This is a genomic window from Paractinoplanes abujensis (genome assembly GCF_014204895.1).
In the GTDB taxonomy this organism is placed as follows: domain Bacteria; phylum Actinomycetota; class Actinomycetes; order Mycobacteriales; family Micromonosporaceae; genus Actinoplanes; species Actinoplanes abujensis.
The window spans coordinates 114,609-172,279 of the sequence record NZ_JACHMF010000001.1 but is presented as its reverse complement, the minus strand read 5'-3'; the positions used below and the strand labels follow the sequence as shown (position 1 = coordinate 172,279).

At 71.6% G+C, this 57,671-nt stretch carries 8 protein-coding genes (2 of these 8 cut by a window edge); 3 read left to right on the top strand and 5 right to left on the bottom strand.

What is annotated here, in order from left to right; genetic code table 11:
* The 3 genes in view from BKA14_RS00575 to BKA14_RS00565 are tightly spaced (at most 7 nt apart) and all read right to left on the bottom strand, a layout consistent with a single transcriptional unit that may run on beyond the window.
* On the bottom strand, positions 1-6,499 hold the 5' end (the start) of the coding sequence (locus tag BKA14_RS00575; protein ID WP_184948993.1) for a type I polyketide synthase. It extends 15,917 nt beyond the left edge of the window; 6,499 of the gene's 22,416 nt are visible here — the first part of the coding sequence; its start codon is at positions 6,497-6,499; its stop codon lies beyond the left edge, outside the window.
* On the bottom strand, positions 6,499-37,794 hold the full coding sequence (locus tag BKA14_RS00570; RefSeq protein ID WP_184948992.1) for a type I polyketide synthase: 31,296 nt from the start codon (positions 37,792-37,794) through the stop codon (positions 6,499-6,501). The genes BKA14_RS00575 and BKA14_RS00570 overlap by 1 nt, the downstream gene beginning before the upstream one ends.
* 7 nt (positions 37,795-37,801) lie before the next feature.
* Positions 37,802-38,749, bottom strand: a complete 948-nt coding sequence (locus tag BKA14_RS00565; protein ID WP_184948991.1) for a proline iminopeptidase-family hydrolase — start codon at positions 38,747-38,749, stop codon at positions 37,802-37,804.
* A 1,182-nt stretch (positions 38,750-39,931) separates the two neighbouring features.
* Here BKA14_RS00565 and BKA14_RS44835 point away from each other — a divergent pair.
* The 3 genes from BKA14_RS44835 (at position 39,932) to BKA14_RS00550 (ending at position 45,539) form a co-directional block, all read left to right on the top strand.
* Positions 39,932-42,823, top strand: coding sequence for a helix-turn-helix transcriptional regulator (locus BKA14_RS44835; protein ID WP_203722925.1), 2,892 nt, complete (start codon positions 39,932-39,934; stop codon positions 42,821-42,823).
* A gap of 100 nt (positions 42,824-42,923) precedes the next feature.
* Positions 42,924-44,255: a KamA family radical SAM protein gene (locus tag BKA14_RS00555; RefSeq protein WP_184948989.1), complete on the top strand. Its 1,332-nt coding sequence runs from the start codon at positions 42,924-42,926 to the stop codon at positions 44,253-44,255.
* A 15-nt stretch (positions 44,256-44,270) separates the two neighbouring features.
* Positions 44,271-45,539, top strand: a complete 1,269-nt coding sequence (locus tag BKA14_RS00550) for a pyridoxal phosphate-dependent aminotransferase (RefSeq protein WP_239093669.1) — start codon at positions 44,271-44,273, stop codon at positions 45,537-45,539.
* A gap of 31 nt (positions 45,540-45,570) precedes the next feature.
* Here the strand turns inward: BKA14_RS00550 and BKA14_RS43045 are convergent, their stop codons facing one another.
* Both BKA14_RS43045 and BKA14_RS00505 read right to left on the bottom strand, forming a co-directional pair.
* Positions 45,571-56,112 (bottom strand): type I polyketide synthase, encoded by a 10,542-nt coding sequence (locus tag BKA14_RS43045; protein WP_203722933.1) that lies wholly within the window; start codon positions 56,110-56,112, stop codon positions 45,571-45,573.
* A 29-nt stretch (positions 56,113-56,141) separates the two neighbouring features.
* Positions 56,142-57,671, bottom strand: partial view of an amino acid adenylation domain-containing protein gene (locus tag BKA14_RS00505; RefSeq protein ID WP_311776096.1) — the 3' portion only. The gene runs 12 nt beyond the window's last position; the window shows 1,530 of its 1,542 coding nt (coding positions 13-1,542); the start codon falls outside the window, past its right edge; its stop codon occupies positions 56,142-56,144.

Genomic DNA, 57,671 nt, shown 5'->3' with positions numbered 1-57,671 from the left:
CGGAAAGACGAGAACGCACCGCCTCAACCGACTCCGCGACCGACAACATCCCGCCCCGGCCCGCCAAAGCACCCAAAGCCTTACTGCGCAACGCGACAACCTTCGCCGCATCCTCCAGCGACAAGATCCCGGCCACCGCAGCCGCCGCGATCTCACCCTGCGAATGACCCACCACCGCGTCCGGTCGCACACCGGCCGCCTGCCACACCGCGGCCAGCGACACCATCACCGCCCACAACGCGGGCTGCACGACACTCGCGGCCTCGAACCCGTGCCGACCCGCCAGGACGTCGTCGAGGTCCCAATCCACGTACGGGGCCAAAGCACGACCGCACTCCGCGAGCCGGACCGCGAACACCGGCGACGACTCCGCCAGCTCCCGGCCCATCCCGACCCACTGACTGCCCTGACCGGGGAACACGAACACCGTCCGGCCGATCCCGCCGGGAGCGACCAGGCCGGTGACCACATCGGGTGCGGGCCGGTCGGTCGCCAGCGAGGCCAGCCCTGGCAGTGAATCCTCGCCCAGCACGACCGCCCGGTGGTCGAACACCGTCCGGGTGGTGGCCAACGACCAGGCCACATCAGCGGGATTGAGGTCGGGCCGGCCGAGCAGGTGCTCGCGCAGCCGACCCGCCTGACCCGCCAACGCCGCCGCGCTACGCCCGGACACCAACCACACGGGCAGGCTCGGCGCCAGCACCGGCAAGCCTTCGGGCTCGTCCGCCGGCATCGGTTCCGCGACCGGCGCCTCCTCGATGATCACGTGGGCATTCGTGCCGCTGATGCCGAACGCCGAGACCCCAGCTCGGCGCGTCCGTTCACCGGCCGACCAGTCGCGGGCCTGCTGCAACAGCCGAACGGTGCCCGCAGACCAGTCGACGTGTGACGACGGCGTCTCGGCGTACAGGGTCTGCGGCAGCTTGCCATGACCTAGAGCGAGGACCATTTTGATCACACCGGCGATACCCGCGGCCTGCTGCGCGTGCCCGATGTTCGACTTGATCGACCCGACCCACAACGGCTCGCCCGCAGGCCGGTCCTCGCCATAGGTGGCCAGCAGCGCGCCGGCCTCGATCGGGTCACCCAGCTCGGTCCCGGTCCCGTGCGCCTCGACCACGTCGACATCGGCCGCGGAGAGGCGGGCGTTGGCGAGGGCGGCGCGGATCACCCGCTGCTGCGACGGACCGTTCGGCGCCGACAGGCCATTCGACGCACCGTCCTGGTTGACCGCGCTGCCCCGGATCACCCCCAGCACCGGATGCCCATTGCGGCGGGCGTCGGAGAGCCGCTCCAGCATCACCATGCCGGCCCCCTCAGCGATGCCCATGCCGTCCGAACCCTCCGCGAACGCCTTGCACCGGCCGTCGGAAGCCAGCACCCGCATCCGGGAGAACCCCACAAACTCCATCGGGTCGGCCATCACCATCACGCCACCGGCCAGCGCCATCGAGCACTCACCACCACGCAACGCCGTCACCGCTTGGTGAAGAGCCACCAGCGACGACGAGCACGCCGTATCCACCGACACCGCCGGGCCGACCAGACCCAGCACGTACGAGATCCGGCCCGACAGAACGCTCAGCGCGTTACCGGTGATCAGGTGCGCCTCGGCTTCCGGGTCGCCGCTGGCCACCGCGATGTAACCGGAGGTCGCGGCCCCGACGAAGACGCCGGTCATCGAGCCCTTCAGCGAGGCCGGGTCGATGCCCGCCCGTTCGATGGCCTCCCACGAGGTTTCCAGCAGGAGCCGCTGCTGCGGATCCATCGCCAACGCCTCACGCGGACTGATCCCGAAGAAATCAGCATCGAACTCGGCCACCCCGGTGACGAAGCCGCCCTCGGTGACATACGTCGAACCCTCAGCGTCCGGGTCCGGATCGAACAGCGCTTCGGTGTCCCAGCCGCGATCAACGGGGAAACCAGAAATCGCGTCACCACCATCAGCCAGCAGGTCCCACAACTCCTCCGGGCTGCGCACACCACCCGGATAACGACAGGCCATACCCACAATCGCGATGGGTTCGGTCGGTGCCTGCACCACCACCGAGGTCACCTGCCGGGCATCCGAACCCAGCAGCCGAGTAATGATCTCCTCAGCCAGCGCTTTCGGGCTCGGATGGTCGAACACCACCGTCGAGGGCAATCGGACCCCGGCCGCGGTGTTGAGCCGGTTCCGCAACTCGACCGCGGTCAGCGAATCGAAGCCGACATCACGAAACGCCCGCTCGGCCGGGATCTCCTCCGCCGACTCCAGACCCAGCACCGCCGTCGCGTGCGACCGGACCAGGTCGATCACCGTCCGCAGACGCTCCGCGACCGGCATGGCGGCCAACAGCGACGCGTACTCACCGCGACCGGCCGCCTCAGCGACGGCGGCCCGCTCAGCCTCCTCGACCGCTTCCGGAATCGTGTCGAGCAGGGGCCGCGGGCGGGCGGCCCGGAACACCGGGGCGAAGCGGTCCCACTCCACATCGGCGACCGCGATGAACGTCTCGTCCTCGGCCAGGATCTCACCCAACGCCGTCAGCGCCTTGGTGGTCTCCAGGAAGTTCATACCCTGCCGACGCAGCCGGCTCGGCGTCACCGCCCCCGCGCCCTGCTCCATCGCCGCGTCGACCGCAGCCCAATCGCGGGTGTCCCACACACCCCACGCAATCGACGTCGCCGGCAAACCCCGAGCCCGCCGCTGCTCAGCGAACCCGTCCAAGAACGCGTTCCCCGCCGCATACGCGCCGTGATCGTTACTGCCCCAGGTGGCCGAGATCGACGAGAACAACACGAACTCGTCCAAATCGAGACCGCTGGTGGCCTGATCCAGATGCACCGCTCCCAGGGCTTTCGCGCCCAAGGCGGCGGCCAAGCCTTCACGTTCGGTGTTCTCCACCCACGCCAGGTACGGCAGGTTCGCCGAATGCAGGACCGTCGACAAGCCGGGGCCGGTGTTCTCGATCCAGCCCACCATGCCGGCGACCTGCTCGGGTGAACCCAGGTCACAGCTCAACACCTCGACCCCGGAACCGCCCGTCGCGACCGAGGCAGCCAACGTGGCGACACCCGGCGCGGACGGACCCGACCGCGATGTCAGGACCACCCGCTGCGCACCCCGACCGGCCAGCCATTCGCCGACACTGACACCGATCGAACCGGTGCCACCGGTCAGCAGGACCGTGCCCCGCGGCGTCCACGACCTCACCGGGCCCCGCGCCTGCGCATGCACCAACCGCCGAACAAACACACCATCAGGGCGCAACGCAGCCTGATCCTCGACCCTCTGCGCCAGCACCGACACCAAACCATCACCAGCACGGGCGTCGAACTCCACCGGCAGATCGATCAGCCCACCCCACAACCCCGGACGTTCCAGACCCACCGCCCGGCCCAGACCCCACACCGCCGTCTGCGCCGGACTGCTCGTCACCTCACCAGCACCGGTCTGCACCGCGCCCCGCGTCAGCACCCACACCGGCACCTCGACACCGGACTGCTGCACCGCTCTCACCAGGTCCACGGTGGCCGCGGTGCCGCGCGGCACCCACGGGAACTCGGCATCCGGGGTCTCGTCCAACGCCAGCAGCGACACCACACCCACGGCGCCGGCCAGGACAGAATCCAGGCCGTCAACACCGGTGGTGACGACCTCGGCGCCACGACGGGTCAGCGCTTCGGCGATCGCCGGGGCGGACGGGTCGTCCCCGACCAGCAACCACGTGCCGTGAAGCGGACCGGCGGGCATGTCGGCCGGCTGCCAGGTGATGCGGTAGCGCCAGTCGTTCACCGCCCAGGCGGCCCGCGCGGTCACCTGTCGTATTTCCGGCCAGAACCGCCGACGTTGGAAGGCGTACGTGGGCAGGGGAACTGTCTCTCCGCGGCCGAGCACAGCGGCCCACTGCACGGGCACGCCGCTCACGAACGCCTCGGCGAACGACGTCACCAGGCGCTGGGCACCGCCGTCGTCGCGGCGCAGCGTGCCGATCGTGATCTGATCCTCGATCACCGGGACCAGCACCGGATGGGGAGACGCCTCCACGAACACCCCATGACCGGAGCCGGCCAGCACCCGGACCGCCCGGTCGAACTCCACCGGCTCCCGCAACGACGCGTACCAGTAGCCGGCATCCATGTCCGGACCGGACAACCACTCACCCGTCAACGCCGACACCATCGGAATGTCCGCCGCGCCCGGCGCGATCCCGTCCAGCACCGCCAGGATCTCCGCGCGCAACTCCTCCACCTGCGGGCCGTGCGACGCATAATCCACCGGAATCAACCGGGTCCGCACCACATCACCGCAGGCGTCCTGCAGCTCGCGCAGTGCTGACGGCTCACCGGAAACCACGGTCGCGGACGGGCCGTTGATCGCGGCGATCGACAGCCGGTCACCGAAGTCCGCGATCCGGTCCTGCACCGCGCCGACCGGCTCGGCGATGGACAGCATCCCGCCCCGGCCCGCCAAAGCACCCAAAGCTTTGCTCCGCAGCGCGACCACACGCGCCGCGTCGTCCAGCGACAGAATCCCGGCCACCGCAGCCGCCGCGATCTCACCCTGCGAATGACCAACGACAGCGTCGGGCTGCACACCGGCGGCTCGCCACACCGCGGCCAGCGACACCATCACCGCCCACAACGCCGGCTGCACCACGTCAGCGGCCTCGAACCCGTGCCGACCCGCCAGGACGTCGTCGAGCTCCCACTCCACGTACGGAGCCAAAGCCGCCGCACACTCCGCCAGGCGGGCCGCGAACACCGGCGACGCCCCCGCCAGCTCCCGGCCCATCCCGACCCACTGACTGCCCTGACCCGGGAACACGAACACCGTCCGGCCGATCCCGCCGGGAGCCACCTGACCACTCACCACACCCGGAGCGGGCTGCCCAGTCGCCACCGAGGCCAGACCGGCCACCAGGTCCCCGCCCAGCACGACCGCGCGGTGCTCGAACACCGACCGGGTGGTAGCCAGCGACCAAGCCACGTCAGCGGCGTTCAGGTCCGGCCGAGCGATCATGTGCTCCCGCAGCCGCCCCGCCTGATCCGCCAGGGCCGCCGCGCTGTGACCCGACACCAGCCACGCCGGAACACCTGGCACCACCGGCTCGACCACCGCCACCGGCACCTCAGCCGCGGCCGGCGCCTCCTCGAGGATCACGTGCACGTTGGTGCCGCTCACCCCGAACGCCGACACACCAGCCCGGCGCGGCCGATCCCCGGCCGGCCAGTCCCGCGCTTGCTGCAACAGCTCGACGTGGCCGGCCGTCCAGTCGATGTGCGCGGAGGGGCTCTCGGCGTGCAGGGTCCGCGGGAGGTGCTCGTGCCGCAGTGCCAGCACCATCTTGATGATCCCGGCCACGCCGGCGGCGCACTGCAGGTGTCCGATGTTCGACTTGACCGAGCCCAGCCACAGGGGCCGGCCCTCCGGGCGGTCCTGTCCGTACGTGGCGAGCAGCGCGCCCGCTTCGATCGGGTCGCCCAGCGCGGTCCCGGTGCCGTGCGCCTCGACCACGTCGATCTCACCGGTGGTCAGCTGTGCGTTGGCCAGGGCGGCGCGGATCACCCGGCGTTGCGACGGGCCGTTGGGCGCGGACAGGCCGTTGGAGGCGCCGTCCTGGTTGACCGCGCTGCCGCGGACCACGGCCAGCACCTGATGGCCGTTACGGCGCGCGTCGGACAGCCGCTCCAGGAGGAGCACGCCGGCGCCCTCGCCCCAGCCGATGCCGTCGGCGCCGTCCGCGAACGCCTTCGAGCGTCCGCTGGCCGCCATGCCGCCCTGCTCGGCGAACTCCATGAACGCGCCCGGCGACGTCATCACGGCTACCCCACCGGCCAGCGCCATCGTGCACTCACCGCCGCGCAGCGCGGTCACCGCCTGGTGCAGAGCCACGAGCGAGGACGAACACGCCGTGTCGACGGTGACCGCCGGACCCGTCAGACCCAGCACGTACGAGATCCGGCCGGAGATGACCGAGGAGACCGTGCCGGTCAGGCGGTAGCCGTCCAGGGTCTTGTCGTCCGGCGGCAGGACGCTCTCGTAGCCCGAGCCGCTGGCGCCGATGAAGACACCCGTCGCCGAGCCGTGCAGGGAGGACGGGGCCAGACCGGCCCGCTCGATGGCCTCCCACGCCGTTTCCAGCAGCAGCCGCTGCTGGGGGTCCATGGCCAGCGCCTCACGCGGGTTGATGCCGAAGAACACGGCGTCGAAGTCCGTGGCGTCGTAGACGAAACCGCCCTCCCGGACGTACGACTGGTTGGATCCGCCGAATTCCTCCTCGAACGCCTCCCAGCCACGGTCGGCCGGGAACGGCGAGATCACGTCGCGGCCCGCGGTCAGCAGCTCCCAGAACTGTTCGGGGCCACGTACGTCACCCGGGTAGCGGCAGCCCATGCCGACGATGGCGATCGGCTCGCGCGCGCCGGACTCCAGCTTGCGGACCCGTTCACGAGCCTCGTAGTGGTCGGCCGCAAGCTTCTTCAGGGTCTCGAGCAGCTTCTTGTCGTCAGCCATCACGCGCCTCCGAGTTCCTTGTTGATGAAGTCGAGCACCTCGTCGGCGGAGGCATCGACGAGCTGCCCGGCCACGGTTTCCCGGCCGGACTCGCTGGGGGCGGTGGCATCGTCCGATCCACCGCTGCGCAACCAGCGGGACAGCATGGTCTGCATGCGTTCGGTGATGTCCGGGCGCGCATCACCGACGTCCTGCATCGACTCCAAGGCCACGGCCAACTGGTCCAGGACGTCCAGGACGGATCCTTGCGGCAGAGCGCCGACGGTCTTTCCGACCAGTTCCTCGCGGATGAACTCGCCCAGAGCGGCCGCGTTCGGGTAGTCGAACACCAGTGACGACGGCAGCCGCACCCCGACCGCGGCCGACAGGCGGTTGCGCAGCTCCACCGCACCGACCGAGTCGAAGCCCAGGTCCTTGAACGCCCGCTGCGGAAGCACCGCCTCGGCCGAGTCGTGACCCAGCACCGCCGCCGCATGCGCCCGTACGGTCTCCGTCAGCACCTGCCGCTGCTCGGCCGGCGGCATACCCCGCAACCGGGTCACCAGCTCGGACCCGGCGGGATCCTCCACCGGCCGCTGCTCGGCCTCGAGGATCGCGCGGACCTCAGGCAACGCCGACAGCAACGGGCTCGGCCGCCGCAACGTGTACGTCGGCACAAACGAGGCCCAGTCGAACCCGGCCACCGCGACCGTTCCCTCGCCGGCGTCCAGAATTTGACCGAGGGCGCGCATGCCCCGCTCGGCGTCGATGCCCTCCATTCCGAACTCCGACAGTCGCTGCCCGCCACTACCGGCGGCCATACCCACACCGCTCCACAGGCCCCAGGCGATCGATGTCGCCACCCGGCCGTGCGCCCGGCGGTTCTCGCACAGCGCGTCCAGATAGGCGTTCGCCGCCCCGTACGCACTCAACCCCCCACTACCCCAAGTACCAGCACCCGACGAGAACAGAACGAACGCGTCCAGCTGACGATCAGCCGTGAGCTCATCGAGCAGCGCCGCACCACCGGCCTTACCCGCCAGCACATACGCCAAGTCCTCCGCGGTCACCTGCTCCACCGGCCGCTGCAAACCCACACCGGCCGCGTGGAACACCGACGACAACTCCGGACCGATCCGCTCCAGCAAACCTGTGACAGAGGCGCGGTCGGCGATGTCGCACGCCACTACCTCCACCGCGGCTCCGGCCGCCGCGATCGACGCCGCCACCTCGGCCACCCCACCGGCGGCCGGACCCGACCGGCTCGTCAACACCACCCGCCCGGCGCCACGCTCGACCACCCAACCAGCGGTGATCGCACCCACCCCGCCCGTGCCCCCGGTCACCAGCACCGATCCTCGAGGTGTCCACGAGCGTCCCGTCACCGGCCGAGGCGCACGCTCCAGCCGCCGGCCCATGATTCCGGCCGGGCGGATCGCGACCTGATCCTCACCGTTACCGGCCAGCACCGACACCAACCGGGACGCCGCCCGCGCGTCCAGCACCGCAGGCAAATCGATCAGGCCGCCCCACCGATCGGCCAGCTCCAGGCCGGCCACCAGGCCGAGACCCCACACCTGGGCTTGGGCCAGGCTGCGCACCGGGTCACCGGGGCCGGTGCCGACCGCACCCCGGGTCAGCACCCACAGCGGCGCGGAGATGCCTGCCCGCACCAGATCCACGGTGGCCGGTAGCCCGGCCGGCACCACCGGGTAGGCCGGATGCGGGCTTTCCGTCAGGGCCAGGACCGATACGACACCGGTGACACCGGTGGTGTCGATCGAGGCGATCCCCGACAGGTCAGGAACCTCGATGACCTCGGCACCGCGCTCGGCCAGCACCGAACCGATGCCCTCGGTGTCGTCACCGACCACCAGCCACCGGCCGGTCAGCACCGCCTCCGTGTCGGCGACCGCAGCCCAGGTGACCCGATAACGCCAATCAGCCACCGACGCATCCCCACGCTCCCGGCGGCGCCAATCAGCCAGCGCATCCACCCCGATCTCGGACGGATCCACACCCAGCAACTGCGCCAACGCGCCCGCGTCACCCTGCTCCACCGCAGCCCAGAAACCCGCCTCCACCGACGAACCCGACCACGCCTGCACCACCCGCTCAACCGGCCGCGGCCAGAAATACCGCCGCTGGAACGCATACGTCGGCAGCGCAACCTTCTCGCCACCGCCCAGCACAGCCCGCCAGTCGACTACCACCCCGGCCACGAACGCCTCAGCCAACGAGGCCAGCAGCCGCTGGGCGCCACCCTCGTCCCGCCGCAGGCTGCCCACCGTGATCTGGTCCTCGATCACCGGGACCAGCACCGGATGCGGGGACACCTCCACGAACACCCCGTGCCCGGAGCCGGCCAGCACCCGCACGGCGCGGTCGAACTCCACCGGCTCGCGCAACGACGCGTACCAGTAGCCGGCATCCATCTCGGGACCGGACAACCATTCACCCGTCAACGCCGACACCATCGGAATGTCCGCCGCGCGCGGGGTGATGCCGTTGAGAGCGGCCAAGATCTCGGCGCGCAGCTCCTCGACCTGTGGGCCGTGCGACGCGTAATCCACCGGGATGAGCCGGGTGCGCACCGCATCACCGCAGGCGTCTTGCAGCTCGCGCAGCGCCTCGGTTTCGCCCGAGACCACCGTCGACGACGGGCCGTTGACCGCCGCCACCGCCAACCGATCACCAAAACCGGAAAGACGAGAACGCACCGCCTCAACCGGCTCCGCGACCGACAACATCCCGCCCCGGCCCGCCAAAGCACCCAAAGCCTTACTGCGCAACGCGACAACCTTCGCCGCATCCTCCAGCGACAAGATGCCCGCCACCGCAGCCGCGGCGATCTCACCTTGCGAATGACCCACCACCGCGTCCGGCTGGACACCGGCCGCCTGCCACACCGCGGCCAGCGACACCATCACCGCCCACAACGCAGGCTGCACCACATCAGCGGCCTCAAAACCGTGCCGACCCGCCAGAACGTCGTCGAGCTCCCAATCCACGTACGGAGCCAAAGCACGACCGCACTCCGCCAGCCGGGCCGCGAACACCGGCGACGCCCCCGCCAACTCCCGGCCCATCCCGACCCACTGACTGCCCTGACCCGGGAACACGAACACCGTCCGGCCCGCACCCGCCGGCACCTCACCGGTGATCACCCCGGCCGCCGGCCGGCCCGTAGCCACCGACAGCAGACCCAGCACCGGATCCGCACCCAGCACGACCGCCCGATGGTCGAACACCGACCGAGTCGTGGCCAACGACCAAGCCACACCAGCGGCATCCAAATCCGGCCGGGCGAGCACGTGCTCGCGCAAACGACCCGCCTGACCCGCCAACGCGGCCGCAGTGCGGCCCGACAACATCCACACGGGCAGGCTCGGCGCCAGCACCGGCAAGCCTTCGGGCTCGTCCGCCGGCATCGGTTCCGCGGCCGGCGCTTCCTCGATGATCACGTGGGCGTTGGTGCCGCTGATGCCGAAGGCCGAGACCCCAGCGCGGCGCGTCCGGTCACCGGCCGACCAGTCGCGGGCCTGCTGCACCAGCCGAACATTGCCCGCACTCCAGTCGACGTGCGACGACGGCGTCTCGGCGTACAAAGTCTGCGGGATCCGGCCGTGCCGCAACGCCAGCACCATCTTGATCACACCAGCCACACCCGCGGCCTGCTGCGCATGCCCGATGTTCGACTTGATCGACCCGATCCACAACGGCGCATCCCCGGCCGGACGTTCCTGACCATACGTCGCCAAGAGTGCTTGCGCCTCGATCGGATCGCCCAGCGACGTGCCGGTGCCGTGCGCCTCCACCACATCAACGTCAGCCGCCGACAACTGGGCATTCGCCAGGGCGGCCCGGATCACCCGCTGCTGAGAAGGACCGTTGGGGGCGGACAATCCGTTGGAGGCACCGTCCTGGTTGACCGCGCTCCCCCGGATCACCGCCAGCACCTCGTGACCGTTGCGGCGAGCATCCGACAGGCGTTCCAGCATCACCATGCCGGCCCCCTCGGCCATGCCCATGCCGTCCGCGCCATCACCGAACGCCTTGCATCGGCCGTCCGACGACAACGCCCGCATCCGGGAGAAGCCGACGAACTCCATGGGGTCGGCCATCACCATCACGCCGCCGGCCAGCGCCATCGAACACTCACCGGACCGCAGCGCCTGGGCTGCCTGATGCAACGCCACCAGCGACGACGAACACGCCGTGTCCACCGAGATCGCCGGGCCGACCAGACCCAGCGCGTACGAGATCCGGCCGGACAGAACGCTCAGCGCGTTACCGGTGATCAGGTGCGCCTCGGCGTCCGGGTCGGCGGCGGCCGCGTCGAGATAACTGGAGGTGGCCGCGCCGACGAACACGCCGACCCCGGCGCCCTTCAGCGAGGCCGGGTCGATGCCGGTCCGCTCGATGGCCTCCCACGAGGTCTCCAGCAACAACCGCTGCTGCGGATCCATCGCCAACGCCTCACGCGGACTGATCCCGAAGAAGTCGGCGTCGAACTCGGCCGCCCCGGTGACGAAGCCACCCTCGGTCACATACGTCGAGCCCTCGGCGTCGGGGTCCGGGTCGAACAACCCTTCGGCGTCCCAGCCCCGGTCGGTGGGGAACCCGGAGATCGCGTCGCCCCCGTCGGCCAGTAGATTCCACAGCTCTTCCGGGCTGCGCACGCCGCCGGGGTAGCGGCAGGCCATGCCCACGATCGCGATGGGTTCGGACGGCGCCGCCACGGACACGGTCACCGCGGGCTCGGCGGATCCGGCACCGAACAGGTCGGTGAGGATCTGCTCGGCCAGGGCCGCGGGGCTCGGGTGGTCGAACACCGCGGTGGACGGCAACCGGACGCCGGCCGCCGTGTTCAGTCGCTTGCGTAGCTCAACCGCGGTCAGCGAATCGAACCCGACATCACGAAACGCCCGCTCGGCCGGGATCTCCTCCGCCGACTCGAAGCCCAGCACCGCAGTCGCGTGCGACCGGACCAGGTCGATCACCGTGCGCAGACGCTCCGCGACCGGCATGGCGGCCAGCTGTGACGCATACCCGCCGCGTTCGGTCGTCGCAGTCGCCGGGGCCGGCTCGGCTTCCTCCCGCGCCTCGGGAATCGTGTCCAGCAGCGGCCGCGGCCGAGCGGCCCGGAACACCGGCGCGAACCGATCCCACTCCACATCAGCGACCGCGATGAACGTCTCGTCCTCGGCCAGAATCTCACCCAACGCCGCCAGAGCACGGTCGGTCCGCAGGAAATTCATCCCCTGCTTCCGCAACCGGCTCGGCGTCACCGCCCCCGCACCCTGCTCCATCGCCGCATCGACCGCAGCCCAATCGCGGGTGTCCCACACACCCCACGCAATCGACGTCGCCGGCAAACCCCGAGCCCGCCGCTGCTCAGCGAACCCGTCCAGGAACGCATTACCCGCCGCATACGCGCCGTGATCATTACTGCCCCACGTAGCCGAGATCGACGAGAACAACACGAACTCGTCCAGATCCAAACCCATCGTGGCCTGATCCAGATGTACGGCGCCCAGGGCCTTCGCCCCCAGCGCGGCGGCCAAGCCTTCACGTTCGGTGTTCTCCACCCACGCCAAATACGGCAGATTCGCCGAATGCAACACCGTCGACAAGCCCGGACCCGAGTCCTCGATCCAGTCGACCATGCCCGCGACCTGCTCCGGCGAACCCAGGTCACAGCTCAACACCTCGACCCCGGAACCGCCCGTCGCGACCGAGGCAGCCAACGTGGCGACACCCGGCGCGGACGGACCCGACCGCGACGTCAGGACCACCCGCTGCGCACCCCGACCGGCCAGCCATTCGCCGACACTGACACCGATCGAACCGGTGCCACCGGTCAGCAGGACCGTGCCCCGCGGCGTCCAGTCGCTTGCCGGTACGACGTGGGACGCCCGGATCAGCCGGCGGACGAACACGCCCCCGGGGCGCAGCGCGGCCTGATCCTCGACGTTCTGCGCCAGCACCGACACGAGACCGTCACCGGCGTGAACATGGAAAGTGGCGGGCAGGTCGATCAGACCGCCCCACAGCCCCGGACGTTCCAGACCCACCGCCCGGCCCAGACCCCACACCGCGGTCTGCGCCGGACTGGTGATCCGGTCATCCGCACCGGTCTGGACCGCGCTCCGGGTCAGCAGCCATACCGGCACTTCGACACCGGACTGCTGCACCGCTTTCACCAGGTCCACGGTGGCGGCGGTGCCGCGCGGCACCCACGGGAACTCGGCGTCCGGGGTCTCGTCCAAAGCGAGCAACGACACCACACCGGCCGCGCCGGCCAGGACCGCGGCAGTCACGTCCGCCGCACCGGCCACCCGAACCACCTCGGCGCCGTGCCCCGTCAACGCCTCCACGATCGACACCGCATCGCGGTCCTGGCCGACGACGATCCACGTGCCGCCCAGCGGGCCGGTGGAGATGCCGGCCGGCTGCCAGGTGATGCGGTACCGCCAGTCGTCCAGCGACGTGCTCGCAACTTCCGGCAGCTCGGGCCAGAACCGGCGCCGCTGGAACGCATACGTCGGCAGCGCGACCGTTTCCCCGCCACCCAGAATCAGCGACCAGTCGACGCTCACACCGGCCACGAACGCCTCGGCGAACGAGGTCAGCAGACGCTGGGCACCGCCGTCGTCACGGCGCAGCGTGCCGATCGTGATCTGGTCCTCGATCACCGGGATCAGCACCGGATGCGGGGACGCCTCCACGAACACCCCATGGCCGGAGCCGGCCAACACGTGGACGGCACGGTCGAACTCGACCGGCTCGCGCAGTGACGCGTACCAGTAGGCGGCGTCCATCTCGGGACCGGCGAGCCATTCGCCGGTCAGCGCCGACACCATGGGGATGTCCGCCTCACCCGGCGTGATGCCGTCCAGCACCGCCAGGATCTCCGCGCGCAGTTCTTCCACCTGCGGGCCGTGCGACGCATAGTCCACCGGGATCAACCGGGTACGCACCGCATCACCACAGGCGTCCTGCAGCTCTCGCAGCGCTGACGGCTCACCGGACACCACGGTCGCGGATGGGCCGTTGACCGCCGCCACCGACAGTCGGTCACCGAAGCTCGCGATCCGTTCCCGCACCGCGCCGACCGGTTCGGCGACCGACATCATCCCGCCTCGGCCCGCCAGAGCGGACAAAGCCCTGCTGCGCAACGTGACCACACGCGCCGCGTCGTCCAGCGACAGGATCCCGGCCACCGCAGCGGCCGCGATCTCACCCTGTGAATGACCGACAACCGCGTCCGGCTGCACACCGGCGGCCTGCCAGACCGCGGCCAATGACACCATCACGGCCCACAACGCGGGCTGCACGACGCTCGCGGCCTCGAACCCGTGCCGACCGGCCAGGACGTCGTCGAGTTCCCATTCCACGTACGGAGCCAAAGCCGCCGCACATTCGGCCAGGCGGGCCGCGAACACCGGAGACGAATCCGCCAACTCCCGGCCCATCCCGACCCACTGACTGCCCTGGCCAGGGAACACGAACACCGTCCGGCCGATCCCGCCGGGTGCGACCTGACCGCTCACCACACCCGGAGCGGGCTGGCCCGTCGCGATCGACGCCAGGCCCGCCGGCAGATCCTCACCCAGCACGACGGCGCGGTGCTCGAACACCGACCGGGTAGTAGCCAGCGACCAAGCCACGTCAGCCGCGTTCAGGTCCGGCCGAGCGATGATGTGCTCGCGCAGCCGACCTGCCTGACCGGCCAGGGCGGCCGCGCTATGACCCGAGACCAGCCACGCCGGGAGGCCCGGCAGCACCGGCTCGACCACCGCAACCGGCGCGGTGACTGCGGCCGGCGCTTCCTCCAGGATCACGTGGACGTTGGTGCCGCTCACCCCGAACGCCGACACACCAGCCCGGCGCGGCTGACCGGTGTCGGGCCAGTCCCGGGCCTCTTGCAGAAGTTTGACGTTGCCCGCCGACCAGTCCACGTGTGACGACGGAGTGTCCGCATGCAGCGTTTGTGGCAGATGACCGTGCTGCAGTGCCAACACCATCTTGATCACACCAGCGACACCGGCGGCGGTCTGCAAATGACCGATGTTCGACTTGACCGAACCCAGCCACAGGGGCCGGTCCTCGGGACGGTCCTGCCCGTACGTGGCCAGCAGCGCACCGGCCTCGATCGGATCACCCAGCGAGGTGCCCGTCCCATGGGCCTCCACGGCATCGACGTCAGCGGCAGTCAACTGCGCATTCGCCAGCGCGGCACGGATCACCCGGCGTTGCGACGGACCGTTCGGCGCGGACAGGCCATTCGACGCGCCGTCCTGGTTGACCGCACTACCCCGGATCACCGCCAGCACCTGATGACCGTTGCGCTGGGCGTCGGAGAGCCGTTCCAGGAGAAGCACGCCGGCGCCTTCACCCCAGCCGATCCCGTCGGCCGAGTCCGAGAACGCCTTGCAGCGGCCGCTGGACGCCATGCCGCCTTGCTCGGCGAATTCCATGAACGCGCCGGGCGACGTCATCACGGCTACACCACCCGCGAGGGCCATCGTGCACTCACCGCCGCGCAGTGCCGACACGGCCTGGTGCAACGCGACCAGCGATGACGAACACGCCGTGTCGACAGTCAGGGCCGGGCCGGTCAACCCCAGCACGTACGAGATCCGGCCCGACGCCACCGACGACACCGAACCCGTCAACCGGTAGCCGTCGAGGGTCTTGTCCTCGACCGGCAGACTCGCCTCATAACCGGAGTGACTCGCACCGATGAACACGCCGGTCGCCGAACCGTGCAGCGCTGACGGGGCCAGGCCCGCGCGTTCGATGGCCTCCCACGCGGTTTCCAGCAGCAGCCGCTGCTGCGGATCCATGGCCAGCGCTTCACGGGGGTTGATGCCGAAGAAGCTCGGATCGAAATCAGCGACGTCGTAAACGAAGCCGCCTTCCCGCACGTAGGACTGGCCCGACCCGCCGAATTCCTCCTCGAACGCTTCCCAGCCGCGGTCGGCCGGGAACGGCGTGATCACGTCGCGGCCCGCGGTCAGCAGGTCCCAGAACTGTTCGGGGCCACGCACGTCACCCGGATAACGGCAGCCCATACCGACGATCGCGATCGGCTCACCACCGGCCGCCGCCACCACCTGCACCGCGCCGTCGGAAGTGGCCCCACCAACCAGCTCACCGCGAATGAACTCGGCCAGAGCCGCCGCGTTCGGATAGTCGAACACCAGCGTCGACGGCAGGCGTACCCCCACCGCGGCCGACAGACGATTCCGCAACTCCACCGCACCGACCGAATCGAAGCCCAGATCCTTGAACGCCCGCTGCGGCAACACCGCCTCAGCCGACTCATGACCCAGCACCGCCGCCGCATGCGCCCGTACGGACTCCGTCAGCACCTGCCGCTGCTCGCCCGGCGACATACCCCGCAGCCGGGTCACCAGCTCAGAACCTGCCGGCTCCTCCGCCGGCCGCTGCTCGGCCTCGAGGATCGCGCGGACCTCGGGCAGACCCGACAACAATGGACTCGGCCGCCGCAACGTGTACGTCGGCACAAACGAGGCCCAGTCGAACCCGGCCACCGCGACCGTCCCCTCACCGGCATCCAAGATCTGACCGAGAGCGCGCATACCTCGCTCGGCGTCGATGCCTTCCATGCCGAAGTCGAGCAGCCGGTCACCGCCCTCACCGGCCGCCATGCCCACACCGGCCCACAGGCCCCACACGATCGAGGTCGCGGCCAAGCCCCGGGCCCGGCGGCTCTCACACAAAGCGTCGAGGTGAGCGTTCGCTGCCGCATATGCGCTGAGCCCACCGCTCCCCCAGGTCCCCGCACCCGACGAGAACAAGACGAAAGCGTCCAACTCACGATCAACGGTCAGCTCATCGAGGGACGTCGCACCACCGGCCTTGCCCGACAGCACATACGCCAAGTCCTCCGCGGTTACCTGCCCCACCGGCCGCTGCAAACCCACACCCGCCGCATGGAACACCGACGTCAGTGCCGCACCGGACGTGTCGATCCAGTCCAACAGGCCGGCCACAGCACCCCGGTCGGCGATGTCGCACGCCACCACCTCCACCGCGGCACCAGTCCCGGCGATCGCGGCAGCCCGTCCCGCCACCCCATCGGCCGCCGGGCCCGACCGGCTTGTCAACACCACCCGCGCGGCGCCGCGCTCAGCCACCCAACCAGCGGTGATCGCACCCACCCCGCCCGTGCCCCCGGTCACCAGCACCGATCCTCGAGGTGTCCACGAGCGTCCCGTCACCGGCCAAGGCGCACGCTCCAGCCGCCGGCCCACCATTCCAGCCGGGCGGATCGCGACCTGATCCTCACCGTTACCGGCCAGCACCGACACCAACCGGGACGCCGCCCGCGCGTCCAGCACCGCGGGCAGATCGATCAGGCCACCCCACCGATCGGCCAGCTCCAGACCAGCAACGACACCAAGACCCCACACCTGTGCCTGGACCGGATCCACCGCAGCATCGACAGCCGCACCACCCCGGGTCAGGACCCACAACGGTGCCACACCGTCCAACGTCCGCAGCAGGTCCAGAGTCGCCAGCACGCCCGCCGAGACGACATCCGAACCGCCGGACAGCCCGCCGTTCAACGCGGTTGTCGACACCACCCCGGCCAGACCGGAGCCATCGATGCCGGCAAGCTGCTCCACCCCGGACACACCAACCACCTCGGCACCGCGCTCGGCCAGCACCGAACCGATGCCCTCGGTGTCGTCACCGACCACCAGCCACCGGCCCGACAACACGGCCCTGGAGTCAGCGATCGGGGCCCACGACACCCGATAACGCCAGTCGGCCACCGCCGCGTCGGCGCGCTCCCGGCGGCGCCAGTCGGTCAGCGCGCTCAGCGCGACCTCGGCCGAGTCCACGCCCAGGAGCTGCGCCAAGGTGTCCGCGTCACCCTGCTCGACTGCGGCCCAGAAGCCCGCCTCCGCGGGAGTGCCCGCCGATGCCTCGGCCGCCGCCGAGGTTTCCGCCGGCTGGGGCCAGAAGTGCCGGCGCTGGAAGGCGTACGTCGGCAGCGCGACCGTCGCCCCGCCACCCAGCACAGCCCGCCAGTCGACCTCCATTCCGGCCACAAACGCCTCAGCCAACGAGCTCAGCAACCTCTGGACGCCACCCTCGCCCCGCCGCAGCGTGCCCACCGTGATCTGGTCCTCGATCACCGGGACCAGCACCGGATGCGGGGACACCTCCACGAACACCCCATGCCCGGACTCGGCCAGCACCCGGACCGCCCGGTCGAACTCCACCGGCTCGCGCAACGACGCGAACCAGTAGCCGGCATCCATCTCCACGCCGGTCAGCCAACGACCGGTCAACGCCGACACCATCGGAATCACTGCCAGGCGCGGAGCTACACCCGCCAACACCTCCAAGATCTCCGCACGCAGTTCCTCCACCTGCGGACCGTGCGACGCGTAATCCACCGGAATCATCCGCGTCCGCACCGCATCACCACAGGCAGCCTGCAACTCCCGCAGTGCCTCGGTTTCGCCCGAGACCACCGTGGCGGACGGGCCGTTGACCGCCGCCACCGCCAACCGATCACCAAAACCGGCGATCCGTTCCCGCACCACGCCGACCGGCTCCGCGATCGACAGCATCCCGCCCCGGACCGCCAAAGCACCCAAGGCCTTGCTGCGCAGGGCGACCACCTTCGCCGCGTCGTCCAGCGACAAGATCCCGGCCACCGCAGCCGCCGCGATCTCACCTTGCGAATGGCCTACCACCGCGTCCGGTTGGACACCGGCCGCCTGCCAGACAGCGGCCAGCGACACCATCACCGCCCACAACGCCGGCTGCACCACGTCAGCGGCCTCAAAACCGTGCCGACCCGCCAGAACGTCGTCGAGCTCCCAATCCACGTACGGGGCCAAAGCACGACCGCACTCCGCCAGCCGGGCCGCGAACACCGGCGACGCCCCCGCCAACTCCCGGCCCATCCCGACCCACTGCGAACCCTGACCCGGGAAGACGAACACCGTGCGACCCACACCGCCGGGAGGCACCTGACCCGTGACCACTCCGGCCGCCGGCCGGCCGGTCGCCACCGAGGCCAGCCCGGACAACCGGTCCTCACCCAGCACGACCGCCCGGTGGTCGAACACCGACCGGGTTGTCGCCAGCGACCACGCCACGTCACCGGCGCGGAGATCCGGCTGCGCGATCAGGTGCTCCCGCAGCCGATCGGCCTGATCGGCCAGCGCCGTCCCGCTCCGGCCCGACAACAGCCAAGCCGGTACGTCTGAGGCCAGCACCGGCAGGCCGTCGGGTTCTTCTGCCGGCGTCGGTTCCGCGGTCGGCGCTTCCTCGATGATCACGTGGGCATTCGTGCCGCTGATACCGAACGCCGAGACCCCCGCCCGGCGCGTCCGATCACCAGCCGACCAGTCCCGCGCCTGCTGCACCAGCCGGACATTGCCCGCAGACCAATCCACATGCGACGACGGTGTCTCCGCGTGCAACGTTCGGGGTAGCACGCCGTGCTGCAACGCCGACACCATCTTGATCACACCGGCGATACCCGCGGCCTGCTGCGCATGCCCGATGTTCGACTTGATCGACCCGACCCACAACGGCGCATCCCCGGCCGGACGTTCCTGACCGTACGTCGCCAAGAGTGCTTGCGCCTCGATCGGATCGCCCAGCGACGTGCCGGTGCCGTGCGCCTCCACCACATCAACGTCAGCCGCCGACAACCGCGCATTCGCCAGGGCGGCCCGGATCACCCGCTGCTGAGAAGGACCATTCGGCGCCGACAAACCATTCGACGCACCATCCTGATTAACCGCGCTCCCCCGAACAACCGCCAGCACCTCATGACCGTTGCGACGAGCATCCGACAGGCGTTCCAGCATCACCATGCCCGCACCCTCGGCCATGCCCATGCCATCCGCGCCATCACCGAACGCCCTGCACCGGCCATCCGACGACAACGCCCGCAACCGCGAAAAACCCACAAACTCCGACGGATCAGCCATCACCATCACACCACCGGCCAACGCCATCGAACACTCACCCGACCGCAACGCCTGCGCAGCCTGATGCAACGCCACCAACGACGACGAACACGCCGTATCCACCGAGATCGCCGGACCCACCAAACCCAGCACATACGAAATCCGGCCCGACAACACACTCAACGCATTACCCGTAATCACATGCGCCTGCGTATCCGGACTCCCACCAACCGCCGTGATGTAATCCGACATCGTCCCACCAACAAAAACACCAGTAGACGACCCCTTCAACGAAACCGGATCAATACCCGCCCGCTCAATGGCCTCCCACGAGATCTCCAACAACAACCGCTGCTGCGGATCCATCGCCAACGCCTCACGCGGACTGATCCCAAAGAAATCAGCGTCGAACTCGGCCACCCCGGTGACGAAGCCGCCCTCGGTCACATACGTCGAACCCTCAGCGTCCGGGTCCGGATCGAACAGTCCCTCGACGTCCCAGCCCCGATCGGCGGGGAACCCGGAAATCGCGTCACCACCATCAGCCAGCAGATCCCACAACTCTTCCGGACTGCGCACACCACCGGGGTAGCGGCAGGCCATACCCACGATCGCGATGGGTTCGGTCGGTGCCTGCACCACCACCGAGGTCACTTGCCGGGCGTCCGAACCCAGCAGCCGGGTGATGATCTCCTCAGCCAGCGCTTTCGGGCTCGGATGGTCGAACACCACCGTCGAGGGCAATCGGACCCCGGCCGCGGTGTTGAGCCGGTTCCGCAGCTCGACCGCGGTCAACGAGTCGAAGCCGACATCACGAAACGCCCGCTCGGCCGGGATCTCCTCCGCCGACTCCAGACCCAGCACCGCCGTCGCGTGCGACCGGACCAGGTCGATCACCGTCCGCAGACGCTCCGCAACCGGCATGGCGGCCAGCTCTGACGCATACCCGCCGCGCTCGGCCGTCGCGGTCGCCGGGGCCGGCTCGGCTTCCTCCCGCGCCTCGGGAATCGTGTCCAGCAGCGGCCGCGGCCGAGCGGCCCGGAACACCGGCGCGAACCGATCCCACTCCACATCAGCGACCGCGATGAACGTCTCGTCCTCGGCCAGAATCTCACCCAACGCCGCCAGAGCACGGTCGGTCCGCAGGAAATTCATCCCCTGCCTCCGCAACCGGCTCGGCGTCACCGCCCCCGCACCCTGCTCCATCGCCGCATCCACGGCGTCCCAGTCACGGGTATTCCACACGCCCCAGGCGATGGACGTTGTGGGCAGGCCCCGGCCGCGGCGCTGTTCAGCGAACCCGTCCAAAAACGCGTTCCCCGCCGCATACGCGCCGTGATCGTTACTGCCCCACGTAGCCGAGATCGACGAGAACAACACGAACTCGTCCAGATCCAGACCCATCGTGGCCTGATCCAGATGCACCGCACCCAACGCTTTCGCGCCCAGCGCGGCGGCCAAGCCCTCACGTTCGGTGTTCTCCACCCACGCCAAATACGGCAGATTCGCCGAATGCAACACCGTCGACAAGCCAGGACCCGAGTCCTCGATCCAATTGACCATGCCGGCGACCTGCTCCGGCGAACCGAGATCGCAGCTGAGGACCTCGACCCCCGAACCACCGCCGGCCACTGACGCGGCCAACGAGGCGACACCCGGCGCGGACGGGCCCGACCGCGACGTCAGCACCACCCGCTGCGCACCCCGACCGGCCAGCCACTCACCCACGCTCACGCCGATCGATCCGGTGCCACCGGTCAGCAGGACCGTGCCGCGGGGCGTCCACGGCACAACCGTGTCACGAGTCTGCGCGTGCACCAGCCGTCGGACGAACACACCATGGGGGCGCAGCGCAGCCTGATCCTCGACGTTCTGCGCGAGCACCGACACCAGATCATCACCAGCGCGGGCGTCGAACTCCACCGGCAGATCGATCAGCCCACCCCACAACCCCGGACGTTCCAGACCCACCGCCCGGCCCAGACCCCACACCGCGGTCTGCGCCGGACTGGTCGTCACCTCACCGGCACCGGTCTGCACTGCGCCACGCGTCAGCAGCCAGACGGGAACGTCGAGCCCAGCCTGGTGCACCGCTTTCACCAGGTCCACGGTGGCGGCGGTGCCGCGCGGCACCCACGGGAACTCGGCGTCAGGCGTCTGGTCGAGTGCCAGCAGCGACACGACACCACTCGCGTTCGTCAGCATCGTGGCGTTCAGCTCGTCCGGATCGTTCACCCGGAGAACGTCGGCGCCGTGCACGGTCAAGGCTTCCGCGATCGACGTCGCGTCCGGGTCGTCGCCCACCAGGACCCACGTACCCGACAGCGCGTGGTTGGTGAAGCCGGCCGGCTGCCAGGTGATGCGGTAGCGCCAGTCATCGAGGGGTCGGCTGGGCGGGGCGGCCACCTCGGGCCAGAACCGGCGTCGCTGGAACGCATACGTCGGCAACGCGACCGTTTCCCCGCCACCCAGAATCAGCGACCAGTCGACGCTCACACCGGCCACGAACGCCTCGGCCAGCGAGGTCAGCAGACGCCGCCCATCACCGTCGTCACGGCGCAGCGTGCCGATCGTGACCTGATCCTCGATCACCGGAACCAGCACCGGATGCGGGGACACCTCCACGAACACCCCATGCCCGGACTCGGCCAGCACCCGGACCGCCCGGTCGAACTCCACCGGCTCGCGCAACGACGCATACCAGTAGCCGGCATCCATCTCAGGACCGGACAACCACTCACCCGTCAACGCCGACACCATCGGAATGTCCGCCGCGCCCGGCGTGATCCCGTCCAGCACCGCCAGGATCTCCGCGCGCAGCTCCTCCACCTGCGGACCGTGCGACGCGTAATCCACCGGAATGAGCCGGGTACGCACCACGTCACCACAGGCAGCCTGCAACTCCCGCAGCGCTGACGGCTCACCGGAAACCACCGTGGCGGACGGGCCGTTAACCGCAGCCACCGCCAACCGATCACCAAAACCGGAAAGACGAGAACGCACCGCCTCAACCGACTCCGCGACCGACAACATCCCGCCCCGGCCCGCCAAAACACCCAAAGCCCTACTGCGCAACGCGACAACCTTCGCCGCATCCTCCAGCGACAGAATCCCGGCCACCGCAGCCGCCGCGATCTCACCCTGCGAATGACCCACCACCGCGTCCGGTCGCACACCGGCCGCCTGCCACACCGCGGCCAGCGACACCATCACCGCCCACAACGCGGGCTGCACGACACTCGCGGCCTCGAACCCGTGCCGACCGGCCAGGACGTCGTCGAGTTCCCAATCCACGTACGGGGCCAAAGCACGACCGCACTCCGCCAGCCGGACCGCGAACACCGGCGACGCCCCCGCCAACTCCCGGCCCATCCCGACCCACTGACTGCCCTGACCCGGGAACACGAACACCGTGCGACCCACACCGCCGGGAGGTACCTGACCCGCTACCACACCCGAAGCGAGCTGACCGGTCGCGACTGCGGCCAAGCCGGTCGGCAAATCCTCACCCAGCACCACCGCACGGTGCTCGAACACCGACCGGGTAGTAGCCAGCGACCAGGCCACGTCAGCGGGATCAAGGTCCGGCCGGGCGATGACATGCTCCCGCAGCCGACCCGCCTGACCCGCCAAAGCCGCCCCGCTATGGCCCGAGACCAGCCACGCCGGGAGGCCCGGCAGCACCGGCTCGACCACCGGAACCGGTGCGGTGACTGCGGCCGGCGCTTCCTCGAGAATGACGTGGACGTTGGTGCCGCTCACCCCGAACGCCGACACACCAGCCCGGCGCGGCTGACCGGTGTCGGGCCAGTCCCGCGCCTCCTGCAAGAGTTTGACGTTGCCCGCCGACCAGTCCACGTGCGACGACGGAGTGTCCGCATGCAGCGTTCGCGGCAGATGACCGTGCTGCAGTGCCAACACCATCTTGATCACACCAGCGACACCGGCGGCGGTCTGCAAATGACCGATGTTCGACTTGACCGAACCCAGCCACAACGGCCGATCCTCACGACGCTCCCGGCCGTACGTCGCCAGCAGCGCACCGGCCTCGATCGGATCACCCAGCGACGTACCCGTGCCGTGCGCCTCGACCGCATCAACGTCAGCCGCGGTCAACTGCGCATTCGCCAGCGCCGCACGAATCACCCGCCGCTGCGACGGACCATTCGGCGCGGACAGACCATTCGACGCGCCATCCTGGTTGACCGCACTACCCCGGATCACCGCCAAAACCTGATGACCGTTGCGCTGAGCATCCGACAACCGCTCCAGCAACACCATCCCGGCGCCCTCGCCCCAGCCGATCCCGTCAGCCGAGTCCGAGAACGCCTTACAACGCCCGCTCGAGCCCATACCACCCTGCTCGGCGAACTCCATGAACGCGCCCGGCGACGTCATCACCGCCACACCACCCGCGAGGGCCATCGTGCACTCACCGCCGCGCAGCGCTCTCACCGCCTGATGCAACGCGACCAGCGACGACGAACACGCCGTATCAACCGTCAAGGCCGGACCGGTCAACCCCAGCACGTACGAGATCCGGCCCGACGCCACCGACGACACCGAACCCGTCAGCCGATAACCGTCGAGGGTCTTGTCCTCGACCGGCAGACTCGCCTCATAACCGGAGTGACTCGCACCGATGAACACGCCGGTCGCCGAACCGTGCAAGGACGACGGGGCCAGACCGGCCCGCTCGATGGCCTCCCACGCCGTCTCCAGCAACAACCGCTGCTGCGGATCCATGGCCAGCGCCTCACGCGGGTTGATCCCGAAGAAGCCGGCATCAAAGTCAGCGACGTCGTAGACGAAGCCGCCCTCCCGCACATACGACTGATTGGATCCGCCGAATTCCTCCTCGAACGCCTCCCACCCACGATCGACCGGGAACGGCGTAATCACGTCCCGGCCCGCGGTCAGCAGCTCCCAGAACTGCTCCGGGCCCCGCACGTCACCCGGATACCGGCAACCCATACCCACGATCGCGATCGGCTCGCCACCGGCCGCCGCCACCACCTGCACCGCGCTGTCGGCGGCACCGGTACCGACCAACTCGCCCCGGATGAACTCGGCCAAAGCGGCCGCGTTCGGGTAGTCGAACACCAGCGTTGACGGCAGCCGCACCCCGACCGCGGCCGACAGACGGTTCCGCAACTCCACCGCCCCGACCGAGTCGAAGCCCAGATCCTTGAACGCCCGCTGCGGCAACACCGCCTCAACCGACTCATGACCCAGCACCGCCGCCGCATGCGCCCGTACGGTCTCCGTCAGCACCTGCCGCTGCTCGGCCGGCGGCATACCCCGCAGACGGGTGGCCAGCTCGGAACCACCCAGTCCGACGTCCACGCCGGCGTCAGCGGCCAGAATCGCACGAACTTCCGGCAACGCCGACAGGAACGGGCTCGGCCGCCGCAACGTGTACGTCGGCACAAACGAGGCCCAGTCGAACCCGGCCACCGCGACCGTTCCCTCACCGGCATCCAAGATCTGACCGAGGGCACGCATGCCCCGCTCGGCGTCGATGCTTTCCATGCCGAAGTCGGTCAGCCGCTCACCGTCACGACCCGCGGCCAGGCCGACGCCACCCCACAGACCCCAGGCGATCGAGGTCGCAGCCAAGCCCCGGCCCCGGCGGTTCTCGCACAACGCGTCCAGGGAGGCGTTGGCCGCCGCGTAGGCTCCCAGTCCGCCGCTGCCCCAGGTGCCCGAACCCGAGGAGAACAGGACGAAGGCGTCCAACTCCCGGTGGGCGGTCAGTTCGTCGAGCAGGGCCGCGCCGCCGGCCTTCGCCGCGAGCAGCCGGTCCAGGTCAGCCGCCTCGATCTCCTCGATCGGACGCCGCTCGGCCAGCCCCGCCGCGTGGAACACCGAGGACAACACCGGGCCGGACCCGTCGATCCAGTCCAGCAGGCCGGCGGTGGCGTCACGATCGGCGATGTTCGCGGCCACCACCTCCACCGCCGTGCCGGCTGTGGCGATCACTGCCGCCGACTTCGCGACCCCGGCCGCGGCCGGGCCCGACCGGCTCGTCAGCACCACCCGCTCGGCGCCACGCTCAGCCAACCAGCCGGCCGTGATCGCGCCGACACCACTCGTGCCTCCGGTCACCAGCACACTGCCGGCCGGGGTCCACGTGCGGCCGGTCGCGGGGCGGGGAGCACGCACCAGCCGGCGGCCCACCATCCCCTCGGGACGGATCGCCACCTGATCCTCACCGTTGCCCGCCAGCACCGACACCAACCGGGCCCCCGCCCTGGCATCCAGCACCGCAGGCAGATCGATCAGACCACCCCACCGGTCAGCAAACTCGAGACCGGCCACCACACCCAAGCCCCACACCCGCGCCTGAACCGGGCTGGTAGCCGCACCACGCGTCACCACCCACACCGGCGCCGGTACGCCCGCCCGCAGCACGGCCACCGTCGCCAGCAGATCCGCCGGTTCCTCCGCCAACGCCAGCAGGGACACGACACCCGCCACGTCGGTGGTACCGGCCGAGGTCAGCTCGGCCGCATCGGCGAGCCTCACCACCTCGGCCCCTCGACGGGCCAGCACCGAGCCGATGCCTTCGGTGTCGTCACCGACCACCAGCCAGCGGCCGGTGAGCACCGCCTCGCTGTCGGCGACGGGAGCCCAGGTCACTCGGTAACGCCAGTCGGCCACCGACGCGTCGGCCTGGCTGCGCCGCCGGTAGTCGGCCAGCATCGGAAGCATGTCGCCCAGCCGGCCGCCGTCGACGTTCAGCGTGGCGGCCAGCTCGTCCGGGTCGCCGCCCTCCACCGCGGCCCAGAATGCGGCTTCGCCGGCCGGAACCTCCGGGGCAGTGGTGGGTCGCGCTTCGGGCCAGAAGTGCCGCCGCTGGAAGGCGTACGTCGGGAGGGCAACGGTCTTCCCCGGTTCGAGCAGTGCGGGCCAGTCGACCGGGAGTCCACTCACGTACGCCTCGGCCAACGAGCTCAGCAGCCGCTGGGCGCCACCCTCGTCCCGCCGCAGCGTGCCCACCGTGATCTGGTCCTCGATCACCGGGATCAACACCGGATGCGGGGAAACCTCCACGAACACGCCATGCCCGGCCTGACTCAACACCTGAACCGCACGGTCGAACTCCACCGGCTCCCGCAACGACGCGAACCAGTAGCCGGCATCCATCTCCACGCCGGTCAGCCAACGACCGGTCAACGCCGACACCATCGGAATCACCGCCAGGCGCGGAGCCACACCCGCCAACACCTCCAAGATCTCCGCACGCAGTTCCTCCACCTGCGGACCGTGCGACGCGTAATCCACCGGAATCAACCGGGTCCGCACCGCACCACCACACGCAGCCTGCAACTCCCGCAGCGCTGACGGCTCACCCGAGACCACCGTGGCGGACGGGCCGTTGACCGCGGCGATCGACAGCCGGTCACCGAAACCCGCGATCCGTTCCCGCACCGCGCCGACCGGCTCGGCGATCGACAGCATCCCGCCCCGGCCCGCCAGGGCAGACAAGGCTTTGCTGCGCAACGCCACGATCTTCGCCGCGTCGTCCAGGGACAAGATGCCCGCCACCGCAGCCGCCGCGATCTCACCTTGCGAGTGACCCACCACGGCGTCCGGTCGCACACCGGCCGCCTGCCACACGGCGGCCAGCGACACCATCACCGCCCACAGCGCCGGCTGCACCACGTCGGCGGCCTCGAGACCGTGCCGGCCCGCGAGAACGTCGTCGAGATCCCAATCCACGTACGGGGCCAAAGCCGCCCCACATTCGGCGAGGCGGGCCGCGAACACCGGTGACGCCTCCGCCAGCTCCCGGCCCATACCGACCCACTGCGAGCCCTGACCCGGGAACACGAACACCGTCCGGCCTACGCCGCCGGGCGGAATCTCTCCGACGGTCACGCCGGGGGCGGGTCGCACGGACGCCACCGAGGCCAGCCCGGACAACCGGTCCTCACCCAGCACGACCGCCCGGTGACTGAACACCGACCGGGTTGTCGCCAGCGACCAGGCCACGTCGACGGCCGTCACCTGCGGGCGGTCGACGAGGTGCTCCCGCAGCCGGCCGGCCTGCCCGACCAGCGCCGCCGCGCTACGCCCGGACAACACCCACGCGGGCAGACGCGGCGCCAGCACCGGCAAGCCCTCCGGCTGCTCCGAAGCCGGCGCCCGCTCCGCAGCCGGCGCTTCCTCGATGATCACGTGGGCATTCGTGCCGCTGATACCGAACGCCGAGACCCCAGCCCGGCGCGTCCGGTCACCGGCCGACCAGTCCCGCGCCTGCTGCACCAGCCGAACGTTGCCCGCACTCCAGTCCACGTGCGACGACGGCGTCTCGGCGTACAAAGTCTGCGGGATCCGGCCGTGCCGCAACGCCAGCACCATCTTGATCACACCAGCCACACCCGCGGCCTGCTGCGCATGCCCGATGTTCGACTTGATCGACCCGACCCACAACGGCGCATCCCCGGCCGGACGTTCCTGACCGTACGTCGCCAAGAGTGCTTGCGCCTCGATCGGATCGCCCAGCGACGTGCCGGTGCCGTGCGCCTCCACCACATCAACGTCAGCCGCCGACAACCGCGCATTCGCCAGGGCGGCCCGGATCACCCGCTGCTGAGAAGGACCATTCGGCGCCGACAAACCATTCGACGCACCATCCTGATTAACCGCGCTCCCCCGAACAACCGCCAGCACCTCATGACCGTTGCGACGAGCATCCGACAGGCGTTCCAGCATCACCATGCCCGCACCCTCGGCCATGCCCATGCCATCCGCGCCATCACCGAACGCCCTGCACCGGCCATCCGACGACAACGCCCGCAACCGCGAAAAACCCACAAACTCCGACGGATCAGCCATCACCATCACACCACCGGCCAACGCCATCGAACACTCACCCGACCGCAACGCCTGCGCAGCCTGATGCAACGCCACCAACGACGACGAACACGCCGTATCCACCGAGATCGCCGGACCCACCAAACCCAGCACATACGAAATCCGGCCCGACAACACACTCAACGCATTACCCGTAATCACATGCGCCTGCGTATCCGGACTCCCACCAACCGCCGTGATGTAATCCGACATCGTCCCACCAACAAAAACACCAGTAGACGACCCCTTCAACGAAACCGGATCAATACCCGCCCGCTCAATGGCCTCCCACGAGATCTCCAACAACAACCGCTGCTGCGGATCCATCGCCAACGCCTCACGCGGACTGATCCCAAAGAAATCAGCGTCGAACTCGGCCACCCCGGTGACGAAGCCGCCCTCGGTCACATACGTCGAACCCTCAGCGTCCGGGTCCGGATCGAACAGTCCCTCGACGTCCCAGCCCCGATCGGCGGGGAACCCGGAAATCGCGTCACCACCATCAGCCAGCAGATCCCACAACTCTTCCGGACTGCGCACACCACCGGGGTAGCGGCAGGCCATACCCACGATCGCGATGGGTTCGGAGGGCGCCGCCACGGACACAGTCACCACGGGCTCGGCGAACCCGGCACCGAACAGGTCAGTGAGAATCAGCCCGGCCAGGGCCGTGGGGTGGGGATAGTCGAACACCGCGGTGGACGGCAACCGCACCCCGGCCGCCGTGTTCAATCGGTTCCGCAATTCCACCGCGGTCAACGAATCGAACCCGACATCACGAAACGCCCGCTCGGCCGGAATCTCGTCCGCCGACTCCAGACCCAGCACCGCGGTCGCATGCGATCGCACCAGATCGACCACCGTGCGCAGACGCTCCGCGACGGGCACCCCGGCCAACTGTGATGCGTACTCACCACGTTCGGCCGGGCCGGCCGGCCGGGGCGGTACGGAGTCCTCCCGAGCCTCCGGGATCATCTCGAGCAGGGGCCTCGGCCGGGCCGCGCGGAACACCGGGGCGAACCGGTCCCACTCGACGTCGGCGACCGCGATGAACGTCTCGTCGTCGGCCAGCACCTCACCCAAAGCGGTCAGGGCCTTGCCGGTGTTCATGAAGTTCATGCCTTGACGCAGCAGACGGCTGGGTGTCACCCGGCCCGGAGCCTGATCCATCGACGCGTCGACGGCCGCCCAGTCCTGGGAGTTCCAGACGCCCCAGGCGATCGACGTCGCCGGCAGGCCACGGCCGCGGCGCTGCTCGGCGAACCCGTCCAGGAACGCGTTCCCGGCCGCGTACGAGCCGTGGTCGTTGCTGCCCCACGTCGCGGAGATCGACGAGAACAACACGAACTCGTCCAGATCGAGGCCGGCCGTGGCCCCGTCCAGGTGCACCGCCCCGGCTGCCTTGGCGCCGAGCGCCGCGGCCAGGGTCGCGCGGTCGGTGTCCTCCACACGGGCCAGTGAGGCCACCGTCGCCGAGTGGAACACCGATGACAGATCGGGGCCGGATTCCCCGATCCAGGACACGATCCCGTCGACCTGCTCGGCCACGGCGAGGTCGCAGCTGACCACGTCGACGGCGGTGCCGCCGCTCGCGACGGACGCGGCCAGCGCCGCCGCCCCGGTGGCGGCCGGACCGGACCGGGACGCCATCACCAGCCGCCGGGTGTCCCGCTCGGTCAGCCACTCGGCGACGTGTCCGCCGACCGAGCCGGTGCCACCGGTCAGCAGGACCGTGCCGCGCGGCGACCACGGCCCGCGGCCGGTCGGGCGGGGCTCGGCCCGGACCAGGCGGCGCACCAGGGTGCCGGACTCACGCAGCGCGACCTGATCCTCGTAGTGGCCGGCGGCGAGGACCGGGATCAGCTGCTCCGCGGTCCGCGCCCCGAACTCGGCGGGCAGATCGATCAGGCCGCCCCAGAACTCGGGGTGTTCCAGACCGACCGCCCGGCCCAGGCCCCAGACCGCGGTCTGCGCCGGACTGGTGGTCCGGTCGTCGGCACCGGTCTGGACGGCGCCTCTGGTCACCAGCCACAGCGGCGCGGTGGAGGCCGCCGCGTGCAAGGCGTGCACCAGGTCCAGCGTCGTGGCCGTGCCGCTCGGCACCCACGGGAACTCGGCGTCCGGGGTTTCGTCCAGCGCGAGCAGCGAGACCACACCTGCGGCACCGGCCAACGCGGAACCCGCAGCCTCGACACCCGGCACCGCAACGACGTCGGCGCCGTGCCGAGTCAACGCCTCGGCGACCGCGGACGCCTCCGGAGCGTCGCCCACCAGCAACCAGGTGCCGGTGAGCGGGCCGGTGTTGCCGCTGGTGTCCATCCGCTGCCACATCACGCGGTAGCGCCAGTCGTTCACCGACCAGGCGGCCGGCCCGGCCACCGCGCTCTCCGGCCAGAACCGGCGCCGCTGGAACGCATACGTCGGCAGGGCAACGGTTTCCCCGCCGCCGAAGACCGCCCGCCAGTCGACGCCCACCCCGGCCACGAACGCCTCGGCCAGCGAGGTCAGCAGACGCTGGGCACCGCCGTCGTCACGGCGCAGGCTGCCCACGGTGACGCGATCCTCGATCGTCGGCACGAGGACCGGATGCGGGGACGCCTCGACGAACACCCCGTGCCCGGACTCGGCCAGCACCCGCACGGCACGGTCGAACTCCACCGGCTCGCGCAGCGACGCGTACCAGTAGCCGGCATCCATCTCGACGCCGGTCAGCCACTCGCCGGTCAACGCCGACACCATCGGAATGTCCGCCTCAGTCGGCGTGATCCCGTCCAGCACCGCCAAGATCTCCGCGCGCAACTCCTCCACCTGCGGACCGTGCGACGCGTAATCCACCGGGATCAACCGGGTACGCACCACGTCACCACAGGCAGCCTGCAACTCCCGCAGCGCCTCGGTTTCGCCCGAGACCACCGTGGCGGACGGGCCGTTGACCGCCGCCACCGCCAACCGATCACCAAAACCGGCGATCCGTTCCCGCACCACGCCGACCGGCTCCGCGATCGACAGCATCCCGCCCCGGCCCGCCAAAGCACCCAAAGCCTTACTGCGCAACGCGACAACCTTCGCCGCATCCTCCAGCGACAAGATCCCGGCCACCGCAGCCGCCGCGATCTCCCCTTGCGAATGGCCTACCACCGCGTCCGGTTGGACACCGGCGGCCTGCCAGACAGCGGCCAGCGACACCATCACCGCCCACAACGCCGGCTGCACCACGTCAGCGGCCTCAAAACCGTGCCGTCCCGCCAGGACGTCGTCCAATTCCCATTCCACGTACGGGGCCAAAGCACGACCGCACTCCGCGAGCCGGGCCGCGAACACCGGCGACGACTCCGCCAACTCCCGGCCCATCCCGACCCACTGACTGCCCTGACCGGGGAACACGAACACCGTTCGGCCGATCCCGCCGGGAGCCACCTGACTGCTCACCACACCCGGGGCGGGCTGCCCAGTCGCCACCGAGGCCAGACCGGCCACCAGATCCCCACCCAGCACCACCGCGCGGTGCTCGAACACCGACCGGCTCGTCGCCAAAGACCACGCCACATCACCCACAGGCAGCTCGGGCCGGGCGATGACATGCTCCCGCAGCCGCCCCGCCTGATCCGCCAAGGCCGCCGCGCTGTAACCCGACACCAGCCACGCCGGAACACCGGGCAGCACCGGCGTGGACGCCGGAACCGGCACCTCAGCCGCAGCCGGCGCCTCCTCCAGGATCACGTGCACGTTGGTGCCACTGACCCCGAACGCCGACACACCAGCCCGGCGCGGCCGATCCCCGGCCGGCCAGTCCCGCGCCTGCTGCAACAGCTGCACATTGCCCGCCGACCAGTCCACGTGCGACGACGGAGTGTCCGCGTGCAACGTCCGCGGCAGGTGACCGTGCTGCAACGCCAACACCATCTTGATCACACCGGCCACACCCGCAGCGGTCTGCAGATGACCGATGTTCGACTTGACCGAACCCAGCCACAGAGGCCGGTTCTCCGGGCGGTCTTGCCCGTACGTAGCCAGCAGCGCACCGGCCTCGATCGGATCACCCAACGACGTACCCGTCCCATGCGCCTCGACCGCATCAACGTCAGCCGCGGTCAACTGCGCATTCGCCAGCGCCGCACGGATCACCCGGCGTTGCGACGGACCATTCGGCGCGGACAGGCCGTTGGAGGCGCCGTCCTGGTTGACCGCACTACCCCGGATCACCGCCAGCACCTGATGACCGTTGCGCTGAGCATCCGACAACCGCTCCAGCAACACCATCCCGGCGCCTTCACCCCAGACGATGCCGTCGGCGTCGTCCGAGAACGGCTTGCACCGCCCGTTGGCGGCCATCCCGCCCTGCTCGGTGAACTCCTCGAAGGCGCCCGGCGACGTCATCACGGCCACCCCGCCGGCCAGCGCCATCGTGCATTCGCCGCCGCGCAGCGCGGTCACCGCCTGATGCAACGCCACCAGCGCCGAGGAACAAGCGGTGTCCACGGTCACCGCGGGGCCGGTCAGACCCAGCACGTACGAGATCCGGCCGGAGGCCACCGCGGGGATGCTGCCGGTGAGCCGGTAGCCGTCGAGGCTGCGGTCGTCGGCCGGCAGGCTGTTCTCGTAGCCGGAACCGCTGGTGCCGATGAACACTCCGGTGGACGATCCGTGCAGCGCCGACGGGGCCAGACCGGCGCGTTCGACAGCCTCCCACGACGTCTCCAGCAGCAGCCGCTGCTGCGGGTCCATCGCCAGCGCCTCGCGCGGGTTGATGCCGAAGAAGGCGGCGTCGAAGTCGGTGGCGTCGTGGACGAAGCCGCCCTCGCGCCGGTAGGTCCCGCCCGGGTCACCCCATCCACGGTCGTTCGGGAAGGCCGAGACGGCATCCGCTCCGGTGGTCAGCAGCTCCCAGAACTGTTCGGGTCCGCTGACGTCACCGGGCAGGCGGCAGCCCATGCCGACGATCGCGATCGGCTCACCGCCGGCCGCGGCCACGACCCGTACGTTGTCCGTGGCGTCGGCTGAGCCGAGCAGTTCACCCAGGAGGTGATCGGCGAGCGCGACGGTGGTGGGGTGATCGAAGACGATCGCCGAGGGCAGGCGCAGGCCGACCGCGGCCGACAGCCGGTTGCGCAGCTCGACGGCGGCGACCGAGTCGAACCCCAGCTCGCGGAAGGCCCGGTGCGCGATGACGTCCTCGGCCGAGCGGTATCCCAGAACCACGGCGACCTGCGCCCGTACGAGGTCGGTGACTGTCTGCCGCCGGGCGTCGGCGGGCAGGCCGCGGAGCCGGGAGACGAACGCCGAGGTGTCCGCCTCGGTGCTCTCCTCGGCCGCGGCTTCCGAGGCCAGCACCCGGCGCGCGTCCGGCAGGGCGGACAGCAGCGGGCTCGGCCGGCGGAGGGTGAACGTCGGCACGAACCGTTCCCAGTCGATTCCGGCGACGACAACTGTGCCTTCGCCCGCGTCGAGCACCTGGCCGAGGGCGCGCATGCCCCGCTCGGCGTCGATGCTTTCCATGCCGAACTCGGTCAGCCGCTCACCGTCACGACCCGCGGCCAGGCCGACGCCACCCCACAGACCCCAGGCGATCGAGGTTGCGGTCACGCCACGAGCCCGGCGGTTCTCACACAACGCGTCCAGGGAGGCGTTGGCCGCCGCGTAGGCTGCCAGTCCGCCGCTGCCCCAAGTTCCGGCGCCGCACGAGTAGAGGACGAAGGCGTCCAGGTCACAGTCGGCGGTCAGTTCGTCGAGCAGGGCCGCGCCGCCGGCCTTCGCCGCAAGCAGCCGGTCCAGGTCAGCCGCCTCGATCTCCTCGATCGGACGCCGCTCGGCCAGCCCCGCCGCGTGGAACACCGAGGACAACACCGGGCCGGACGTGTTGATCCAGTCCAGCAAGCCGGTTACGGCCCCACGGTCGGCGATGTCGCACGCCGCCACCTCCACCGCCGCTCCGGCGGTGGCCATCGCCGCGGCCAGTTCGGGCGCACCGGCCGCGGCCGGACCGGACCGGCTGGCCAGGACCACCCGCGCGGCACCGCGTTCGGCGATCCAGCCGGCGGTTTTCGCGCCTGCGCCGCTGGTGCCGCCAGTGATCAGCACACTGCCGCCCGGGGTCCACGTGCGGCCGGTCGCAGGGCGGGGAGCACGCACCAGCCGGCGGCCCACCATCCCCTCGGGACGGATCGCCACCTGATCCTCACCGTTGCCCGCCAGCACCGACACCAACCGGGCCCCCGCCCTGGCATCCAGCACCGCAGGCAGATCGATCAGACCACCCCACCGGTCAGCAAGCTCGAGACCGGCCACCACACCCAAGCCCCACACCCGCGCCTGAACCGGGCTGGTAGCCGCACCACGCGTCACCACCCACACCGGCGCCGGTACGCCCGCCTGCAGCAATTTCACGGTCGCAAGCAGGCCGTCCGCATTCTCCGACAGCGCCAGGACCGATACGACACCGGTGACTCCGGTGGTGTCGATCGAGGCGATCCCCGGCAGGTCAGCAACCTCGATGACCTCGGCACCGCGCTCGGCCAGCACCGAACCGATTCCCCCGGCGTCGTCGCCGACCACCAGCCACCGGCCGGTCAGCACCGCCTCCGTGTCGGTGACCGGAGCCCACGACACCCGATAACGCCAATCAGCCACCGACGCGTCCGCGCGCTCGCGGCGACGCCAGTCGGTCAACGCGCCCAGAGCCGACTCGGTGGCGTCCACCCCTAGCAGTTCAGCCAGCGTATCGACGTCGCCCTGTTCCACCGCGGCCCAGAAGGCGGCATCGCCGGCTGAGGTCTCCGGGGCGATGGTGGGTCGTGCCTCGGGCCAGAAGTGCCGCCGCTGGAACGCGTACGTCGGCAGCGCGACCGTCTTCCCGCCACCCAGCACAGCCCGCCAGTCGACTTCCACCCCGGCCACGTACGCCTCGGCCAACGAGCTCAGCAACCGCTGGGCGCCACCCTCGTCCCGCCGCAGGCTGCCCACCGTGATCTGGTCCTCGATCACCGGGATCAGCACCGGATGCGGGGACACCTCCACGAACACCCCGTGCCCGGACTCGGCCAGCACCCGGACCGCCCGGTCGAACTCCACCGGCTCGCGCAACGACGCGTACCAGTAGCCGGCGTCCATCTCCGGACCGGACAACCATTCGCCGGTCAACGCCGACACCATGGGGATGTCCGCCGCGCGCGGGGTGATGCCGTCCAGCACCGCCAGGATCTCGGCGCGCAATTCTTCCACCTGCGGGCCGTGCGACGCGTAATCCACCGGGATCAACCGGGTACGCACCGCATCACCGCAGGCGTCTTGCAGCTCCCGCAGCGCCTCGGTTTCGCCCGAGACCACCGTGGCGGACGGGCCGTTGACCGCCGCCACCGCCAACCGATCACCAAAACCGGCGATCCGTTCCCGCACCACGCCGACCGGCTCCGCGACCGACAGCATCCCGCCCCGGCCCGCCAAAGCGCCCAAAGCCTTGCTCCGCAACGCGACCACACGCGCCGCGTCGTCCAGCGACAGAATCCCGGCCACCGCAGCCGCCGCGATCTCACCCTGCGAATGACCCACCACCGCGTCCGGTCGCACACCGGCCGCCTGCCACACCGCGGCCAGCGACACCATCACCGCCCACAACGCAGGCTGCACCACACTCGCGGCCTCAAAACCGTGCCGACCCGCCAGAACGTCGTCGAGGTCCCAATCCACGTACGGGGCCAAAGCACGACCGCACTCCGCGAGCCGGGCCGCGAACACCGGCGACGCCTCCGCCAGCTCCCGGCCCATCCCGACCCACTGCGAACCCTGACCCGGGAACACGAAAACCGTGCTCCCGGTGGCACTCGAGGTCGCCTCACCGGTGATCACCCCGGCGGCCGGGCGCCCGGCGGCCAGCGACGCCAGCCCGGACAGCAGCTCCTCGTGCCGGGTGCCGAGCACCACCGCGCGGTGGTCGAACGACGATCGGCTGGTGACCAGTGACCAGGCGACGTCGCCCACCGCGAGGCCGGGCCGGGCCAGCACGTGCTCGCGCAGCCGACCGGCCTGGCCGGCCAGCGCGGCCACGCTGCGACCGGACACCACCCACGGCGCCGGGACCACACCGGGCAGCACCCCGCCGGGGGTCCCGGCCGCCGCCGGCTCGTCACCGGCCGGGGCCTCCTCCAGGATCACGTGGGCGTTGGTGCCGCTGACGCCGAAGGACGACACGGCAGCGCGCCGCGGGCGGCCGGTCTCGGGCCAGGGCACCGCCTCGGTGAGCAGGCGTACGTGGCCGGCGGCCCAGTCGATCTGCGGGGTGGGGGCGTCGATGTGCAGGGTCCGGGGCACCCGGCCGTGCCGCATGGCCTCGACCATCTTGATGATGCCGGCGACACCGGCGGCGGCCTGGGAGTGGCCGATGTTCGCCTTGATCGAGCCGAGCAGCAGCGGCCGGTCCTCGTCGTGTTCCTGGCCGTAGGTGGCCAGCAGCGCCTGGGCCTCGATCGGGTCGCCCAGGGTGGTGCCGGTGCCGTGCGCCTCCACCACGTCGACGTCGGCCGCGGTCAGCCGGGCGCCGGCCAGAGCGTCGCGGATGACCCGTCGCTGGGCGGGCCCGCTGGGAGCGGTCAGCCCGTTGGACGCGCCGTCCTGGTTGACCGCGGAACCGCGGACGACGGCGAGGACGGGGTGCCCGTGCCGCCGGGCGTCGGACAGGCGTTCCAGCAGCAGCACGCCGGCGCCCTCGGCCCAGCCGGTGCCGTTGGCGGCCGCCGCGAAGGACCGGCAGCGGCCGTCCGGCGAGAGTCCGCGCTGCTCGCTGAACTCGATGAACGTCTCCGGGGTGGCCATGATGCTGATGCCCCCGGCGAGGGCCAGGCCGCATTCGCCGGTGCGCAGGGCGTGCGCCGCCCACTGCAGGGCGACCAGCGAGGACGAGCAGGCGGTGTCGACGGTGACGGCCGGGCCCTCGAGTCCGAGGGTGTAGGCGACGCGACCGGACACGAGGCTGCCGTCGCTGCTGGTCACGCCGTAGTCGTGGTACATCGACCCCGCGAAGACGCCGGTACGGCTGCCGCGCAACGCGACCGGATCGATGCCGGCGCGCTCGATCGCCTCCCACGTGATCTCCAGCAGAAGCCGCTGCTGCGGGTCCATGGTGAGGGCCTCACGCGGGCTGATCCGGAAGAACTCGGGGTCGAACTGGGCGGCGTCGTACAGGAAGCCGCCGTCACGGACGTAGCTCTTGCCGGCCTTGCCGGGCTCGGGGTCGTAGAAGGCGTCGACGTCCCAGCCGCGGTCGGCGGGGAACGGGCCGATCGCGTCGCGGCCCTCGTCGACGAGCGTCCACAGCTCCTCGGAGGTGGTCACCCCGCCGGGGAAACGGCAGGCCATACCGATGATCGCGACGGGTTCGGTGGCCCCGTCGGCGACGGCGCGCAGGCCTTCGATGTCTCGGCGCAGTCGCTCGTTCTCGACCAGCGAGCCGCGTAGCGCCTTGATGATCTCCTCGGCCTGGGCATCCATCGCCTTGTCAGCCTCCGTTCAGCGTCGTGGTCTGCGCGCCGGGCGCGCCAAGGGAGTCAAGAAACGCACCCAGCACCTCGGTGAACCGCTGCGGCTCCTCGAAGTGCGGGGCGTGGCTGGAGTCCTCGAAGATCTCCCAGCGGGCGTCCGGGATGAGGTCCTGGTACGGCCGGACGGTGACGGGGGTGGCCTCGTCGTGTCGACCGGAGATGACCAGGGTGGGCACGCCGATGCGCGGCAGGTCGTCGATGACGGACCAGTCGCGCAGGCTGCCGATGACATGGAACTCGTTGGGACCGTTCATGGTGTGGTACACGGTCGGATCGGCGTTGGTCTCGATGAAGGTGGCCACCAGCAATGCGGGCAGGGGGTCCAGGCGGCAGAAGTGCCGGCCGTAGAACACCTGCATCGCCTGGAGGTATTCGTCGCTGCCGGTGGTGCCGGCGGCCTCGTGGCGCCGCAGGACCGCGTCGATGCCGGGCGGCAGCTGGGACCGCAGCACCTCCATCTCGGCGCGCCACAACGGATAGGAGGCCGGCGCGTTGGCGACGATCAGCCCGCGGAGCCCGGCAGGGCGGGCCGAGGCGTGGCGGGCGGCCAGCATGCCGCCCCAGGACTGTCCGAACAGGACGTAGTTGTCGGCGATGCCCAGCCGGCGGAGCAGGTTGTCGAGTTCTGAGAGGAACAGCTCGGGGGTCCAGAAACCCGGGTCGGCGTCGGGGAGGTGGGTGGAGCCACCGTTGCCGATCTGGTCGTAGTGGACGACCGGCCAGCCGCGCTCGGCGAAGGCGGCCAGCGGCAGCAGGTAGTCGTGGGTGGCTCCGGGTCCGCCGTGCACGACGACGAGAGCGGGACGGCCGGCGTCCGCAGCCCCGGTGACGCGGTACCACGTGGCGTACTGCCGGAACGGCACGGTCCCCTTGGCCGCGGGGACGAAAGGTTTGGGAGCGGCCATGTCAGGGGATCAGGGGTTGAGTCTGTGGATGCAAAGCCACCCCAGGTCATCAGGGCGTCGACGCGCCGTGAGTGCTTTGGCTGGAACGATAGGCAGCCCTGAATCCCACCCCCAACCCCTGATCCCCCCTACGGCGGCAGGTGCGGCGGCGGGCGGGCGCGAGATCAGTTCGGCGGCCAGGCGGCATCGAGCGCTGTCCGCCATGTGTATCCGGCATTACCCGACGTGCCCGTTATGCCTTGCTGATCATGCTCCGCCCCCTTCCCCGGGGATCACCGCATTTGCGTCGACCCTCGTTATCTGACCGGGCAAAGGGAGACCGCAGCCGTTCCACTTTCGCCGCCGGCGCAGCGACGAGAATGTCCCAGCGAAACGATCTGCCGACTCGAATCAGCGACGAGAAACATGGGTACAGCTGTTTCGATCCGCCGGAAAGGCACTTGGCACCGATGCCCGGCGGCGCACTGCTGCGCCTTGGGCGAGCCCGTTCTCATCGATTGCGGAAAATAGGCTGATCGGCTCCCGGGAGCGTCCGCACCATTCGCGTGCCGAGCGAGCAGACCGCGTGGACGAATCGGGCCGGCACCCCTCGGAACACGCGGCGGCGGACACCGCGGCCGGCGAGCCCGGCCGACGGTCACCCACACACCGTGACGCAGGTAGGCCCGCCCCCGGGACCGCCCGCACCGAGCCGCCTACCGGACCGGACCCCCCGCACCCAGCGAACGGATCACTTTAATTCCGACATGGAGGGTCATGCTTTCTCACCCGGCGGGATCACTACCGACTTCCGGGAGTCGCCGCCGCCGGTGACGCCGGGACCCGGAAACCCCGCCCACGGCGTCCCGCAGAACCGACCGGAAAACTGTTTCCAAAGAGCGGTTGGAATGGACGTTAAACCATTTGTTCGACTCGCCGAAGAAGGCACCGGCGGAGCATTCTTCCCGCCCTCGCAGCAGCCCTAGCACACTGTCGGCGTAGTTTCCGCAGGGGAATCCTGGCAACTTCCTGAAGATCATCCGAAGGCTCGGTCAAGATCTGGCGGTCGGGGCACTAATAGCACTTGACCACGACGGTGCGAAAACGTTAGCGTCACCACAATCATGACCCTCGGGGGAGGTACGTGGTCTCGGATCCTGTGAATTATCGCCATGGCCCGCGACTACTCACTGGGGGAAGTCAGTGTTAGTAGAGCGCTCGAAGTTGCTCGAAGAGCTCGACGATTTGATGGATCGGTCCACTCGCGGCAGAGGCGCCTTCGCCGAGGTCAGCGGGCCGACCGCGATGGGCAAGACCACTGTGCTCAACCACCTGGCCCACCGGGCCTCGAAGTCCGGCAGCACGGTGCTCAGCGTGGTGAACACGCCGCACGACCGCAGCCACCCGTTCAGCGGGCTGGCCCAGCTGTATCACGCGTTGCACGCGCACACCCCCGACGGTGACGGGCTGGGCGAGACCGCCCCGCTCGCCTCGGCCACGGATCGCGACGACCTGGCGGCGGTCGCCCGGCACACCCACCGGGTCGTGGCCGAGCTGGCCGCGGAACGCCACCTGCTGATCACCGTGGACGACGTCCAGCACACCGACGAGGCGACGCTCTATTGCCTGCGCTATCTGGCGCAGCGACTGACCGAGCTGTCGGTGACCCTGATGATGACCCGCGGCCCGCTGCTGCTCGACGAGCCGGCCCCGCGCATCCTCGACGACCTCATCTACCAGCCCAGTGTGCGGCGCTTCCAGCTGCAGCGGCTCTCCCTGGACGGGGTCCGCAAACTGGCCGCGAGCCTGAGCACGACCGATCTCCCGGACGCGTTCGTGGCCGAGCTGCACCGGCTCAGCGTGGGCAACCCGCTGCTGGTGGAGGCCCTGGTCGAGGATCACCAGCTGCGCCTCGCGGCGGACCCCGAGACCGGCGCCGAGCAGGACCTGTCCAGCGGGCCGGTGTTCCAGCAGGTGCTGCTGGCCTGCATCCATCGGCTGGGCCCGCAGGCGGTCCGGGTGGCGCAGTGCGTTGCGCTGCTGGGCGGCGCGTCCACCCCGCTGCTGCTGAGCCGGCTCAGCGGCCTCACCGAGGAACTGGTCCGCCGGTGCCTCAGCCTGCTCAGCGGCGTCGGTGTGCTCGACGAGCGGCTGCGGCACCCCGCCATGCGCCAGGCGCTGCTGCACGAGATGCCCCACGACGAGGTGACCGACCTGCGGCACCGCGCGGCCACCCTGCTCTACGAGGACGGCGCGCCCCTTCCGGTTGTCGCCACGCACCTGCTCAACTCGAGCCCGCTGCACGAGGAGTGGGTGGTGCCGGTGCTGCAGGAAGTCGCCCGGCAGGCCCTGCTCGACGGCGATGTGAGCAGGAGCCTGACGTGCCTGCGACTGGCCCAGGAGTGCTGCCTGGACGAGGGGGAACGCCTGTCGGTGATGTCGCAGTACGCCCTCGGCCAGTGGCAGCTCAAGCCGGGCAACTCGGCTCAGCATTTCCTGCGGCTCAAGAGCCCCATCACCGCGGGCAAGCTGGGCGGCACGGAAGCGCTGAAGGTCGCCGAGGGCATGATGTTCCACCTGCACTTCGACGAGGCCATGGAGATCGTCGACCAGGAGAACGAGGGCCAGGGCAACGACGGCCGGGAGAGCACGCTGACGGCGTTGCACGGCACCCGCCTGCTCATGTCGGCCGAGTTCCTGGGGCTGCTCAACCGCCCCGACCGGCCGCTGCCCCGCAATCCCCTGCCGGCCACGTCACCGTCGGACGTGCGCGCTCTGCGCGCCCTGACGCTCGCCCTGGAGCGCGGCGCCGACGAGGAGGCCATCGACCTGGCCGAGCAGGTGCTGCAGGGCAGCCAGGCGCCGGAGCCGTGGAAGCAGCAAGCACATTCGGCCGCGCTGATGGCGCTCTGTTACGCGGATCAGCTGGACATGGCCCACAGGTGGTACGAGGCGGTGACGGCCGACTCCCTGTCGCCGGACGTGGCCGGTCGGCGCGGGCTGCTGGAATGCGCCGGTGCGGTGATCTCGTTGCGGCGCGGACAGCTGGCCCGGGCGGCGCAGCAGGCCGAGACGGCACGGACGCAGCTGTCCGGGCGCACCTGGAACGTCGGCAGCGCGGCGGCGTTGGCCGTTCTGGTCGAGTCGCTGACCGCGATGGGTCATCACGAGAAGGTCGTGAAGCTGCTCGCCTCGGAGCCGCCGCAGGCGCTGTTCCAGACCCGGGCCGGCCTGCACTACCTGTACGCGCGGGGCCGGCACCATCTCGCGACCGGCAAGCACAGCATGGCGTTGAACGACTTCCTCGGCTGCGGCACGCTGATGCAGCGCTGGAACGTCGACACGCCGGCCCTGGCGCCGTGGCGGCTGGGGGCGGCGGAGGCCTGGATCCGGCTGGGCGACCGGGATCGCGCGGCGCAGCTCGTCGACAAGCAACTCGCGGCGCCCGAGTCGGGCCTGACGCGGTCGCGGGGCATGACTCTGCACACCCTGGCCCGGCTGCAGCCGACGAAGAAGCAACCCCCGATCCTGCTCGACGCGTACGCCTGCCTGGAGGCCGGTGGCGCCTGGCACGAGGCAGCCGCCGTGCTCGTCGACCTGAGCCGCGCCTACCAGCAGATGGGTGAGACGGTGGTCGCCCGCAAGACGGCGCAGCGGGCCTGGCGGCTCGCCAAGAGCTGCGGCGCCGAGCTGCTGTGCCAGGCGTTGCGCCCGACGCGCGCGTCCGCGACGGCCAAGGTCGAGGAGATCGCCGGGCCGGGCGACGAGCAGAGCTTCGGCGGGCTCAGCAAGTCCGAGCAGCGGGTCGCGGTGCTCGCCACCCAGGGCTACAGCAACCGGGAGATCGCGGACCGCCTGTTCATCACCGTCAGCACGGTGGAGCAACACTTGACGCGGGTCTATCGGAAACTGGGCGTCGGCAACCGGGAACAACTGCTGGAGCTGGGCAACTCCCTGCTGGCGGTGACGGCGGATGTTGCGCAGCCGGAACCGAAGCAGCGCAAGCGTTTGAGCACGCGGCACGCGTACGGGATGCTCGCCCCGATCTTCGGCTGGTGGGCCGACCACCTGTCGGCGTTGGTGATCATCGCCTGAGTTCGAGTAGGGGACGCTACGGGTAGCTGGGGTGGGCGGCAGGGGCCACGATCGACGGTGAGATCCACTCGATGAAATCTCACGGGAGAGATCAGCATTGATGTCGCCGTCAGGTCCCGCAGCCGTCCAGAGCCAACGGTTCCGCGCGTTGGGCGCGCGACAGATCGATGCCATCGCCACCCGGTTCCCCCTCACCCCGGAACAGGTGGAGACGGTCCGGTTGCTCTCCCAGGTGCTGCCGTTCCGCGTCAACGAATACACGCTGTCGGAACTCATCGACTGGGACAGCGTGCCCGACGACCCGATGTTCCGGATGGTGTTCCCCCAGCGCGGCATGCTGTCGCCGCAGGACGAGCACCTGCTGACGGCGGCCACCGTCACCGGGGACCGGCAGGCGGTCACCGCGGCGGTCAAGGAGATCCGGGGGCGGCTCAACCCGCACCCCTCCGGCCAGCAGGAGCTGAACGTCCCGCGCATCGACGGCTCGCCCGCCCCGGGGCTGCAGCACAAATACCGGGAGACCGTGCTCTACTTCCCGAGTCAGGGACAGTCCTGCCATTCCTACTGCACCTACTGTTTCCGGTGGGCGCAGTTCGTCGGGGACGCCGACCTCCGGTTCGCCACCCCGCGCCCCGATGTGCTCGTACGCTATCTGCGCGAGCATCCCGAGGTGCACGACGTGCTGATCACCGGCGGCGACCCGATGATCATGGGGACCGACCGGCTCCTCGAGCACCTGCAGCCGCTGCTCGAGGTGCCGACGGTGCGCACCGTCCGGATCGGCACCAAGTCGATCGCCTACTGGCCGCAGCGCTTCGTCACCGACACCGACGCGGACGACCTGCTGCGGCTGTTCGAGCAGGTCACCAAAGCCGGGCGCCTGCTCGCGGTGATGGCGCACTTCACCCACCCCCGCGAGCTGAACACCACGCTCGCCGTCCAGGCGCTCGCCCGTATCCGGGCCACCGGCGCCGTCGTGTACTGCCAGGCGCCGCTGATCGGGCGGATCAACGACGACGCCCGGACGTGGAGTTCGCTGTGGCGCGCCGAGATCGCCGCCGGGGCCGTGCCGTACTACATGTTCGTCGAGCGCAACACCGGGCCGTACGAGTACTTCAAAGTGCCACTGGCGAAGGCGGCCGACGTGTTCCGCGCGGCCTACCAGACCCTCCCCGGGCTGGCCCGGACCGTCCGCGGGCCGGTGATGTCGGCGACCCCGGGCAAGGTCGTGGTGGACGGCGTCGAGGAGACCGCCCACGGGCGGTTCTTCCAGCTGCGGATGCTCCAGGCCCGGAATCCCGCGCTGGTCGGCCGTCCGTTCCGGGCCCGCTTCTCGGCCACCGCGGCCTGGCTGGACGACCTGGAACCGGCCGCGGACACGCCCGCCGACATCGCCGCCGCGGTCTGGGGCGGTTCCCCCGGTAAACCCTGACGAAGGAGACCCGCCGTGCTCACCGAGCTCGCGTCCCGCCCGATGTCGCCCAACCTGGCACTCAACCAGCAGGTCGCCGAGCGGAGAGCGAACGGTGAGGACATCCTGCACCTCGGCTTCGGCGAGTCCCGCCTGCCGGCGTTCGAGCCCCTGGTGGACAGCCTGATCGCCGGTGCCCGGCGCAACGCGTACGGCCCGGTTCAGGGCGACGCCGCCGTACGGGCCGCCGTGGCCGGCTACTTCACCCGCCGCCGGCTGCCGACCGAGCCGGGCCAGGTGATGGTCGCCCCGGGCAGCAAACCCCTGCTCATGGCGCTCAACCTGGTGCTGCCCGGTGACGTCGTCCTGGCCCGGCCGGCCTGGAACTCCTACGCGCCGCAGGCCTTCCTGGCCGGCCGGCACACCATCGCGGTGCCGATCCCGGCCGAGGCGGGCGGGGTGCCCGATCCGGCCGCGCTGGTCCGCGCGATCGCCGCGGCCCGGCGGGCCGGTCGCGACCCGCGGACCGTCGTGCTGACCCTGCCGGACAACCCCACCGGCACGCTCGCCCCGCCCGCCCTGATCCGCCGGATCTGCGCGATCGCCGAGCAGGAGGACCTCACCGTCGTCTCCGACGAGATCTACCGGGACGTCCTGCACGACCCGGCCACGCCTTTCCTCAGCCCGGCCGAGGTGATCCCGCATCGCACCGTGGTCACCAGCGGGCTGTCCAAGAGCCTGGCGCTCGGTGGCTGGCGCATCGGGGTGGCCCGCTTCCCCGGCGACGACACGGGGCGAGTGCTGCGCGACAACGTCCTCTCGGTGGCCAGCGAGGTGTGGTCCACCCTGGCCGCCCCCATGCAGGAGGTCGCCACCTACGCCTTCGCCGAGCCGGCCGTCCTGCGCGACCATCTCGCCGCCGGCGCCCGCCTGCACGGCGCCGTGGCCCGGGCCGTGCACGGCATCCTCACCGCCGCCGGCGCCGCATGCCGGCCGCCGACCGGCGGCTTCTACGTCTACCCCGACTTCGAGCCGCTGCGCCCGGTGCTGGCCGCCAAGGGCGTCACCGACTCCCCTTCGCTGGCCCGCCACCTGCTCGACACCAGTGGTCTGGCGGTGCTGGCCGGGCATCTGCTCGGCGACGACCCCGGCGCGCTGCGCTTCAAGGCCGCAACCAGCATGCTGTACGGCGACACGGCCGCGCAGCAACGGGAAGCGCTGGACGCCGCCGACCCGCTGACCCTGCCGCACGTCGCGGCCGGGCTCCGCCGGATCGACGACGGCGTCCGCGCGCTGGTCGCCTGACCGCCACGCCCGTTCAGGCCGCCACGCCCGCTCAGGCCGGCTCGGCCGGCCCGCCCGTGGCCGCCCGCAGCAGCTCGGCCAGGCTCATCCCCTCGATCTGAGCCGCCCGGTCGGCGAACGTCTGCACGGCGGTGTCCCCGGTGGCCGCGGCCGGGGCGGTCTCCTTCTCCACGCCGAGCCCCATCTCGTCCAGCAGGTGCCGGGTGAGGACAACCGCGTTCGGGTGGTCGAAGACCAGCGTCGCGGGCAGTCGCTCCCCGACCGCCTCGCCGAGGCTGTTGCGCAGGCGGACCGCGGCGAGCGAGTCGAACCCCATGTCGCGGAAGGACTGCCCGGGATCGACCTCGGCCGGGCCGGCGAAACCGAGGGTGGCGGCCGCGTGGGCGCGGACCACGTCGAGCAGCGTATGCTCGCGGCGCGCCGGCCGCAGCCGGTGCAACCGGTCGCGCAGGCTCTCGGCCGCCACGGCCGCGACCGGCTGCACCGTCCGCCGGGCCGGGCCCCGCACCAGGTCCCGCAGCAGGTAGGGCACGTCGGGGCGGCCCAGCCCGGTCAGGTCGAACCGGATCGGCACCGCGAACGGCAGGTCGAGCGTCCCGGCCGCGTCCATCAGCGCCAAGGCCTGGCCGGTGGGCAGCGGCAGCACGCCGTCGCGGCGCTGAGCGGCCAGGTCGTTCTCGGTGAGGGCGCCGGTCATCCCGCTGCTCTGCTCCCACATGCCCCAGGCCAGCGACTGCGCCGGAAGGCCACGGGAGCGCCGGTGCGCGGCCAGGCCGTCCAGGAACGTGTTGGCCGCGGCGTAGTTGCCCTGGCCGCCGCCGCCGGTGACACCGGCCGCCGAGGAGAACATCACGAACGCGGTGAGAGGGTGGTCCTCGGTGAGCTGGTGCAGGTTCACCGCGGCGTCGACCTTGGGCCGGAGCACGGCGGACATCCGTTCCGGCGTGAGCGAGGCGAGGGTGCCGTCGTCGAGCACGCCCGCGGTGTGCACGACACCGGTGAGGGTCCGGCCGGTCAGCGTGGCGGCCAGCGCGTCCCGGTCGGCGGCATCGCAGGCCACCACGTCGACGGCGGCTCCGCGCTGGGCCAGGGCGGCGGCCAGCGCGCCGGTGCCGGCCGCGGCCGGGCCGCTGCGGCTGGTCAGCAACAGACCGGGCACGCTGTGCACGGTCGCCAGATGGCGGGCGACGAGCCCGCCCAGAGTGCCGGTGCCGCCGGTGATCAGCACCGTGCCGGGTTGCTCGCCGAATCCGGCGGCGGCCACGCGGGGCCGGGCGCCGGGCACCCGGGACAGGCGCGGGCGGTGCAAGGCTCCGGAGCGGATCGCGATCTGCGGCTCGCCGCAGGCCAGGGCGGGCGCGAGCGGGTCGGCCCCGGTGCCGGGATCCGGGCCGGCCGGGTCCAGGTCGATCAGCACGATCTGGCCCGGGTTCTCCGTCTGAGCACTGCGCACCAGACCCCAGACCGCCGCACCGGCCAGATCGGTGATGTCCGACCCCGACACCGACACGGCGCCCCGGGTGACGATCGCCAGGACGCCGGCCGGTGGACCGCTGAGCCAGGACTGCAGCCGCGCGAGCGCGGCGGTGGTCTCCGCGTGCACCGCGGCCGTGCTCGTGCCGCCCGTGACGCGGTGCACGACGGTCGCCGGCACCGGGCCGCCGGCCGGTGCGGCCGCGATCCATTCGAGGGCGTACAGCGCATCGAGTCCGGCCGCCGGCCGGTCGTCGGTGGCCGGCCGCAGGGCCAGGGAGGCCACGGAAGCGACGGCCCGGCCCTCGGTGTCGCTGAGCCGCAGCCCGACCTCGTCGGCGCCGAGCCGGGTCAGGCGCAGCCGCAGCGCGGCGGCGCCCGTGGCGTGCAGATCGACGCCGGTCCAGGCGAACGGCAGGGTCACCCGGTCCGAGCCGGCCTCGAGCAGAGCGGTGGCGTGCAGCGCCGCGTCGAGCAGAACCGGGTGCAGGCCGAAGCGGGTGGCCTCGCCGGCGACCGGCTCGGGCAGGGCGATCTCGGCGAACACCTCACCGCCGGCCCGCCAGGCCGCCCGCAGCCCCTGGAAGGCCGGCCCGTAAACCAGGGCGTCGCCCTCGGCGAGCCGGTCGTAGAAGCCGGTGAGATCGACCGGTTCCGCGCCGGGCGGCGGCCACGCGCCAGCCTCGGGCCCGGGTTCCGGGCCGGTTTCGGCAAGCAGGCCGGTGGCGTGCCGGGTCCACGGCGCATCGGCCGGGGCGTCGTCCGGCCGGGAGTGCACGGCTACGGTCCGCCGGTCCGCGGCCACATGGACCTGGACGGCCACTGCGCCGCCCGGCGGCAGCACGAGCGGCGCCTCCAGCGTCAGGTCCTGCACGGCGCCGTGGCCGGTCTCGTCGCCGGCCCGGATGACCAGCTCGACCAAGCCGGCCCCGGGGAACAGGACGGTGCCGCCGACCTTGTGCTCGGCCAGCCAGGGCTGCCCGGCAGTGGACAACCGGCCGGTGAGCAGCACACCACCGGCCCCGGCGACCGGCACGACCGCACCCAGCAGCGGATGCCGGGTGGCCACCAGGCCCAGCCCGGCGGCGTCGCCGGTGGCCGGGGGCAGCGCCAGCCAGTACGGCCGGCGCTGGAACGGGTAGGTCGGCAACTCGACGTGCCGGGCTCCGCCGGTCAGGGTGGTCCAGTCGACGCTCGCGTGATGCGTGTACGCCTCGGCGAGCGCGGTCAGGAAGGCGCGCGGACCGCCCACGTCCCGCCGCAGCGTGCCCACCAGATGGGCCGTCGCCTCGGCGGCCTCGGCGGTCTCGCCCAGTCCGGGCAACAGGCCCGGGTGCGGGCTGGTCTCGACGAAGAGCTCGTAGCCGTCGGCGAGCAGCGCTCTGGTGGTCTCCTCGAAGCGGACGGTCCGGCGCAGGTTCGTGTACCAGTACTCGGCGTCGAGCCCGGCCGTGTCCAGCTGCCCGCCGGTGACCGTCGAGTAGAACGGGATGTCCGCGGTGCGCGGCGTCACCTCGGCCAGTTCGGCGAGCAGCCGGTCGCGGGCGTCGGCGACGAACGCCGAGTGGGAGGCGTAGTCGACCGGGATGCGGCGGCTCGGCACGCCGTCGGCGTCCAGCGCGGCCCGCAGCGTCTCCAGGGCATCGCCGGCTCCGGCCACCACGACCGACCGAGGGCTGTTCACGGCGGCGACCTGCAAGTCGCCGGTGAGGCGCTCACGCACCCGGTCGGCCGGGAGCGCGACGGACAGCATGCCGCCCCGCCCGGCCAGGACGGAGCGGATGACCTGGCTGCGGCGGGCCACCACAAGGGCACCCTGCTCCAGCGACAGCGCGCCGGCGACACAGGCAGCGGCGATCTCGCCCTGCGATTGGCCGACGACGGCGGCCGGCTGCACCCCGGCGGCGCGCCAGGCCTCGGCCAGCGACACCATCATCGCCCACAGCGCGGGTTGCACCACGTCGACGGCCTCCAGCGCCGGGGCGCCGGGCGTGCCGCGCAGCACGTCCAGCAGATCCCAGTCCACGTACGGCTCCAGCGCCTTCGCGCACGCGCCGAGCCGGGACGCGAAGGCCGGGACGTGCTCGAGCATGTCGACACCCATGCCCGGCCACTGCGAGCCTTGGCCCGGGAAGACGAACACGGCACGCCCGTCGCCGCGGGCCTCGCCGGTGACCACGGTGCCCGACGCGGTGCCGGCGGCCAGCAAGTCCAACCCGGTGAGCAGGCCGGCCCGGTCGGTGTCCACGACGACGGCGCGGTGCCGCAGGGCGGCCCGGCCCCGGGCCAGGACGCCGGCCACGTCGATCTCGTCCACGCCCGGGTGCTCGCGCAGGTGCGCGGCCAGCCGGACGGCTTGGGCCCGCAGCGCCTCCGGGGAGCCCGCCGACAGGGTCAGGGCAACCGCCGGGGGCCGCACACCGTGCGGCGCCACCGGGGCGGCCGGCGCTGCTTCCTCGAGGACGACGTGGGCGTTGGTGCCGCTGACCCCGAACGAGGAGACGCCGGCCCGGCGCGGTCGCTCGCCGGCGGTCCACGGCCGGGCCTCGGTGAGCAGCCGGACGTCGCCCTCGGTCCAGTCGATGTGCTCCGACGGGGTGCCCGCGTGCAGGGTCCGGGGCAACGTCGCGTGGCGCATCGCCATCACCATCTTGATGACCCCGGCCACACCGGCTGCGGCCTGGGTGTGCCCGAGGTTGGACTTGATCGAACCCAGCCACAGCGGGACACCCCCGGGCCGGTCCTGGCCGTACGCGGCCATCAGCGCCTGCACCTCGATCGGATCGCCGAGGGTGGTGCCGGTGCCGTGCCCCTCGACCACGTCGACGTCGGCCGGGGACAGCCCGGCGGCGGTCAGCGCCTGCTGGATGACCCGCTGCTGGGACGGGCCGTTGGGCGCGGTGAGACCGTTCGACGCACCGTCCTGGTTGACCGCGGAGCCGCGGATCACGGCGAGCACCGGGTGCCCCGCACGCTCGGCGTCGGAGAGGCGTTCCAGCAGCAGCAGACCGGCCCCCTCGGCCCAGCCGGTGCCGTCCGCGCCCGCGCCGTAGGCCTTGCAGCGCCCGTCCGCGGCCAGTCCACGTTGCAGGCTCATCTCGACGAACGTCTCCGGCGTCGCCATCACGGTGACGCCACCGGCCAGGGCCAAGGTGCACTCCCCGGAACGCAGCGCCTGCGCCGCCCAGTGCAGAGCCACCAGCGACGACGAGCAGGCGGTGTCGACGGTCACGGCCGGGCCTTCCAGCCCGAAGGTGTAGGCCACCCGGCCGGACGCGACGCTGCCCATCCCGCCGCGCCCCGCGAACCCGGCGAGGTCCTCCGGGACGTCGGCGGTGCGGCGCGCCCAGTCGTGATACATGACGCCGGTGAAGACCCCGGTGGCACTTCCCTGCAGTGACTGCGGGTCGATCGCGCCGCGTTCCAGCGCCTCCCAGGCCAGCTCCAGCAGCAGGCGCTGCTGGGGGTCCATGACCTGCGCCTCCTTGGGGCTGATGCCGAAGAAGGCGGGATCGAACTCGGCCGCGTCGTGCAGGAAGCCGCCCTCGCGCGCCGACGTCCGGCCGTGCCGGCCCGGTTCGGCGTCGTAGATCTCGTCGGTGGGCCAGCCGCGGTCGACCGGGAACGGCGTGATGGCGTCGGTGCCCTCGTCGACGAGCCGCCACAGCTCCTCGGGCGTGGTGATGCCGCCGGGGTAGCGGCAGGCCATCGCGACGATGGCGATGGGCTCGTCGGCCGCCGCCCGGGCGCCGGTGCGGGCGGCGACGGGCGCCGTGCCGCGGGTCTTGTCCAGCAGGTGACGGGCCAGCGCGTGCGGCGTCGGATGGTCGAAGATCAGCGTGGCGGTGAGGCGCAGCCCGGTTGCCGTGCTGAGCGCGGTCCGCAGCTCGACGGCGGCCAGCGAGTCGAAGCCGAGCTCGGTGAACGCGCGGCGGGGGTCGACGGCGGCCGCGTCGTCGTGGCCCAGCACCGCCGCGACCTGCGAACGCACCAGGTGCAGGACGAGACGCTCCTGCTCGGCCCCGGGGCGGCCGGCGAGCTGATCGGCCAGAGCGCCCGGCCCGGCCGCGGTCGCCCGGCGCGCCGCCGGACGGGCCGGGCGGACCAGGCCGCGCAGCAGCGGCGGCACACCCTGGGGCCGGGTGCGCAGCGCGGCCGCGTCGATGCGCAGCGGCACCACGGTGGGCTCGTCGGTGAGCAGCGCCTGGTCGAGCAGGGCCAGATTGTCCTCGGCGCTCAGCGCGGGCAACCCGGACCGCGCGGCCCGGCGCAGGGTCAGGTCGTCCAGGCGGGCGCCCATGCCGGCGTCGCCGGCCCACAGGTTCCAGGCCAGTGAGCTCGCCCGCAGCCCGTGCGCCACGCGGTGCCCGGCCAGGGCGTCCAGGAACGCGTTGGCCGCGGCGTAGTTGCCCTGCCCGGCCGCCTCCAGGGTGCCGGCCGCCGAGGAGAACAGCACGAACGCCGACAACGGCAGATCCCGGGTCAGTTCGTGCAGATGCCAGGCGCCGTCGGCCTTGCCCTGGAAGACGGTGTGCACCTGCTCCGGCCGCAGCGTGCCGATCAGCCCGTCGTCGACGACCCCGGCGCAGTGCACCACCGCAGTCAGCGGGTGGCCGGCCGGGATACCGTCGATCACCTCGGCCATGGCGTCCCGGTCGGCGGCGTCGCAGGCGGCCACGGTCAACGTGACGCCCAGCGCCGCGAGCTCGGCGGCCAGCTGCCGCGCGCCCGGGCTGTCCGCGCCGCGCCGTCCGGTGAGCAGCAGGTGCCGCACCCCGTGCCGGCCCGCCAGGTGCCGGGCGACCAAGCCCCCGAGCCCTCCGGTGCCACCGGTGACGAGCACCGTGCCGTGCGGGTTCCAGAGGGCGACCCGCGGCTGGTCCGAGGGGGGCACCGGCACCAGCCGCGGGACGTACACCGCGCCGTCGCGCAGCGAGAGGTGCGGCTCGCCACTGGCCAGGGCGGCGCGCAGCATCCGGTCCGGCAGCTCCCGGTCGGTGTGCACCAGTGCGATCCGGCCGGGCTGTTCGGCCTCGGCCGCTCGCACCAACGCGTGCACCGGCGCGAGAGTCAGGTCCTCGAGCGGGCCGCGGGTGACGACGGCCAGTGGGGTGTCGTCACGCATCGCGTCCTGCAGCAGCCGCAGGACCTGCAGGGTGGCCGCACGGGCGGCGGTGGCCGGCGAACCGGCGGCGGCCGGGGCGGGCACGGGCAGCAGCCGGAATGCGGCCGCGCCGGCATCCGGCTCGGCCGGTGGGGTGATCTCGGTCCAGGCCACCCGCAGCAGGGTGCCGGTCCGCTCCCCCACCATCGGGATACCGGTCATCGGCACGGGCCGTTGCACGAGGGACCGCACGGTGGCTACCGGGGCCCCGGTGGCGTCGCTCAGCTCGACCGAGACGGCGTCCGGACCGGCCGGGGCCACCCGGGCCCGCACCGCGGTGGCCCCGCCCGCGTGCAGTTGGACTCCTAGCCAGGCGAACGGCAAGCGCACCTGGCCGTCGTCGGCCGGCGACTCCACGGCGTGCAGGGCGGCGTCGAGCAGCGCCGGATGCAGGCCGAAGAGTTCGGCGCCGGCGTCGTCGGCGGCCACCTCGGCGAACACCTCGTCACCGCGGCGCCAGGCGGCGCGCACCCGGCGGAAGGCCGGCCCGTAGGCGTAGCCCAGCGCGGCCTGCCGTTCGTAGAGGGCATCGACGTCGAGCGGTTCGGCGTCCGGCGGGGGCCAGACGCCGGACGGCCCGGTGCCGGCGGCCGCCGTAGTGCGGCCCGGGCCGGGCTCGGTGAGCACGCCGGTGGCGTGCCGTTCCCAAGTGCCCTCGCTGCCGGCCGGACGGGAGTGGATGTCCACCGTGCGGCAGCCCGACGCGTCGGCCGCCCCCACGGTGACCTGCAGCTCGACGCCGTCGGGGGCGGCCAGCGACAGCGGGGCCTGCAGGGTGAGTTCCTCCAGCACGCTGCAGCCGGCCTCGTCGCCGGCCCGGACGGCCAGCTCGACCAGGGCGGTGCCGGGCAGCAGCACCGCCCCGGCGATGACGTGGTCGGCCAGCCACGGATGGGTGCGGGTGGAGAGCCGGCCGGTCAGCACGAGCGCCCCGGAGCCGGCCAGGCTGACCGAGGTGTCCAGCAGTGGATGCCCGGCCGAGGCGGGCGCGGCCTCGGCGTCCAGCCAGTACCGCCGGCGCTGGAACGCGTACGTGGGCAGCGGCACGGGGCGGGCGCCGCGACCGGCGAAGAAGCGTTCCCAGTCGACGGTCACCCCGCGCGCGTGGGCCAGGCCGAGCGCGGTGACGGTCTGGCGTTCCTCGTCGTGCCCGTCACGCAGCAGCGGGGCGAACACGATGTCGGCGTCGTCGCCGGTGAGGCAGTCGCGGCCGGTTGCCGACAGCACGGCGTCCGGGCCCAGTTCCAGGTAGGTGGTCACGCCGCGGGCCTCCAGCCAGCGCATGCCGTCGGCGAAGCGCACCGGCCGGCGGACGTGGGCGACCCAGTACCCGGCGTCGAACGCGGCGACCGGCTCGCCGGTCAGGTTGGACACGACCGGGATACGCGGCGGCGCGTACGTCAGGGTCTCGGCGACCCGGCGGAAGGCGTCCAGCATGGGTTCCATCAGTGCCGAGTGGAACGCGTGCGAGACCGTCAGGCGCCGCGTCTTGCGGCCCCGCTCGGCGAAATGCGCGGCGACGGCCGCCACCTCGCCGGCGTCCCCGGAGAGCACCACGGCCGACGGTCCGTTGACGGCGGCGAGGTTCACCTGGTCGGTCAGCAGCCCGGCGACCTCGTCCTCGGTGGCCTGCACGGCGATCATCGCCCCGCCCGCCGGGAGTTCCTGCATCAGCGTGCCGCGCGCGCCGACCAGCAGCGCCGCGTCGGCCAGGGTGAGCACACCGGCGGCGTGCGCGGCCGCGATCTCCCCGACCGAGTGCCCGGCGAGCAGGTCGGGGGTGACCCCCCACGATTCGAGCAGCCGGAACAGGGCGGTCTCGACGGCGAAGAGCGCGGCCTGCGCGTACCGGGTCTGCTGGAGCAGCTCGGCCTGCGGCGAGCCGGGCGCGGCGAACAGCACGTCCCCGAGCGGCTCGTCCAGATGCAGGTCGAGGTGGTCGGCCGCGTCCTGCAGCGCCGCGGCGAACACAGGGAAGGCCCGGACGAGTTCACGGCCCATGCCGAGACGCTGGCTGCCCTGACCGGTGAACAGGAACGCCGTCCGTCCGCCGGCCACGGTGCTGCCCCGGGACACACCGGGGGCCCCGGCGTCGCCGGCCAGGGCGGTCAGCGCGCGGATCAGCTCCGTGCGATCGGCGGCCACCACGGTGACCCGTTCGCGCAGCGCGGCCCGGGTGGTGGCGGCGGCATACCCGATGTCCAGGATGGACTCGCGGGCCGCGATCGGCAGGAGCCGCTCGGCCTGACCGGCCAAGGCCCGGCTGCTCTGCGCGGACAACACGACCGGCACCGGGCGGTCGGGCGCGGGGGCGGCGGCCGGCCGCGGCGCGACGGCAGGGGGCTCCTCGATGATGACGTGGGCGTTGGTGCCGCTCACCCCGAACGAGGAGACGCCGGCCCGGCGCGGCCGGTCCCCGGCAGCCCACGGGACGGCCTCGGTGGCGAGTCGCACGGTGCCGTCCGACCAGTCGACGTGCGGCGTCGGTGCGTCCACGTGCAGGGTGCGCGGCAGCATCTGATGCCGCATCGCCAGCACGACCTTGATGATGCCGGCCGCTCCCGCCGCGGCGCCGGTGTGCCCGATGTTCGACTTCACCGAGCCCAGCCACAGCGGGTTCGCCGGCGTGCGCCCGCGCCCGTACGCGGCGACCAGCGCCCGGCCCTCGATGGGGTCACCGAGGGTGGTGCCGGTGCCGTGCGCCTCGACCACGTCGACCTCGCCGGGGGTGAGCCCGGCGTCGGCCAGCGCCTGCCGGATGACGCGCTGCTGGGCGAGACCGTTGGGGGCGGTCAGCCCGTTGGACGCGCCGTCCTGGTTGAGGGCGGTGCCGCGCACCACGGCCAGCACCGGGTGCCCGTCGCGCACCGCGTCGGACAGGCGGGCCAGGACGAAGACGCCGGCCCCTTCGGCGAAGCTGGTGCCGTCGGCGGCGGCCGCGAACGCCTTGATCCGGCCGTCCGGCGCCAGGCCACGCTGGCGGCTGAAGGTGGTGAACGTGCCTGGGGTGGAGATGACGGTGACGCCGCCGGCCAGCGCCAGGCCGCACTCCCCTCGCTGCAGCGACCGGACCGCCAGGTGCAGCGCGCTCAGCGAGCCGGAACAGGCGGTGTCCACGGTGAGCGCGGGCCCCTGGAGGCCGAGGACGTACGCGACCCGGCCGGAGACGACGCTGGGCAGGTTACCCAGCAGGACGTAGCCGTCCGGGCCGTCCGGGGCCTTGTGGGTGCGCGGGCCGTACTCGTGCGGCTCGACGCCGATGAACACGCCCGCGTTCGTGCCGTGCAGGCGGCTCGGGTCGATACCGGCCCGTTCGACCGCCTCCCAGCTGGTCTCCAGCACCAGGCGCTGCTGGGGATCCATGGCCTGGGCCTCCTTGGGGCTGATCCCGAAGAAGTCGGCGTCGAAGTCGGCGGCGTCGGGCAGGAAGCCGCCCCGCCGGACGTAGCTGGTGCCGGCGGTCGCCGGATCCGGGTCGTAGAGGCGGTCGAGGTCCCAGCCCCGGTCGGCCGGGAAATCCGCGATGGTGTGGGTGCCGTCGTCGAGCAGGCGCCACAGATCCTCGGGTGAGGCCACCCCGCCCGGGTAGCGGCAACCGATGCCGAGGATGGCGATCGGCTCGTCGAACGCCCGCGGCGCCTCGGCGGGCCCGGTGTCGTCGCCGGAACCGTCAGCGCCGTGCAGCAGGCGTACCAGATGATCGGCCAGGGCCGCCGGCGTGGCGTGGTCGAAGCCGACTGTGACCGGCAGGTCGACGCCCAGCTCGGCGCTGAGCCGCCGCTGCAGCTGGACCAGGCCCAGCGAGTCCAGACCGGCGGCCTGGAACGGGCGGTCGGCGACCACCCCGGCGGTCGTGCCGAGGTCGGCGGCGTGCAGCACCGCACCGGCCTGGGCCAGCACCAGTTCCAGCATCCCGGCTCTGGAGTCCTCGATCATGGGCGTACTCCTCGGCAGCGCAGGGGTGATCAGGCGAAGGCGTGCAGCGCGGCCCGGTCGACCTTGCCGTTGGCGGTCAGCGGGAAGGCCTCCACCACGTGCACGTGCGACGGAACCATGTAGGCGGGCAGCACGGCCCGGACGAAATCGGCGACGTTCTTGGCGTCCGGGACGGGGCCGCCGGCCGCCCGGGTGACGAAGACGTGCAGCCGCGGCTCGTCGTCGTGCGGCAGGACGGCCGCGATCGCGCCGGTCACCCCGGGGAACTCGGCCACGCGGAGCTCCACCTCACCGAGCTCGACCCGGTTGCCGCGGATCTGCACCTGCGAATCGGCGCGGCCGTGGAAGTACAGGGCACCGTCCGGCCCGGGCGAGGCGAGGTCGCCGGTCCTGAGCACCAGCCGCCCCGATGCGGGGTCGAGCGGGTCGGGCACCAGAGCCCTGCGGGTGGTCTCCGGGTCGTTCCAGTAGCCGGTGAACAGCGACGGGCCGCGCAGGTAGATCTCGCCGACCACGCCGGGCTCGTCCACCACCCGCCCGTCCGGCCCGATCAGCGTCATCTCGGCGCCCGGCACGGCGGAGCCGATCGACAGACGTTCGGCTTCCGGCGGCAACGGATTCGGCAGCTCGGTGACGGAGATGGCCATCACCTCGGTCGGCCCGTACAGGTTGAGGAACCGCGCCTTGGGCAGCGCACCCTGGAGGCTGCGAAGCTCGTGCGGCGGGAAGGCCTCGCCCGAGAAGAGCACGCCGCGCACGTCGGTCAGCTCGGTCAGCATCTCGGGTTCGTGGCGCAGCACCGGCCGCCACAGCGACGGCACGGCGTCGACGTGCGTCACCTCGGCGTCCCGCAGGAAGCCCAGGAAGCGGCGCGGCCAGGTGAGCCGGGCCCGCGGCACCGGCACCAGCGTCGCGCCGTGGCTCAGCGCGAACCCGATGTCGAACAGGGCGAAGTCGAACTGCAAGGGGGCGGTGCCGGCCACCCGGTCGTCCGCGGTGAGCAAGTCGAAGGTGCGCACACCGCGCAGGAACGAGACGACCCCGCGGTGGCTCATGGCGACGCCCTTGGGCCGGCCCGTGGTGCCGGACGTGAAAATGATGTACGCGGTGTCCACGGCGGTCACCACGCGGCGGCGGCGCGGCCCCCGGGCCGCGGGGGCGCGTTCCGTGCGCAGACCGTCCGGGCCGAAGCGGCCGGTGCCGATCGGGGCGTCGACACCGGTGCGGCGGCCGTCCGGCCCCTGCAGGTACAGCGCGGGCTCGGCGCCGGCGAGGATCGCCCGCAGCCGCTCGTCCGGCAGCCCCGGACTGACCGGGATGAACGGCAGCCCCAGCGTCGCGCAGGCGAGGATGGTGGCCACCGCGTCGGCGCTGGTGTCGGACTCCACGACGACCCGGTCGCCGACGTCGAGCCCGAGCGCGTCCAGCGCGCCGGCGCAGCGGTCGGTCCGGTCCACCAGCTCGCCGTAGGTGATGGTCTCCAGGCCGCCGTCCGGCGCCGGTTGGACCACGGCGGGCCGGTGGGGGGCACTGTCTGCACCCGCGAGCAGATACGTCCG

Coding starts and splice junctions, on each gene's coding strand:
- BKA14_RS00570 (WP_184948992.1), bottom strand. CDS start 37,794: ATGGATGCCCAGGCCGAGGAGATCATCAAGGCGCTACGCGGCTCGCTG.
- BKA14_RS00565 (WP_184948991.1), bottom strand. CDS start 38,749: ATGGCCGCTCCCAAACCTTTCGTCCCCGCGGCCAAGGGGACCGTGCCG.
- BKA14_RS00555 (WP_184948989.1), top strand. CDS start 42,924: ATGTCGCCGTCAGGTCCCGCAGCCGTCCAGAGCCAACGGTTCCGCGCG.
- BKA14_RS43045 (WP_203722933.1), bottom strand. CDS start 56,112: ATGATCGAGGACTCCAGAGCCGGGATGCTGGAACTGGTGCTGGCCCAG.